45 protein-coding genes and 2 pseudogenes (2 of these 47 cut by a window edge) are annotated in these 57,671 nt (G+C 54.9%); 27 read left to right on the top strand and 20 right to left on the bottom strand.

Translation table 11 applies throughout. The annotated features are described in order from the left end of the window. The 4 genes and pseudogenes from JUJ53_RS25500 to JUJ53_RS12655 all read left to right on the top strand — a co-directional run. Positions 1-81, top strand: a pseudogene (locus JUJ53_RS25500) (hypothetical protein) (it extends 152 nt beyond the left edge of the window). Continuing rightward, positions 78-190, top strand: a pseudogene (locus JUJ53_RS25495) (VapC toxin family PIN domain ribonuclease); the annotation flags it as partial. The pseudogenes JUJ53_RS25500 and JUJ53_RS25495, both read left to right, overlap by 4 nt. Before the next feature lie 242 nt (positions 191-432). Further along, complete coding sequence (locus JUJ53_RS12660; RefSeq protein ID WP_204152382.1) at positions 433-1,911, top strand: alpha-amylase; 1,479 nt, start codon at positions 433-435, stop codon at positions 1,909-1,911. A gap of 201 nt (positions 1,912-2,112) precedes the next feature. Beyond that, positions 2,113-2,478: a VOC family protein gene (locus tag JUJ53_RS12655; protein WP_204152381.1), complete on the top strand. Its 366-nt coding sequence runs from the start codon at positions 2,113-2,115 to the stop codon at positions 2,476-2,478. Positions 2,479-2,482: 4 nt separating this feature from the next. Here the strand turns inward: JUJ53_RS12655 and JUJ53_RS12650 are convergent, their stop codons facing one another. Then, entirely contained in the window at positions 2,483-4,864 is a 2,382-nt protein-coding gene (locus tag JUJ53_RS12650; RefSeq protein ID WP_204152380.1) for a protein phosphatase 2C domain-containing protein, read from the bottom strand. Between the two features lie 1,437 nt (positions 4,865-6,301). Between JUJ53_RS12650 and JUJ53_RS12645 the strand changes: the two genes are divergently transcribed. From JUJ53_RS12645 to JUJ53_RS12635, 3 genes are all read left to right on the top strand, one after another. Then, entirely contained in the window at positions 6,302-8,413 is a 2,112-nt protein-coding gene (locus JUJ53_RS12645; protein ID WP_204152379.1) for a choice-of-anchor I family protein, read from the top strand. Between the two features lie 432 nt (positions 8,414-8,845). Next, positions 8,846-9,625, top strand: coding sequence for an ABC transporter ATP-binding protein (locus JUJ53_RS12640; protein ID WP_204152378.1), 780 nt, complete (start codon positions 8,846-8,848; stop codon positions 9,623-9,625). A 426-nt stretch (positions 9,626-10,051) separates the two neighbouring features. Further along, positions 10,052-11,290 carry an MlaD family protein gene (locus JUJ53_RS12635; protein ID WP_204152377.1) on the top strand — a complete coding sequence of 413 codons (1,239 nt, stop codon included), beginning with the start codon at positions 10,052-10,054 and terminating at the stop codon, positions 11,288-11,290. Between the two features lie 77 nt (positions 11,291-11,367). On the opposite strand, the gene JUJ53_RS12630 is transcribed toward JUJ53_RS12635, so the two are convergent. Then, on the bottom strand, positions 11,368-11,988 hold the full coding sequence (locus tag JUJ53_RS12630) for a DNA-3-methyladenine glycosylase (RefSeq protein WP_204152376.1): 621 nt from the start codon (positions 11,986-11,988) through the stop codon (positions 11,368-11,370). Between the two features lie 209 nt (positions 11,989-12,197). On the opposite strand from JUJ53_RS12630, the gene JUJ53_RS25110 reads away from it, so the two are divergent. After that, positions 12,198-12,320: a hypothetical protein gene (locus JUJ53_RS25110; protein ID WP_275415763.1), complete on the top strand. Its 123-nt coding sequence runs from the start codon at positions 12,198-12,200 to the stop codon at positions 12,318-12,320. A 297-nt stretch (positions 12,321-12,617) separates the two neighbouring features. Continuing rightward, entirely contained in the window at positions 12,618-14,261 is a 1,644-nt protein-coding gene (locus tag JUJ53_RS12625; RefSeq protein WP_204152375.1) for an MBL fold metallo-hydrolase, read from the top strand. Between the two features lie 65 nt (positions 14,262-14,326). Here JUJ53_RS12625 and JUJ53_RS12620 read toward each other — a convergent pair whose 3' ends face one another. The 5 genes from JUJ53_RS12620 to speB form a co-directional block, all read right to left on the bottom strand. Further along, positions 14,327-14,638: a DUF6679 family protein gene (locus tag JUJ53_RS12620; RefSeq protein WP_204152374.1), complete on the bottom strand. Its 312-nt coding sequence runs from the start codon at positions 14,636-14,638 to the stop codon at positions 14,327-14,329. 661 nt (positions 14,639-15,299) lie between these two features. Then, complete coding sequence (gene frr, locus JUJ53_RS12615) at positions 15,300-15,848, bottom strand: ribosome recycling factor (RefSeq protein ID WP_204152373.1); 549 nt, start codon at positions 15,846-15,848, stop codon at positions 15,300-15,302. After that, the gene (pyrH, locus tag JUJ53_RS12610) at positions 15,835-16,557 is read right to left on the bottom strand and encodes a UMP kinase (RefSeq protein WP_204152372.1); all 723 of its coding nucleotides are present in this window, start codon (positions 16,555-16,557) and stop codon (positions 15,835-15,837) included. Before pyrH ends, frr begins: the two co-directional genes overlap by 14 nt. Positions 16,558-16,739: 182 nt before the next feature. Then, entirely contained in the window at positions 16,740-17,294 is a 555-nt protein-coding gene (locus JUJ53_RS12605) for a thioredoxin family protein (protein ID WP_204152371.1), read from the bottom strand. Between the two features lie 137 nt (positions 17,295-17,431). Next, positions 17,432-18,349 carry an agmatinase gene (speB, locus tag JUJ53_RS12600; protein WP_204152370.1) on the bottom strand — a complete coding sequence of 306 codons (918 nt, stop codon included), beginning with the start codon at positions 18,347-18,349 and terminating at the stop codon, positions 17,432-17,434. 270 nt (positions 18,350-18,619) lie between these two features. On the opposite strand from speB, the gene JUJ53_RS12595 reads away from it, so the two are divergent. Both JUJ53_RS12595 and JUJ53_RS12590 read left to right on the top strand, forming a co-directional pair. Then, entirely contained in the window at positions 18,620-20,539 is a 1,920-nt protein-coding gene (locus JUJ53_RS12595) for an ABC-F family ATP-binding cassette domain-containing protein (RefSeq protein WP_204152369.1), read from the top strand. 434 nt (positions 20,540-20,973) lie between these two features. Further along, complete coding sequence (locus JUJ53_RS12590) at positions 20,974-22,128, top strand: response regulator (RefSeq protein ID WP_204152368.1); 1,155 nt, start codon at positions 20,974-20,976, stop codon at positions 22,126-22,128. On the opposite strand, the gene dnaB is transcribed toward JUJ53_RS12590, so the two are convergent. The 3 genes from dnaB to gloB all read right to left on the bottom strand — a co-directional run bounded on the left by dnaB (position 22,088) and on the right by gloB (position 26,508). Beyond that, entirely contained in the window at positions 22,088-24,709 is a 2,622-nt protein-coding gene (gene dnaB / locus JUJ53_RS12585) for a replicative DNA helicase (protein WP_204152367.1), read from the bottom strand. The two genes, JUJ53_RS12590 and dnaB, sit on opposite strands and share 41 nt — an antisense overlap. 268 nt (positions 24,710-24,977) lie before the next feature. After that, a complete protein-coding gene (gene rplI, locus JUJ53_RS12580; RefSeq protein ID WP_204152366.1) occupies positions 24,978-25,445 on the bottom strand; it encodes a 50S ribosomal protein L9 in 468 nt (155 codons plus the stop codon). 289 nt (positions 25,446-25,734) lie between these two features. Further along, positions 25,735-26,508, bottom strand: a complete 774-nt coding sequence (gloB, locus tag JUJ53_RS12575) for a hydroxyacylglutathione hydrolase (RefSeq protein WP_204152365.1) — start codon at positions 26,506-26,508, stop codon at positions 25,735-25,737. A gap of 244 nt (positions 26,509-26,752) precedes the next feature. On the opposite strand from gloB, the gene JUJ53_RS12570 reads away from it, so the two are divergent. Further along, entirely contained in the window at positions 26,753-26,947 is a 195-nt protein-coding gene (locus tag JUJ53_RS12570) for a hypothetical protein (protein WP_239125010.1), read from the top strand. Positions 26,948-27,153: 206 nt separating this feature from the next. Here the strand turns inward: JUJ53_RS12570 and JUJ53_RS12565 are convergent, their stop codons facing one another. Continuing rightward, positions 27,154-28,083, bottom strand: coding sequence for an alpha/beta hydrolase (locus JUJ53_RS12565; protein WP_204152363.1), 930 nt, complete (start codon positions 28,081-28,083; stop codon positions 27,154-27,156). Between the two features lie 106 nt (positions 28,084-28,189). After that, entirely contained in the window at positions 28,190-29,815 is a 1,626-nt protein-coding gene (locus JUJ53_RS12560) for a diguanylate cyclase (protein ID WP_204152362.1), read from the bottom strand. A 567-nt stretch (positions 29,816-30,382) separates the two neighbouring features. Here JUJ53_RS12560 and JUJ53_RS12555 point away from each other — a divergent pair. Both JUJ53_RS12555 and JUJ53_RS12550 read left to right on the top strand, forming a co-directional pair. Continuing rightward, positions 30,383-31,792 carry a serine/threonine-protein kinase gene (locus JUJ53_RS12555; RefSeq protein WP_204152361.1) on the top strand — a complete coding sequence of 470 codons (1,410 nt, stop codon included), beginning with the start codon at positions 30,383-30,385 and terminating at the stop codon, positions 31,790-31,792. Positions 31,793-31,823: 31 nt separating this feature from the next. Continuing rightward, positions 31,824-33,134 carry a serine/threonine-protein kinase gene (locus JUJ53_RS12550; protein ID WP_204152360.1) on the top strand — a complete coding sequence of 437 codons (1,311 nt, stop codon included), beginning with the start codon at positions 31,824-31,826 and terminating at the stop codon, positions 33,132-33,134. Here the strand turns inward: JUJ53_RS12550 and JUJ53_RS12545 are convergent. From JUJ53_RS12545 to JUJ53_RS12530, 4 genes are all read right to left on the bottom strand, one after another. After that, positions 33,106-34,692 (bottom strand): bifunctional pantoate--beta-alanine ligase/(d)CMP kinase, encoded by a 1,587-nt coding sequence (locus JUJ53_RS12545; RefSeq protein ID WP_343327951.1) that lies wholly within the window; start codon positions 34,690-34,692, stop codon positions 33,106-33,108. The genes JUJ53_RS12550 and JUJ53_RS12545 overlap by 29 nt on opposite strands. 56 nt (positions 34,693-34,748) lie before the next feature. Beyond that, positions 34,749-36,140, bottom strand: a complete 1,392-nt coding sequence (mgtE, locus tag JUJ53_RS12540) for a magnesium transporter (RefSeq protein WP_204152359.1) — start codon at positions 36,138-36,140, stop codon at positions 34,749-34,751. Positions 36,141-36,278: 138 nt separating this feature from the next. Further along, positions 36,279-37,361: a 3-isopropylmalate dehydrogenase gene (leuB, locus tag JUJ53_RS12535; RefSeq protein ID WP_204152358.1), complete on the bottom strand. Its 1,083-nt coding sequence runs from the start codon at positions 37,359-37,361 to the stop codon at positions 36,279-36,281. Positions 37,362-37,699: 338 nt separating this feature from the next. Continuing rightward, entirely contained in the window at positions 37,700-38,605 is a 906-nt protein-coding gene (locus JUJ53_RS12530) for a sigma-70 family RNA polymerase sigma factor (protein ID WP_204152357.1), read from the bottom strand. A 301-nt stretch (positions 38,606-38,906) separates the two neighbouring features. Between JUJ53_RS12530 and JUJ53_RS12525 the strand changes: the two genes are divergently transcribed. Beyond that, the gene (locus tag JUJ53_RS12525; protein WP_204152356.1) at positions 38,907-39,593 is read left to right on the top strand and encodes a DUF2301 domain-containing membrane protein; all 687 of its coding nucleotides are present in this window, start codon (positions 38,907-38,909) and stop codon (positions 39,591-39,593) included. A 263-nt stretch (positions 39,594-39,856) separates the two neighbouring features. On the opposite strand, the gene JUJ53_RS12520 is transcribed toward JUJ53_RS12525, so the two are convergent. Next, a complete protein-coding gene (locus JUJ53_RS12520) occupies positions 39,857-40,027 on the bottom strand; it encodes a hypothetical protein (protein WP_204152355.1) in 171 nt (56 codons plus the stop codon). 104 nt (positions 40,028-40,131) lie between these two features. Between JUJ53_RS12520 and JUJ53_RS12515 the strand changes: the two genes are divergently transcribed. The 3 genes from JUJ53_RS12515 to JUJ53_RS12505 all read left to right on the top strand — a co-directional run bounded on the left by JUJ53_RS12515 (position 40,132) and on the right by JUJ53_RS12505 (position 43,165). Next, on the top strand, positions 40,132-41,295 hold the full coding sequence (locus tag JUJ53_RS12515) for a Re/Si-specific NAD(P)(+) transhydrogenase subunit alpha (protein WP_204152354.1): 1,164 nt from the start codon (positions 40,132-40,134) through the stop codon (positions 41,293-41,295). Positions 41,296-41,457: 162 nt separating this feature from the next. Then, entirely contained in the window at positions 41,458-41,745 is a 288-nt protein-coding gene (locus JUJ53_RS12510) for an NAD(P) transhydrogenase subunit alpha (RefSeq protein ID WP_204152353.1), read from the top strand. Positions 41,746-41,752: 7 nt separating this feature from the next. After that, on the top strand, positions 41,753-43,165 hold the full coding sequence (locus JUJ53_RS12505; protein ID WP_204152352.1) for an NAD(P)(+) transhydrogenase (Re/Si-specific) subunit beta: 1,413 nt from the start codon (positions 41,753-41,755) through the stop codon (positions 43,163-43,165). 220 nt (positions 43,166-43,385) lie between these two features. Here the strand turns inward: JUJ53_RS12505 and mnmE are convergent, their stop codons facing one another. After that, a complete protein-coding gene (mnmE, locus tag JUJ53_RS12500; protein ID WP_204152351.1) occupies positions 43,386-44,768 on the bottom strand; it encodes a tRNA uridine-5-carboxymethylaminomethyl(34) synthesis GTPase MnmE in 1,383 nt (460 codons plus the stop codon). A 200-nt stretch (positions 44,769-44,968) separates the two neighbouring features. On the opposite strand from mnmE, the gene JUJ53_RS12495 reads away from it, so the two are divergent. Beyond that, on the top strand, positions 44,969-45,520 hold the full coding sequence (locus tag JUJ53_RS12495) for a DUF2062 domain-containing protein (RefSeq protein WP_204152350.1): 552 nt from the start codon (positions 44,969-44,971) through the stop codon (positions 45,518-45,520). Positions 45,521-45,592: 72 nt separating this feature from the next. On the opposite strand, the gene cimA is transcribed toward JUJ53_RS12495, so the two are convergent. Then, positions 45,593-47,245, bottom strand: a complete 1,653-nt coding sequence (gene cimA / locus JUJ53_RS12490) for a citramalate synthase (RefSeq protein WP_204152349.1) — start codon at positions 47,243-47,245, stop codon at positions 45,593-45,595. A 391-nt stretch (positions 47,246-47,636) separates the two neighbouring features. On the opposite strand from cimA, the gene JUJ53_RS12485 reads away from it, so the two are divergent. The 3 genes from JUJ53_RS12485 (at position 47,637) to thiO (ending at position 50,422) form a co-directional block, all read left to right on the top strand. Then, on the top strand, positions 47,637-47,975 hold the full coding sequence (locus JUJ53_RS12485; RefSeq protein WP_204152348.1) for a 2Fe-2S iron-sulfur cluster-binding protein: 339 nt from the start codon (positions 47,637-47,639) through the stop codon (positions 47,973-47,975). A gap of 75 nt (positions 47,976-48,050) precedes the next feature. Then, positions 48,051-48,413 carry a hypothetical protein gene (locus JUJ53_RS12480; RefSeq protein WP_204152347.1) on the top strand — a complete coding sequence of 121 codons (363 nt, stop codon included), beginning with the start codon at positions 48,051-48,053 and terminating at the stop codon, positions 48,411-48,413. A 47-nt stretch (positions 48,414-48,460) separates the two neighbouring features. After that, entirely contained in the window at positions 48,461-50,422 is a 1,962-nt protein-coding gene (gene thiO / locus JUJ53_RS25105; RefSeq protein WP_204152346.1) for a glycine oxidase ThiO, read from the top strand. 123 nt (positions 50,423-50,545) lie between these two features. Here the strand turns inward: thiO and JUJ53_RS12470 are convergent, their stop codons facing one another. After that, complete coding sequence (locus JUJ53_RS12470; protein ID WP_204152345.1) at positions 50,546-51,340, bottom strand: glutathione S-transferase family protein; 795 nt, start codon at positions 51,338-51,340, stop codon at positions 50,546-50,548. A gap of 161 nt (positions 51,341-51,501) precedes the next feature. Here JUJ53_RS12470 and JUJ53_RS12465 point away from each other — a divergent pair, with 161 nt between their 5' ends. The 5 genes from JUJ53_RS12465 to JUJ53_RS12445 form a co-directional block, all read left to right on the top strand. Continuing rightward, positions 51,502-52,395 (top strand): mechanosensitive ion channel family protein, encoded by an 894-nt coding sequence (locus tag JUJ53_RS12465; RefSeq protein ID WP_204152344.1) that lies wholly within the window; start codon positions 51,502-51,504, stop codon positions 52,393-52,395. A gap of 133 nt (positions 52,396-52,528) precedes the next feature. Then, positions 52,529-54,316: an RDD family protein gene (locus tag JUJ53_RS24680; protein WP_239125009.1), complete on the top strand. Its 1,788-nt coding sequence runs from the start codon at positions 52,529-52,531 to the stop codon at positions 54,314-54,316. 127 nt (positions 54,317-54,443) lie between these two features. After that, complete coding sequence (locus tag JUJ53_RS12455) at positions 54,444-55,985, top strand: sulfatase (RefSeq protein WP_204152343.1); 1,542 nt, start codon at positions 54,444-54,446, stop codon at positions 55,983-55,985. Between the two features lie 20 nt (positions 55,986-56,005). Further along, positions 56,006-56,833: a prolipoprotein diacylglyceryl transferase gene (lgt, locus tag JUJ53_RS12450; RefSeq protein ID WP_204152342.1), complete on the top strand. Its 828-nt coding sequence runs from the start codon at positions 56,006-56,008 to the stop codon at positions 56,831-56,833. 165 nt (positions 56,834-56,998) lie between these two features. Next, on the top strand, positions 56,999-57,671 hold the beginning of the coding sequence (locus tag JUJ53_RS12445; protein WP_204152341.1) for an alkaline phosphatase family protein. It continues 725 nt past the right edge of the window; only the first 673 of its 1,398 coding nucleotides appear in the window; it begins with the start codon at positions 56,999-57,001; its stop codon lies off the right edge, out of view.

The raw sequence follows: 57,671 nt of genomic DNA, 5'->3' as shown, positions 1-57,671 counted from the left end.
TCAGATTCGGATAAAGAAGTTCTACGAAATGAAATAGATCCTATTTATGGCTGGAACAGCAAACTAATCGATCAGTCATGACGGCAATACTTGACACTGGTTTTTGTTTGCCTTAACTGATCAGAGCGATCGTAATCATCAACGGGTTCTGGCTATCGCTCAAAGCATGAATGAGCCATTGGTAATGCCGAAGCCTTGAATGAATAGCGCGTCAACCAGATTTTATATCAGGTAGGCGAATGATCAACGAGCTTGACTACTTTCTGAGAAGCATACTAGACCGGGCGAGTAAATCCTGGCTTAAACTTTTGTGCTATTCACATCGATCGCCGATAGCCACAACGGAGAGGAATCAAGCTATGCTTTAGAGGCTGATCATGCTGTTCCTCAATCTCGGGTTCACTATTCCTCAAGGTACTTCAAAGGGCTTTTATGGCAAATGTAAATGGTGTCATGATGCAGTACTTCCATTGGTATACTCCTCCCGGAGGAAACCTTTGGAATGAGCTGGCGGAAAACGCTCAGACATTGGCAGACGCAGGGATTACCGCAGTGTGGCTTCCCCCAGCTTATAAGGGAACAGGTGGTGGATATGATGTGGGTTATGGAGTCTATGATTTATTTGATTTAGGGGAATTTGATCAAAAAGGATCCATTCCGACTAAGTACGGTACTAAGCATGAGTACATTAGCGCCATCAAGACGGCTCAAGAAGCGGGTATCGAAGTCTATGCTGATATCGTCCTTAACCATAGGCTAGGTGCTGATCACGAAGAAGAGTTTCAGGCACGTCCCTACAATCCTGGCGATCGCCACCAGCCCATGGGCGAAACTCAAACCATCAAAGCCTGGACGCACTTCACCTTTCCTGGACGTCAAGGTAAGTACTCCACCATGGAGTGGCATTGGTGGCATTTTGATGCTGTTGATTACAATGCTCTCAACGATTCGGAAGATGCTATTTATCTCTTTGAGGGAAAATCCTTTGATGAAGGGGTGGATCTAGAAAAGGGTAGCTTTGATTATCTGATGGGCTGCGACCTAGATATGGGGCATCCTGAGGTGCGGGGCGAGCTAGATTACTGGGGAGAATGGTATGTGAAGACGACTCAGGTAGACGGATTTCGGTTTGATGCGGTGAAGCATGTAAAGGCCAGCTTCTTTCCTGAATGGCTGAGCTATGTGCGCCAACATACAGAGCGCCCATTGTTTGCCGTAGGGGAATATTGGTCGGGTGGTGTGGAAGCACTGCACCACTTTATTGAGGTGACGGGTGGGGATGTAATGCTGTTCGATGCACCCTTGCACTACAACTTTAGTACAGCAAGTAAGCAAGGTGACAGCTATGATATGCGTCAAATCTTTGATGACACGCTAGTTAAGGATCAGCCTGCCTTAGCTGTGACCTTGGTTGATAATCACGATTCCCAGCCACTCCAGTCTCTTGAGTCTGTTGTGGAAGGGTGGTTTAAACCCATTGCCTATGCGCTGATTCTGCTCAGAACTGATGGCTACCCCTGTATTTTTGTAGCCGATTATTATGGCGCACATTACAAAGATGTAGGGCGGGATGGTCAGGAGTATGAAATCTGGCTCGATAGCCATCAGTGGCTGATCGATAAGTTTTTACAGGTTCGTCGAGACTATGCCTATGGCGATCAGTATGACTACTTCGATCATGCCAATACCCTAGGCTGGACACGTTTGGGAGATGAAGAACATCCCGGAGGCGTGGCAGTGGTGCTCAGCAATGGGGGAGACGGCAGCAAGTGGATGGAAGTTGGCCGGGCTAATCAGGTTTATGTGGATATTACTGAACATATTGATGAGCCGGTGACCACCAATGAGGAGGGCTGGGCTGACTTTCGCTGTCCGGCGGGTTCTGTGTCCGTATGGGTAGCGCAGGATTGATGCGGTTGAGATAATCGTATCGCGATAGAGGTCGGCCATCTCGGGGGCGATCGCCCCCCTCTATGACCACCTCCCCTCGTCGGCCATACAATAGAACTAGAGCCCTCTACGCCTTGCCAAGGGTGTCTGAAGACAGGCAGCGATCGCCCTTAAGGGATGTCGTGAGGGATGGTTGTGTGATTGAAACGTCAAGGGGATGCTATGAATTTGAAGCGAATTGGCCACGTGGCAATCTGTGTAGACGATATTGAACGCGCGGCGGAGTTCTATCAAAGCCTCGGCATGGAGCTAGCCTGGAAAGATGCGGATTGGGCCTACCTGAAAGCCGGTGATGATGGCTTGGCCCTCCTCAGTCCCCAGTATGACCAAGCTGGGCCCCACTTTGGCTTTGTGTTTAGCGATCGCGCTGAGGTTGATGCGGCCTATCAACGATTGCAGGCAGAGGGCGTGCATGTCACCCCAGTCCATGAGCATCGAGACGGCACGGCATCGTTCTACGGTCGTGACCCCGATGGCAACTGGTTTGAGTATTTGTATGAACCCGCCCCGGTAGCTGCGGCCGTCTAGCGATCTAAGAATTGGGCGGCGTGCAGGTCCCCAAGAGTTCTGGTGTTGGATCCGCCAAGCGGTCAACCAGCGGCAGGAGATCGCTCTCCAGAGCCCAGCCTTGATCACCGGGTTGTAGGAGATCGCTAGACAACTCGTCCCGAGAGGTGGGGAGCGACTCTCCGCCTACCTCGGGACTAGACGGGTCGGGCTCAGCCTCTGGATCGAGGGGAGCGGGACTCACGCGCCCAAGGCTAGCATCGGTGGGGGTCGAACAAATCTGTAGCTGCACCCAAGGAATACCAGGTGTTGTAGCCGAGCGACTCTGAACTAAAAAGACACTGCCGACGGCAGGCTGACCGATGGGCTCTAGGTTAGCAGCGGGCTCATCGGCTGCAGTGGTCGGAGATGGGGGATTGGCATAGAGCAGCAACTCGCCATCGGTGGGAGCACGCCGCAGTTGAATCACGTTTTGGGTCGATAATTCTGTCAAGGGTTCTAAGGAAGACGTAGCCGTGGGTTCTTCTGGCTCCGATGACGCGGATTCTGCAGCAGGCTCGGGGGATTGAACCAGCCACTGCTCAATGGCGGAGGGAAACAGGAGATAACCAATGACGGCACCAATCCCCACCAGCAACAAACTGCTGAGGATGAGGGCAGCCACGTTGGGTGATTCAGACTTAGCAGGGGTTTCAACGGCGATCGTGGGGGTGGGTGTAGCAGGTTCAGGGCGGTGGGTCGTTGGGGCTGGATCAGGAGCGATCGCTAAGCTGGCGGGAATCGTGGGCATCTGAGCCGCTTCGACCGCACAATACAGCAGCCCAATAGTGACGTTATCGTGCCCGTTGCGCGTATTGGCAATGGTGACCAGCTCCCGAGTTACCTGTTCCACCGATAGCTTATGCTGCAACACACCCAGCAGCGTCGAATCCCAATATTCATCCACGCGATCAAAATCGCTCAGACCATCTGAGCAGAGTAAAACGATACAGTCTTCGTCTAAGATAAAGCGCTGCACCGTAGGACGCAGAATGCTTGAGGGCCCCATGCCTAAGGCCTGCACGAGGGAGCCGCCAATGGGCTGCTGCAGGGCCTGCCGGAAAGAACTGTAGCCCATACGCACCTCACGGGAGGCGATGTCGTCATCGAGGGTGACCTGGTGGTAGCCTTGATGGGAAATGCGATAGGCGCGGCTATCGCCCACATGGGTGATATACAGTTCGTGCTGGTGGATCAAGCCCATCACCAAGGTGGTTCCCATGCGTTCGCGATCGTGGCGCTGCTCTTGGTCATTGCGCTGGCTAATCACATCATTGGCCGCACAGGCAGCTTGCTCTAGCGCTAGGGTGAGGTTGAGGGGGGTGAGGTTATGGGGCTGGAGGGCCTGGATCTGCTCTTGAATAGTGGCGATCGCCAACCCTGAGGCCACGTCACCGCCTTGATGTCCGCCAATGCCATCACAGACGATCGCTATGGGTAAGGGACTAGGGTCGGTTGCGGAGTTGAGGGTATAGCGTTCTAGACTACCGCTGGCTGGGAAGCAGGCATCTTCGTTGCGCTTGCGGTGGGGCCCTTGATCCGTTTGGGTAGATAGGGTGACATGACGGGTGAGCGATCGCCCTGCCAAGGCCAGGGCCGCATCCAGTCGGCCGATGAGCTGCTCTACGGTTTGGATATGCCCCTGGGTGAGCTGGCGGCAAAGGTGTTCAAAAAAAGGCGCGATCGCTGGTTGCGTTTGGGGCAGCCAATCCAACCAATGGTGACCGAGTTCACTTAGTTCTGGCGTATTCGGGTCATCGGCCTGGAGTTCTAGTAGGCGGAGAATTCCTCCCTCCACGCGCAAACTGTCCGGCGTCAGCAATGTGCGGGTCATGCCCTGAAGCTGCAGCGGTTGCCAAAGCTGAGCGATCTGCCAAAGCCAGTTGAGTTGCCGGAGGGCGATCGCCTTGGGCCAGGCTTGGGTGAGCGTGGGCAGTAATTGCACCATCACCTCGGCGGGGGGCGATGGATTGCGCAGATCGGGGGATGTATCGGCAATGCTGAGCGACGACATGATGTCTATGGGACTATCATCAACCAGCACAATCGCGCTCCCTTCCGTACCGGTTGCCACTACATCGTAGAGTTGGGGTACATGCAGCCGGTAGGGCGCTAGCTTCAGGTAGGCATTGACGTTCACCGGCAGTTCTTGAAACGGATCTGGGTTGATGCCAGGTTGGGTATCCAGGAAAATGCGGGGAGCCTTGCAGTAATAGCGATTTGCAAGAATATCACCGGGATGGTACTGATCCACATCATGACCGATCGCCCACAGATAGTGTTTCGGTAGAAACGCGCCACAGGCTTGGCAAAACCGATTTGTTTCTGGGTTACGAGTCTGACAGGTATGGTTGGGGCAATGAAGCATTACGGTCGTGATGTGTGCAGGGTCAACGTACGATAGCGCTTTGAACGGGAGAAACACCCTAGTAGTTTGCCATGGAACGAGATGGGTATGAATACCTTCATCGTTCCATGACCCGTTTCCTAACCTTAAGCATCAAACTTAAGAAACGGATAGCCCTAGGAGACACACTCAACGTGTTTCTTGACATTGCCCACGCCCACAGCGCGACTACTCTTCGATCATACAAATCAATCTGACCCAAATCTGGGACGATTTTTAGGATGAGTAGACTGTGGGAACGAGAGCGATCGCCCAATTATAGCGGTAGATATACGGTAGACATCCGGTGCAATCCAGAGTGGATTACCATTCTCCCTAGGCTACTACACCAATGACCGTTTCTGCCCTTAAGAGCATGACCTCTTCATTAGATTTGATCTCTAGATCTATGGCTTCGTGGAATCTCAAGAGGCGATCGCCGCCCATGGTTCTGTTCAATCTTCAGAAATCAACGCTCTAAGATGCCCATTAGCATGACGGATGAACCAGCGACGCTCCCAGCCAGCACCTCTCCATGCCGGAGATCAATGTTTGGTTCCTGATGTCTGAATCTGCCAGCGCTTAAGGTGCTAGCGCTCCCGCCTTGACACCTGTCTCGGCCGCCTGATTGACGGATAAAACTCCTGCGATCCTGATTCTCTCGTAGGTTGAGCTAGCGTCAGCGTAACCCAACGGAATCTAAGCTGGTACTGGGTTTTACGTTGCTCAACCTAGCCTAGGCAACAAAATTGGTCAGTCAACCAGCTCAGTCGCTCCTGCGACTCTTCTCTTGCGACTAAGCTGGGTGCAGGAGCGCCGCTTAGAGTATGGCCCCGCGCAGGAACGATAGTGTCTGGCCCCAGCTGGTTGAACAGAGTAGAACGAGTATTCTGAGGCGGACGTAACCCGCCTAGTTGCTAAGGTAGGAACCCTTGTGTGTCCTGAAAGTCCTTTTCGTTTTTCTATCTTCGTTTTTCTATCTTCGTTCTTCTGCCTTGCGGTACTAAATGGGTTGGACAATCTCATGCCTGCGTTCAGGATTGGGCGGATTGGCATTAGGCTTTATTCACACATGTCATGGTGGTTATACATTATCTTATTTAGAATTGGCACTGCCGTCATGGCAAGGCCATCAACGAAGCTTTAGAGAGCACGTATCAATCTCTGTAAGCAGCTACGTTGATATAGCCATGGTCATCAGAGAGTTGGTGTTGTCCCTTATGCCTCAATGTAGCCATACCCCCTTAGTCTGCTCAATCAGGCGATTTCAACCTCTTCTTAACGTAAAATTTACCGCACCTTCATCTCTGTGTGGGAGAGTGGCAACGGCCCAATCTTTTCTGTCAAGCTTCCGTGAAAATACGAGGGCTTGATACATGTTCGTCCAGTTCCCAGTGGGTAATGTAAGTAGAGATTATTATGGTTGATATTCAACTCAGCGTGATTGGCAATTACGAAACCGGTGTATTTGGTCAATCTGCCGCAGAAATTCCAGCCTACGATCCCACAACTCAACGGCTGTTTGTTGTTAATGCTCAAAGTGCTACCATCGAAGTGCTTGATCTGAGTGATCCTAGTCAGCCAGTTAAGTTATTCGACATTGATGTGTCTGCATTTGGCAACGGTGGTGCTGCCAACAGTGTAGCGGTACAAAATGGCATCGTGGCGATCGCTGTCGAAAACTCCGACAAGCAAGCCAATGGTCAGGTTGTCTTCTATGCCGCTGATGGCGACGGCACCACGGCCCTCAGCAGTGTAGATGTGGGCGCACTGCCCGATATGCTCATCTTTACGCCGGATGGCACTAAGCTCTTGGTGGCCAACGAAGGTGAACCCAGTGATGACTACACTGTCGATCCGGAAGGCTCTGTTAGCATCATTGATCTCTCCGGCGGTGTTGCCAACGTCACCCAAACCAATGTCACTACGGCAACGTTTAATGCCTTTGATGCTCAGAGAGAAGACTTAATTGCGGCTGGTGTACGGATCTTTGGCCCCAATGCCAGTACCTCTCAAGATTTTGAGCCAGAATATATCGCCGTCTCCGCCGATTCCACCACAGCCTGGATTGCTCTGCAGGAAAACAATGCCTTTGCAGTTCTCGATCTAACCACAGGACAGATTACCGATATTCTGCCCTTGGGCTTTAAAGACCATAGCTTACCCGGTAATGGTATCGATGCCAGCGATCGCGATGACAGCATCAATATTCAACCCTGGCCAGTCTTTGGTATGTATCAGCCTGATGCGATCGCTGCCTATTCCGTGGGTGGCCAAACCTTCATCGTTAGTGCCAACGAAGGTGATGCTCGTGACTATGCTGGCTTTGCCGAAGAATCTCGAATCGCAGATCTTACCTTAGATGCGACGGCTTTCCCCAATGCTGTGGATCTGCAAAGCGATGAGCAATTGGGCCGCCTAACCGTCACCACGACTCTGGGGCAAAATGAAAATGGAGAGTATGAGGCTCTCTACGCCTACGGTTCCCGTTCCTTCTCCATTTGGGATGCTCAAGGCAATCTTGTGTTCGATAGCGGTGATGACTTCGAACAGATTACGGCGGCACAACTCCCCAATGACTTTAATGCCAACAATGACGAAAATGGTAGCTTCGAGAGCCGTAGCGACAACAAAGGGCCGGAGCCCGAAGGCGTAACCCTAGGGCAAATTAACGGACGCACCTACGCCTTTATCGGCCTAGAGCGCATTGGCGGTGTCATGGTGTATGACATCACTGACCCATCTGCAGCAGAATTTGTGGAGTATATTAACCCCCGTGACTTTGCAGGAGATGCCGCTGCAGGCATGGCTGGGCCGCTTGGGCCAGAAGGGTTGGTGTTTATCTCTGCTCAGGATAGCCCCACCGGTTTTCCCTTACTCGTGGTATCCAACGAAGTCAGCGGTAGCACCACCATTTTCAGCATCAACTACAATGCCACAGACTTTGCTACCCGAGGCAATGATGTACTCACCGGCACTCCTGATGCAGATACGATCAACGGACTGGCCGGTAATGACGTCATCTTGGGCCTAGCAGGGGATGATACTTTGCTGGGTGCGGCAGGGAGCGATCGCCTTTTTGGAGATATCGGTAACGACCTTCTCAATGGCGGTGCTGGTAATGACATCCTGCGGGGTGGTGACGGCAACGATCGCCTCATTGGTGCCATTGGCAACGATCGCCTCCTAGGCGATGCCGGCAATGACACACTAGAGGGAGGAGCAGGGAATGATGTCCTCATTGGCGGTGCTGGTCGCGATACCTTGATCGGTGGTCTTGGCAACGATCGCCTCATCGGTGGAGCCAGTGTCGATATCTTTGTGATTGGTCGCCGGGCTGGACGCGATATTGCGTTTGACTTTGAGCAAGGCACCGATCGCATTGGTCTATCCAATGGTCTGAGCTTTGGTGATCTTTCCTTGGTTCAGCGGGGTCGCAATACGCTGATTCGTGCAGGACAAGAAAACCTACTCTTTGTTCTTGGCACCAGTGCTGATGATCTCGGTCGTCGTGATTTTGTGGCGGCTTAGTACCAGCGCCGATATCACTAGAATCTGTTAAAACAGGTTTTCTAGCCTATTGGGGCATGGTGATGTTAATAGCCAATCTTGCTATGCCCCAATCTGTAGAGCGATCGCTCCTTGAATATTTTCTAATGTTCTCTAAGGAGCGATCGCTCTCATCTATCTCATCTAATGCTCGTTCCCTCCCTTGAGATCTGAGCGAATAGAAACGTGAAGACGAGACATGGACGAGATACGCTACTGAGGCGGCTCGACAGGTGGACGGCGATCGCTCCCCTAAATACTCAAACTAGATACTCAACCCTACCAGTCTCTTTTTTGCCACCGTGATCAGCGATCGCGAAAAAAGTCACACCCTAAGGGCGATCGCCCTGATGTCGCTATGCCTTGCATCGTCTATCATACGGTGTAGTTGGTTGGAGAATACCAGTGCAGTCAGTGGGTGAACCTGTTATTGAGCTAAAAGGCGTCAGCAAGTCCTTTGGCAAGGATCACGTCGTTTTAGACCATGTAGACCTAACGATTTACCGGGGGCAGGCCCTGGGAATTATTGGCCCCTCCGGAACCGGAAAATCGACCATCCTGCGGATTATTGCGGGTCTGCTAGCGCCCGACTCTGGCGAGATCTATATCCAAGGGCAGCGGCGGGAAGGCCTGGTGGGTGATTACCACGATCCCATCGGTATCGGTATGGTCTTTCAGCAAGCCGCCCTGTTTGACTCCCTCACCGTGGATGAAAACGTTGGCTTCTTGCTCTACCAACATTCCAAATTGCCCCGCGATCGCATTCGCCATCTGGTTGATGAATGCTTAGAGATGGTAGGGTTGCCCGGCACCGGCGATCGCTTACCGGCAGAACTGTCCGGCGGGATGCGCAAACGGGTGAGCTTTGCCCGCGCCATTATTACCAACCCAGAACGCCCGGCAGAATCCCCAGAAATCTTGCTGTATGATGAACCCACCGCTGGTCTGGATCCAATCGCCTCCACGGTGATTGAAGATCTGATTCGTCAACTCCAAGGGCGATCGGGCAGCAGCACCTACGTCATGGTCACCCACCAAGACAGCACCATTCGCCGCACCACCGATCGCATTGTGTTTCTCTATCAAGGCAAGGTGCAATGGCAGGGGCTCGTGCAAGATATTGACACCACGGATCAGCCTCTCGTGCGCCAGTTCTTCAGCGGTAGTGTTGAGGGGCCCATCCAAGTGGGGTAGAATCACCTATCGAATCCATCAAGTATTATCCAGATTACGCCTGTACCCGTTAAAATCGCTGGAGTGAACCTCCTGACCGTCTCGATGGCCTATCGATGGCTCATGGACGGGCTTTGGGGAAACAACTCAGCGGTCGGAGAGTCCTAGAGGCTTGGAATGGATCGATCTTAGTAAGAAAAGCTAGAGGCTGTCGGTCGGTTCTATGGGGAGTATCCTAGTTTCGCAAGTTAGCCCTCATCTCCCAACCCTTGTTCCCCAAAAAGGGAGTAGGGGAGCCGGATTCAAAGTCCCTCTCCCGCTCTGGGAGAGGGATTTAGGGTGAGGGCTACAAAAGTGGGATGCACCCGTTCTATGTTTGTCAATGAATGGATGCCCAGCAGGACAAACGATGCAACGGCATCCGAAAACCATCTGTGAGGACGTATCATGCGATCGAGAACGCTGCGAGAAGGCTCGGTGGGGTTGCTCATCTTAGTGGGACTGGCACTCTTTGGCGGTCTAGCATTTTGGATTCAAGGGCTAAACCTTGGTCGCCGCAGCTATCAAGCCAATATCACTTTTGATAATGTGGCGGGAATGCGTCCGGGGGCTCCCGTGCGCTATCGCGGCGTGGTGGTGGGCAAAATCCAAGATGTCCAAACAGCCTCCAATGCAGCGGAAGCGATCATTCAAATCGACTCTAACCGCTTAATTATTCCCAAGGATGTGATTGTTGAAGCCAATCAGGTGGGGCTCATTGGAGAAACCTCGATTGATATTTTTCCTCAGGTGCTGCTGCCCGAGGCCGTGACGGAAGAAGCCGATCCGCTAGCGGCAGATTGTGACACCCAGCTCATCTTGTGCAATGGCGATCGCCTTAATGGTGCAGTGGGTGTCAGCTACGATACCTTGATTCGCTCAACCACGGAAATTGCTGATTTGTTGACCGAGACTGGCTTCTTTGACGAACTGCGGGAATTGACCCGCAATTCTGCCGATGCTGCGGAAGGCGTCTCGGAACTCACCCGTGAATTTGCCAGCCTCAGCCGCACTCTGGAGGGTGAGTTAGGTGCTCTCACGGCCTCCGCCATCAGCACCACGGACGCTGTGGGACAGGCTGCGACAGAACTCAGCATCACCTCTCGTCAGGTGAATGAGCTGATTGACACCAACCGCAGCACCCTAGTGCTCACGTTAGAGAACATCAATGAGACCAGCCTCCAGCTTCGCCGGGTGGTTGACAATCTCAGTCCTGCGATTGAGAACGGAGAACTGGTGGAAAATCTGCAGATTCTGTCCGAAAATGCGGTGATCGCCTCCAATAACCTGCGCAACTTTTCCGATACGGTGGGTAGCCCAGAAAACTTACTGATGATCCAGCAGACCCTGGATTCTGCCCGGGCTACGTTCCAAAATGCTCAGAAAATTACCTCTGACCTCGATGAACTGATGGGCGATCCAGAATTTCGCAATAATTTGCGAGACTTGGTGGAGGGGTTGAGCGGGCTGGTGTCCTCAACTCAGGAGTTGCGCGATCAGGCCCAATTTGCGCAAACGCTGCAATCCACGAAGGAGTCTCTAGAGGCTGCCACTCCACAGCCAGTAGCTCCTTCTACGCCGACAGTTCCTGCCACGGCAGCCCAATCGCTTCCTGCCGTTGAGTCGCGTCCAGAGGAGGATAACTAGAACATGGTGGCAATCTTGGCCCCAGCCAGCTTTTCCTAAACGAGAAACAGAGCGAGGGTTCAAGATACGGCTCGGCCCTAGCGCTTCGACACGGCTACCGAGTCGCGAATATACCACCGCCAGGGAATATCGGCTCCTTGGGTTAGGCCAATGCGCGTGGTTTGATGCAGGGCGATCGCTCCTTCAGAAATCTGCTGGTCTAAGCTAGGCGATCGCTGCTCTAGCCAAAGCGGTTGCCCTGGCGCGAAGGGTTGACCTGAGTGGGAACGATCAATCTGCAGGGCGCGACAGAGTTTTCCTGGGCCCGCGCCAAGGCGGGCGAGGGGTTGGGGGGAGCGATCGCCGGGGGGTTCTTGCTGCAACTGCACGGCCCGAATGAGCACCGCGCTGGGCACATCTTCCGCATCGGTGACCACATTCAGGCAATGGTACATGCCATAGATCAGGTACACGTAGCTGTAGCCCGCCGGGCCAAACATAACGGCATTGCGCGGCGTACGGCGGCGGTAGGCGTGGCAGGCTGGATCATCGGGGGCATAGGCTTCGGTTTCCACAATCAGGCTGCGCAGGGTGGAGCCGTTCTCAAACTGGCGCACGAGGGCGCAGCCGAGCAGGTCTACGGCGATCGCTGGAGAGGGTCGCGCTAACCAGTCAGCAGCAATAGGCGGTAAGGGCGATGGGCTAAAGGGTAGGAGCACAGGCGTCGAGGTCTCATCAACTCGTTCATGTCTTTCATTGTTGACGAAGTTGACGACTAGGTTGACGCATCGGTTGACAAACCGTGAAGATTTTCTGCGGATTTATCAGGTTTTTCCAGCTTTTATCCCAAAATGGAGCAAGATTTCGATGCACCATCCCCTTTGGGGCTCGCTGACGATTTCGTTCAAACCACTGTTAAGATCTCGGTATGGATATTAAACTCGCCCTTTTGTTTCTAACTCCCGTGTTTATCGTGGCCTGCCTGTTCTTCGGCACCCGAAACGGCTTCTACGACTCCGATGATTACCATGGCAATGGTTCTGCCCACTAGGGAGCGATCGCTCTTCTAGACTCATAGATTTCTGCTAAGGACAGCTTCCCGCTAGGTAGGCTGCTCAAGGTTTTCTATGGCTTGATAGAGATAAACCTGTTCCAGACGATGACAAGTAGCATCTCTTGGGTTTGGCTTGCATCACGCTAGATTTAGTCGTTAGACTCAACTCAAGCGTCCCGTTAACTGTGAGTGATCTGTCGCTCAACTGTACGAAACTGATGATAGCCCCAAACCCTTGCATTCCTGTTCTAGTGTTGTGTTCACCTGCATTCGCCACCCAAGGAGCCAAGTATCGTGCTTGAGCTAGAGTGCCTGCCCTATGCTGTGGGACACGCCACAGAAGGGGTTTGTCTGCTCGTCCGTATTGGCACCTATCGCATCTTGCTAGACTGTGGTCTGCAGGACGTTTCCCTGCTCAAAAGCCACGATGGTTCCCTGCCTCCAGCCGACGTGGTGCTCTGTAGCCATGCCCATCAAGACCATGCTCGGGGACTCTTGGCGCTGCACCAGGCCTATCCCCAGCTTCCCATCTATGCCAGCGGCGTCACCGCCAAGCTGCTGCCTCTCAATTGGCCCGAGGAGCCGGAGGTTCCTGATTTTTGCCAACCCCTAGCGTGGCGATCGCCCTTTAATCTCTACCCCGATCTCACGGTTGAACTCTGGCCCGCCGGCCATCTCCCCGGTGCTGCTGCTGCTCTGATTACCCACAAAACCCCCGAGCGCGATTACACCCTCATCTACACCGGGGATTATCTACTCTCCAGTTCCCGTCTCGTAGATGGGTTGCCCTTGGATGAACTGCGGGGACTGCGCCCCGATATTTTGATTACCGAAGGTAGCTATGGCACCTCTCGCCATCCCCACCGCCGCCAGCAGGAAAATCAACTGGCCGAACGCATCCATCGAGCGATCGCCAACGGTCAATCGGTTCTCCTGCCCACCGAACCCCTAGGGCTAGGGCAAGAACTCCTCATGCTGCTGCGCAGCCATCACCATTTCACCGGGCGGGATATCGATATTTGGGTAGACGGCATGGTCGCCGCCGGGTGTGATGCCTATCTAACGCTGATGCCCTACCTGCCCAGTACGGTGCAAAACTTCGCCCGCCACCAGCCCCTCTTTTGGGATACCCGCGTGCGTCCTAGGGTGCGGCGCTGGAGCCAGCGGGATGAGCATACGGGCGATGATGCCTGGTATCAAACGCCCTGCATTGTGATTACAGATGACGTTGAGCGGGTGCTGAGCAGCCCCCAAGCGGCCACCCAGCGCTGGCTATTGCTATTGACGGAACAACCAGGGCGATCGCCCCAGGATCTCTATCCATCGCTAATTGAGCATATGCCTTCCCAGTTCCAGTCCTTCATCCAATCGGGACAGTGGCTGGTCGACACCTATCTGCTCAGCGAACATTGCGACGGGCCGGGTACCGCCCAGCTCATCCACAACCTCCGCCCCCAGCATGTCATCTTCGTCCACGGAGCCCCCCAGTACCTCACAGACTTGACCGGGCTCGACGAACTGCAAAGCCGCTATCATCTCCACTGCCCCACGGCTAATTCTCTAGTGGAGCTGCCCATTGGCGAGATGTTCCATCAGCCAGCTCCCCCAGACATACGCTACGAAGGGGAACTGACCGAGCTGGAAACCATCATCATGGTGACGTTGCCAGAAAATATGACCCACGATCCTCGCTGGCAGCACCTAGCCGATACGGGCTTGGTCGAGGCGCGCTGGCAGGGAGATGAGTTGGTGTTGCGGGGCGTATCGCAGCGAGAACTGCTGAGCCAGGGCACGGAAGCTGCCGCCCTCAGCGGCTTAGAATGCTGCGAAAACTGTCGCTTCTTTCGTAAGCAGCGATGTTCTGGGCAGAATTCTCCCCTATTTGGCTTCAAGGTCACGCCGGAGGGCTACTGCCCTGCCTTCGAGCCGCGTAGCTAGCCTGAGGGTGCGTCGACTGAAGGGACGAGCGACCGGACGTCTCCAGTCCCCTCAGAACGATTATTCTAGTCGGGGTTTGATTCGGGATAGGGGCGGCGCAGTTGTTCGGCTTCTGGACAATCATCCGACACCAGCGGTTCCACATCGCCTCGGGGTACAGCCGCTAGTTTTTGCATCACCGAACCAATGCTCTCTAACCGCACCATTTCTTCCCAAGAGCAGGTTTCGTCTTCCTCTTCGGTTTCATAGCGCAGGGTGACTAAATCTCCTTCAATATCTAAGATACGCGCGCGCTCAATCCAGCGCTGCTGATCGCGTAAAAAGACCCATACGTCACGACCATCACAACATAGTTGATAAATTTTGCGATGTAGCATAATGTCGCTTCTCCTGAGAGGTCAATCCTCAATGCGGGTTAGGACGGAGCCAAGCTGCCTAACAGTACTGAAACAGGGATCTAGCGGGAAACGTCTAGGATCCGATCGAAAAAAACCAGATCATCCGGCTAGATATCCACACAGCCCTTAGGCGTATAGTTCCCGGCGATCGCTCCTTTGGGTTAGGGCAGGGTTGGCACTGGAGGCTGCAACCCAGATGGTTGGTGGAGCGGATTGGATGCCGCAACCCCTTGGAGCAACGCGATCACAGTCAGGATGATACGCAATTAAAATCATCGTTGATAGTATGTTGAAAGAGTGCATTTGCCTAAACCCAGAGCGCGATCGCTGCGGGTACAGAACCACCTCATGCCCCCTTGTTCTGAGCAGAACAAATTTGGAGGCGTTCAGAAACGGGAAGTCCACATCTCTTACCCCCCATTCTAACGATAGTTGGGCTGAAATCAAAAACTGTCGCAGGTAACTCTGCTGTCATGCCAGGCTCCTCGGAGGATGTCGCGGGGCGATCGCCCTGGCTGTTTGCAACAGGCATAGCGTGAAACCTAGGTGCTGTCTGCGGTGTACCGCTCGTCGATTGAGCCTCAGGGCTCTCCAGCATGGCCTGTACTGGAGAGCGCCGATTTTGCCAGGGAGTCATCACTTAGACGGTGGTGATGTCCTTTTCTTTAGTGCTGAGCAACTCATCGATCTTTTTGACAAACTTGTCTGTGATTTGCTGGATCGTGTCTTGCTGATCGCGAGATTCATCTTCGGAGATGTCGCTATTTTTTTCTTGTTTTCGCACCTCATCCACCGCCTCTCGACGAATATTGCGCAGAGCAACTTTTCCCTCTTCCGCAATCTTAGACGCCACCTTCACCAATTCCTTCCGGCGATCGCTCGTCAGTTGGGGAATATTTAGGCGAATGGTGCTGCCGTCGTTATTGGGCGTGAGGCCCAAATCTGACATCATGATGGCCTTTTCAATGGTTGTCATGCTGCCCGGATCAAAGGGCTGAATGGTGATGCTGCTGGAATCGGGCACGCTAATGTTGGCCAACGATTTCAGGGGTGTGGGGCTACCGTAGTAGTCCACCATGACCCGATCCAAAATGGACGCATTAGCTCGCCCAGTTCGAATGGTGTTAAACGACCGTTGAGTTGCCTCAATGGTCTGCTGCATATGCTCTTCAAGTTCAGCTAATTTCACAAGAACCTCCCACAACTGTTCCAATCGGTTCTTCCATGACGGCGCGGCGGATATTGCCTCGCACCGATAGGTCAAACACTACGATCGGGATATTGTTATCTTTACACAATGCGATCGCGGTACTGTCCATGACTTTGAGGTCTTGGGTCAAGACATGGGCATAGGTGAGGGTATTAAACCGCTGAGCATTGGGGTTTTTGTTGGGGTCGGAGTCGTAGACGCCATCCACCTTGGTTGCCTTAAACACTACATCAGCATTGATTTCAGCCGCCCGCAGCGCTGCTGTTGTATCGGTGGTAAAAAATGGATTGCCCGACCCAGCCCCAAAAATCACCACGCGCTGTTTCTCAAGATGGCGAATGGCCCGGCGGCGGATGTAGGGTTCAGCTACTTCCTTCATTTCAATCGCGGTCTGCACCCTGGTGGGCACGCCAGCGCGCTCTAGGGAATCTTGCAGGGTCATGGCATTCATCACGGTAGCAATCATACCGATGTAGTCTGCCGTGGCCCGATCCATGCCGGCTGATGCCCCCTTGACGCCCCGAAAAATGTTGCCCCCGCCTACCACAATGGCAACCTGGACACCCATACTCACAACTTCTAATACTTCTTCTGCAATCCCTTGCACGATCATGGGATCAATGCCGTAGGCTAGCTCCCCCATCAGGGCTTCACCGCTCAATTTCAGCAGAATGCGCTGGTAAGTCATCCCGGTGTAACGCTTTTTTAAGTGATCTCCCACTTAAGATAGCAGCACAACTGCCGTTGTAGGGCCCTGTATTGCAAAGTTGCAAAAGGTTACATTAGACACCTTGCTGCCTAAGCAACGTCCCTGTGGCGCTAGGTCAGGCTAGGGAACGCAGGATGGAGAAACCAGGATCCGTCGGGCGGCTAGCTGCGCCATTTGATGGTGCTGCCCGTGGCGGGATTGGAAACTACGGCAATCGGCTGATCGGCTAGCAGTTGGGCGATCGCATCTTGAAAGTAGTGGTGGACGGCTTGGTTGAGCTGATGGTTGGCGTCATCAATGGCCCCGCGATAGCATAGCTTTCCCTGGGCGTCGATTAGGAAGGCTTCCGGCGTGTAGTCGGCCCCAAAACTACGCAACACATCTTGGGTGGCATCTCGCAGGTAGGGGAAGTTGAGCTGGTGGTCGTTGGCAAAGCTAATCATGTTGCCAAAGTCATCTTCGGGATAGCGGCGATCGTCATTGCCGTTGATGCCAATTAGCGTAAAGCCTGCGGATTGAAACTGGGTCTGAAGCTGTTTGAGGCAGTTGAGGTAGGTGCGCACATAGAGGCAGTGATTGGATAGCGTCACCACACCCACGGCCCGAAACTGCTGTAGATAGTTGGCTAGATGATGCACTTGGCGATCCACCCCGCGTAGTTCAAAATCAGGGGCGTAGTCACCAATGCGGGTACCGGTCTGTTCTATAAAAGTCATGGATGCCACAAGATTCAGCGAGGTGGGTCAAACGAGCGATCGCTGATCATAGATCGGCGACCTATCGGACAAGGTCAACTCGGACGATTTCAACAGCCAGCAAGACAACAGTTCGGTGTAGCCTAGGTGAGCGAGGCCTAGTTGGGAACTTCCCACTGTTGGGCGATCGCTTGATAGCCGATGAGTTTATACACCAGCTTAGCCGCCGTGAATTCCGAAACAACGGAGTCAACCACGGGGGCCAGTTCCATCACATCACAACCCAGCACGTCGTATTCTTCAAACAACCGCCGCAGAAATTCTGTGAGCCCATACCAATCTAACCCACCGGGCTCTGGGGTGCCGACGCCGGGCATTTGGGTCGGGTCGATGCCATCCAGGTCAATGGTCAGGAAGACGGATTGGGTGGGAATGCTAGCGATCGCCCGATCGATCCAATCGGGCTGGCGAGCAATCTCCCGCGCCCGAAAGACGCATAGATTTTTGTCGCGAATTAGGTCAGCTTCTTCTCGGCAAATGCTGCGGATGCCAATTTGTACCGTGGGCAGCCCCATGTCTAACACCCGCCGCATCACGCAGGCATGATTGTGGATGGAACCCTCGTATTCCTGGCGTAGGTCGGCATGGGCATCAATTTGCACGACCGTGAACGGGGTGGATGACGACTCTTGGTAGGCCCGCACTAGCCCTTCGGTAATGCTATGCTCTCCCCCTAGGCCAATCACAAACTTGCCATCATCCCAAAGCGATCGCACCGTCTTACAGGTGTCTTGCAGCATCACCGCTGCCGTGAGCATGGGCTGGCTGCGGGTGTCGGCAATGGGCGTATGGGTGTAGATGCCGACGGGCCAATATTCTTGCTCCAGTTCTTCGTCGTAGTATTCAACTTGCTGCGACGCATCTAAGATTGAAGCGGGGCCATCTTGACACCCCTTGCGGTAGGTTGTTGTGGCTTCGTAGGGAATGGGCAGAATCACCACCCGCGCCGTTTCGTAGTCTGCCGCGACCTCGTCTCCCAAAAAGGGACTATGGGCAGTGGGTTTTTGCGTCAACATGGGGCAACTCAGTCCTGTGATGTAGTGGGATGGTGTAGTGGGATGTTGGATGGAATAGCTGGGGAAGTCAGGCAGGGAGCGATCGCTGCAGATCCGTCACTGTAGATTCGTTAGGAGCGATGGGGCAAGCCTGCTTGGTTCTCAAGAACACGAACTCCCTACTATCATGCCTAAACTAGAAGAATTATGCCCCATGGCCTGCCCTATCACCATGGTCAATTTCCCGTTTGTTCAGTCTTTTACCTTTGACCTCCGTTTCAGTGATTCACCATGAGTATCTTGACCCTTCAATCCGTTAATAAAGACTTTGGTATTAAAGAAATTCTGCGGGAGGCAAGCTTCAGCCTAGGAGCAAACGACAAGGTTGGACTGATTGGCACCAACGGCTCCGGCAAGTCTACGCTGCTGAAAATCTTGGCTGGCCTAGAGCCCATTGACAGTGGTGAATGCTGGGTGAATCCCAATATCCGCGCGGTGTATTTACCCCAACAGCCGCAGTTGGAGAGCGATCGCACCGTGTTAGAACAGGTCTTTGCCGACAGCGGCGAACAGATGGCCCTCGTGCGCCAGTATGAAGCCCTATCCCACCAACTGGGGCGGGTCAGCGGTCAAGACATGGATCGGATCATGGGGCAACTTTCCACCATTTCTGAGCAAATGGCAACGGCTGGAGCTTGGGAGCTAGAAACCAAGGCCAAGATTATTCTCAGCAAGCTGGGCATTGAAGACTTTGAAGCCAAGGTCGGCACGCTGTCCGGCGGCTACCAGCGGCGGATTGCCCTGGCTACGGCCCTGCTGTCTGAGCCAGATGTGCTGCTGATGGATGAGCCCACCAACCATCTGGATACCGACTCGGTGGACTGGCTGCAGGGCTACCTGAATCAATATCCTGGAGCCATTTTACTGATCACCCACGATCGCTACTTCCTAGACCAGGTCACCACCCGCATTCTAGAGCTGGATCGGGGTGACCTAACGGCCTATGCCGGTAACTATGCTTACTACCTGGAAAAGAAGGCGCTTGCTGAAGATGTAGACGTGAGCCGTCAGCGGAAACATCGAGGCCTGCTGCGGCGAGAGCTGGAATGGCTGAAGCGCGGCCCCAAGGCTCGCAGCACCAAGCAGAAGGCTCGTATCGATCGCATCTCTGATATGCAAGATCAGGAGTTCAAGGGCGGGCAAGAGCGGGTGGAAATCTCCACGCCAGGGCGGCGCATTGGCAAGAAGGTGGTAGAACTCCAGGATGTGAGTAAAAGCTATGGCGATCGCACCCTGATCCAGTCTTTCACCTACGCCTTCAGTCCTGAGGATCGGATTGGCGTCATTGGCGGCAACGGCGTGGGTAAATCCACCCTGCTGAATATCATTATCGGCAAGCTCCCTCCCGACAGCGGCACCGTTGATATGGGGCAAACTATCCACATCGGCTATTTTGATCAACAGTCGGAAACCTTGATGGCCGCAGCTAACCAAGAGCAGCGGGTGATTGAATACCTCAAAGACGAAGCGAGTCTCGTGCAAACCAAAGACGGCGATCAGATTACCGCGTCGCAAATGCTAGAGCGCTTTCTGTTTCCCTCCAACCAGCAATATCTGCCTCTTCATAAACTGTCCGGGGGCGAAAAGCGGCGGCTGTTTTTGCTGCGGGTGCTGATGAAGGCTCCTAACCTGCTCATCCTGGATGAGCCGACCAATGACCTTGATGTACAAACCCTAGGGGTGCTGGAAGACTATCTAGACCAGTTCAACGGCTGTGTGATCATTGTGTCCCACGATCGCTACTTCCTAGACCGCACGGTGGATCAGATTTTTGCCTTCCATCCCGGAGGCGAAGTGCGCCGCTATCCTGGTAACTATTCCATCTATCTGGACTATCGCAAGCAGGAGGACGCCGAGACCTCACCCAGCTCATCGGCACCTAAGGCTGTTAGCGCCACGGAGGAGCCAACCGCCCGCAAAGCACCCCGTCCTCGCAAAATGTCCTACAACGAGAAGCGAGAATTTGAGCATCTTGAGCAGCATATTCCTAGCCTCGAAGCCGAAAAAACAGCGATCGAACAGCAGCTCTACCACAATCCTCCCAGCGGCTATGATCAGGTGCAATCCCTTTCCGATCGCCTAGCTGCCATCCTGCACGAGATTGAACAGTCTATCGAACGCTGGATGGAGCTTTCCGATCTAGCATCCTAGCCATGGCTCCGTACCTCCCAAGGACATCAAACTACAAAATCAAACATCGTCTTTTCCGACAAATTACTGAGATAGGAGAACTCTAAGGTCTTTTTTATCGTCATGATTAGGGTGGGTTTGCTGGCGATATAAAGGCGAATCTAAGGGATGATGCATAGTCCCTGTGTAGTCAGAAGGAGGCACCGTCAGGTATGGTCAAGCCATCCGTGAGGGGCTCCCCCATGGGTGGGAGGCTGCTCAGCCGGTGTTGCTGAACGCGATATGATTTGCGCTAACCAGCCGTGAGCAAGACGCTCGTACTTCATTCACCATCAAGGTTGTGTAAGTATCTTGCTCCCATTCTGATTTCATAGTTTTATTCAGCATCGCTGCTCAGCCTTAATCCACATCTACCGCTTTTCAATTAACGCATCACGGGCATCCAGGACTTAACTATGAAAAAAATCTTAGTCATCGAAGATGATCCGTCCGTTCGGGACAATATTGCCGATATCCTCGAATTGACCGACGATTATGCCTTTAGCGTCGAAACGGCGGAGAATGGACAAGAAGGTCTACAGCGGGCTACTGAAAGCTGTCCTGACCTGATTATTTGCGATGTGATGATGCCTGGCCTCAATGGCTATGAGGTTCTGCAAGCGCTGCGGCAGCAGGAATCCACGAGCAATATTCCCCTAGTGTTCCTCACGGCTAGGGTGGAGCGCGATGACCAGCGCTTGGGCATGGAGTTGGGGGCCGATGACTACCTCACCAAGCCGTTTACGGCCAAGGAACTGCTGAAGGCGATTATTGCCCGGCTCAATAAACGCGACGCCATGGAAAAGCAGGTTCAGCACCATCTCGATCATCTGCGCAGTAATATTACCCTATCTTTACCTCACGAGGTTTATACACCTCTCAACGGTATTCTAGCATTCTGTGAGTTCTTCCTTACCCATTATGATTCCATTGATCGTGATGAGGGGCGCGAAATTCTAGAATCTATCCAAACCTCTGGTAAACGGCTGCAGCGACTGGTGCAAAATTTCTTACTTTATGCTCAGCTTGAAGTTACGGCCCATGATCCAGAGCGCCTACGGGGACTTCAGCATGATCGAACTCATGCGCCCATTAGCTCTTTGATTCGTGACTTAACGATACCGCTAGCCGAAAAGCTTAACCGTACTCAAGATCTTACCTTAACTCTGGAAGAGTCTTTTGGTTGGGTATCGGTGTCGATGCTGCAAAAGATACTAGATGAACTCTTCGACAATGCCTTCAAGTTTTCTGAGCGCGGCACGGCAATTGAGATCGACAGTACGACCCATGATGATCAACTAGCGATCGCCATTACCAACTACGGTCGAGGCATGACCGCCGACCAGCTTGCCCATATTGGTGCCTATACCCAGTTTGAACGCTGCTTTCATGAACAACAGGGATCGGGTTTGGGGTTGGCGATCGCCAAACGCATGGCTGAACTGCAGGGCGGCAGCCTCACCATCGACAGCGTGCCCCAAGGCTACACCCGGGTTTGCCTAAAGCTTCCCATTGCCGAGCCGCCGGACGTTAGCGCCGCTCGGGAGATGCTAGATTCCGAAAACGCGTGAACTGGGGCTCAAACAGTAGGCGAATGGTGCCGACGGGGCCATTCCGATGCTTGGTGATAATAATCTCCGCAATGCCGCGATCGGGGGTGTCGGGATTGTAGTAGTCATCGCGGTATAACATCATCACCAAGTCCGCATCCTGCTCGATCGAGCCACTTTCCCGCAAATCACTCATCATCGGTCGCTTATTGGTACGCGACTCTACGCCCCGGCTGAGCTGCGATAGGGCCATCACCGGCACATTCAGCTCCCGTGCCAACCCCTTCAGGGCCCGCGTAATTTTTGAAAGTTCCTGCACCCGGTTGTCGCCACTGCCCTCCATCAACTGCAGGTAGTCCACCAAAATTAGCCCTAAGGAGCCGCCCTTTTCTGCCTGCAGACGGCGGGCTTTGGAACGCATCTCGTTCACCGAGACGTTGGGGGTATCGTCAATAAAAATCGGCAGTTGCGACAGCACGCTGATGGCATGGCCCAGGGGTTCCCATTCATGTTGACTGATGCGCCCAGCCCGCAGCCGCCCGCTTTCGATCTGCACTTCGCTGGAAAGCAAACGATACACCAGTTGCTCCTTCGACATTTCTAGGCTGAAGACCGCCACCGGCAGCTTATGGAAGGCGGCAATGTTGCGGGCGGCATTTAAGACAAAGCTGGTGTTGTGCAAACAGATGTCATTGGCGACGAAATTATGGGTCTGGGGAATGGTCAGGTCATACACCTGCTGCTGCCCCAAGGGTTCGATCGCCGTGATCTCATCCCAATAGATCTCGCTGGTGGCCAACTGCTGCAGCTGTCGGTTATCCAGGGCGATCGCTAGGGCCAGGAGGCGATCGCGGGATAGCCCTCGCTTCCCTACATGTAGATTGGAATAGCCGCGAATGCCGGCCCGCTTTGCCAAGGATGCCCAGGATTCTTGCCCTTTAGCCTGGGCGATCGCTTGCCAGATACCTACGGGAATCAGATCGCGGTTGGTTTGATAGCTGCGTTGGTCAAGCTTGGTTTGCACCTTAGCCAGAATGCCCTCTTTGCCAAACATGCCAATGTCGCTGAGGAAGGTGCGCATGGATAGGGCATCGGTGATATCGATCTGCCAGGTCGTGCGTCGTCCTAGGGATCGTCGTTTGAGCGCGGCAATGATGCCAAAGCGCAGCAGCAGATGCTGGATCTGCCGGGCTAGGCGTTCACTGGGGGTAGCATAGCCCATTTGGCATTGACCGCTGGTCAACACCGTTGCCCAGCCATCGGCGGCGAAGAGGCGATTCAAAAACAGCGCTACCTGGGATCGTCCTAAACGGAATACCGGCGCGGGAATGACCCGATCGCTGCCGTCGGTGCCCCAGATGCCGAGCTGATCCAGCCAGTCGCGCAGGGGATTGCGGGAGGCGATCGCAGCTCCAGCGGAGGCAGTCATGGGCTGGGCAGAGGAAACCACCCGCAGGCGAGATGGACTGCGGTCAGCTTCTAAACCACCGTGGGGCGCATCAAACTGGGCAATCGCCGCCGCAAAATCTTCATGCAAATGGGGATTGCTGTTGACAAAGGTGGGCGAATCCGCCGTTAGGTCGCCGTCGGTTACCAAGTAGGCCAGCACAATCACCGCTGCCGACTGCCATACCTCCCGGCCAAAGACCGCTAGTCGGCGCGGCACCGCAATCCGATCGCCCGGCTTCAGCTCCGCCAGCGATCGCCACCCCTGCACCGTCAGATAGGGATGGCTGAGGGTTGTGGTTACCGATCGTCCCAATCGCGTTGTCACCCGAAACACCGGCTTTTGGCCGTCGTCTACAAAGGCCGAGGGCTGGGCCCAGGAAAACTGCCAGCGATCGCCCAGGGTAAGCACGGTGGCCTCTTGGCGCTGCACAATCTCAGCGATGGTAGCTACCGTACCGTCTTGCAGAACTAACTCTGTATCCGCCGCGCAACACTTACCCATAGCCGGTCGTGCTGCCGTAATAATCAAATCTGAACGCTGGAAGCCTTGGGTCATGGCATCCAGGTCATAAAACCCGCAAGACACCCCTGGCAGCACCATACCCAGGGAACGACTTTCGATATCGGAAAAAGTATCGGTCAAAATATCGGCCGTGGCCACCAAGCTTTGGTTGGGGCGAATTTGGGTGATGCCAAACACCTTTTGTTCAGCTAGATCAAGGATTTTGGGCAACGGCTCCGTGGTGGTGTAGCCCAGTTGCGAAATCTCCGTGCCCACCCGAATCAGGTTGCGCCGCAGGGATTTATCCACGACTAACTGCGCATATTGGTCGATGTTGACGGCGCTAACCGTGCGATCGACCAATTCCGCCAAGCGGCTTTGCCCACCCACCTTGTCGAGCTTGCCCTGATCGCGCAGCCAACTGGTGAGACTCATCAGATCTGTCGGTCGCCCCTGTCCCTGCAGCAGCAGCATGGCCCGATAGATGTCTTGGTGGGCGCTGATATAGAACGCATCTGGGCTGAGAAATTCTGCGACCCGTCCGATCGCATCTGGATCCAGCAGAATTCCGCCTAAGATCGCTTCCTCCGCATCGATATTTTGAGGCGGAACCCGATCGCTATATTCCTGAAAATTGAGCTCGTGAACCATAGGAAACAGGGTCAGACTATCTCATCGACCCAGATGCATCAGCGTACTAGAAGCTTATGCTAGCACCGTCGCTAGAGGTTTTCTCATGTTCTGTCACGAAAAGACTCTGTATGTAGCGTCATGGTTCTAACACACGCTGCCTATGAGTACATGTATACTATAGCACTCCCAAGCAGCGTTACCCACAAAAATCGCCCCCCAACCTTAGGCTAGGGGGCGATCGCCAAGATGTTACCAACCCTGTTGATGCTAGGCAACCGCAGGTTAACTAGGCAACCTTGGCGGCGACAATTTGGACTTCGATGTTGGCGGTCACGTCTGCGTGAAGCTTCACCGACGCCTTGTAGGTGCCGAGGCTATGCACATCAGGGATCTCAATGCCGCGCCGGTCGATTTCTTGTCCGGTTTTTTCGAGGATCACATCTGCCAAGTCTTGGCTGGTCAGCGTTCCAAAAATGGCATTGCCTTCACCCACTGGCTTGGTTACCGCAAAGCGACCAATGGTTTCTAGGGCAGTCTTTTGAGCTTCTGCCTGTGCTTTCACCGCCAGCAGCCGTTCACGTTCTTTTTCTCGGCGCTGGGCAGCCTGCCGCAGAATGCCGGGGGTGGTGAAGGAGGCCAACCCTTGGGGTACTAAATAATTCTTCGCGTATCCGGGAGCAACTTCAACCAAGTCGCCATTTCTACCAAGCTTGCTCACATCTTTGGTGAGCACCAACTGAATCCGTTTTGCCATGATGCCGATCGCTTTTCCTGCTATCGCTTGTAGAACGAGGATGGCAGCAACCTACCAAGCCTCACGGGTGAGAAAGGATGGGCGCATGCCCTGTTGCCCTTAGATCTAAAACAGGGTCAACCGCCTAGCCAAGAGTAAACTTTTCCATCGCAATGCTGGGAAAATCTTTGGCCAGAACTTCAATCTTACCGATAAACGAGGGGCGATCGCAACCCTTTGATTAAAAAAAACTGGATGGATGGATCCAAGAACCGGCGCTAGCCCACCACATCTTAAACACCATCTGTCTCTAAAACAAATCTTTCATGCCGCGCAGGCGGGCAAAGGTACGCACCGGTTCCGTGGAGCCAGCGATCGCCTGCAGAGCTGGGACGTCCCATCGCAGGAAGGGATTGGTTTGTTTTTCAAGTCCCAGAAGGCTGGGTATGGTGGCCTGCTGCTGTTGTCGGGCAACCCGCACTTGCTCTAGCCGGCTCTGGAGTTGAGGATTATCTTGATCAACCGTCAGAGCAAAGGTCAAATTCTGCAGGGTATATTCATGGGCACACCAGATCCGGGTCTGATCGGGCAACGTCCGCAGGCGACTCAGCGACTGCAGCATTTGGGCCGGTGTCCCTTCAAGCAACCGGCCGCAGCCGCCGGCAAAGAGCGTATCGCCACAGAATAGATCCCCCGGTTGGGCGGGCTGGAGCGGCGGAAAATAGTAGGCGATGTGGGCAAGGGTGTGACCTGGCACAAACCAGACCTCACCGACGCGATCGCCAAAGGAGACGCGATCGCCATCCTCTAGGAAGACCTGTTGTCCCGGAATGCGATCGCGATCGGCTGCTCCTGCATAGACAACCGCCTTGGGATAGCGCTGCAGGAGTTGATGGTTACCCCCCACATGGTCGTGGTGGTGGTGGGTGTTGAAAATTGCCGTCAGGGTGGCACCATGGCGATCGAGCCAGGCTAGAACAGGCTCGGCCCTAGCGGGATCAACCACGGCAGCCTCGCCGGTTTCGGGATGATGACAAAGAAAGATGTAATTGTTGGATAAAACGGGAATTCGGTGAATTTCCATAAGAGTCGTGACCTATTGTTACAATTCTAGATCATTTGCCCTGTCTAGGTTTACCGAGTCTTTAAGCAGGGCTTATGGGGACTTGATCCAATTCATCCGGTTTAAGATGAGAATGGAAGGTAGACAAAAAAACGTCCATGACATCTGTGAACATTTGCCTAGCAACATGACCCATCTTCCATCAGCGATTTAGCCGTTGTTTCAAGATGATCATCTGCGAGGTGACCCGAGTATGGTTTGGGCCATGCCAACAAAATTAGACCGATCAATCAGCAACATTGTGGAGCGGGTGATGGCGGCGCGGGAAATTAGCCGTCAAGAGCATTTGCAGCTCACCTCTGCCCTCCTCGCCAACTATCAACTCACCGATGAGGAACGTCGCCTCATCAATCGTGTGTTTGACCATGTACGCATGGGAAAACTCACCATGGTTGACTAGTGCCGCCAGATAGAAGAACGAAGACAGAAAAACGGAAAGGAGTCCAGGACACACAAGGGTTCCCGCCTTAGCAACTAGGCGGGTTGCTTCCGCTGCGGAGTACTAGTATCGGGCGGCAGACATCTCTTGACGACCCTCGCGCAGGCGTCTCGTCTGCAGCAAGCCAGAGGCTGGCGCGACAGGGGACAAATTTACGCCATGAAGGACTAGGTACCGGCTGGTTTTCCGGAAGGAACGGAGGCGATCGCCCCAAAGTGGTGAATGGCGTTGGCCGTTGCGGCGGGCTGTTCTAAATGGGGCACATGTCCACAGCGCTCCACCCACACCAGTTGATGGGCAACAGTTCGTCCTTGCAGGGCTTGGTCAAAGCGGTGGGCATCCGCCGTTCCCAAAATGCGATCCTCCTTGCCCCACAGAATTAACGTCGGCGGCACGAGCTGGGCAATGCTGTTGGCCAGGCCGGTATATCCGCCACTTTGGGTGAAGGACACCATGGCCTGCCGCCAGTTGGGACAATCGAGATGGAGGGCTGCACAGGCTGCTGCATCGGCGGACGCAAACGTCGGGTCAAAGTAGGCTGTTTTGCTAATGCGATCGCGCACCCAAGGATTTTTCAGCACCTCCGTTCCCAGATAGGCCAGGGGAGCCAGCAGCGGGCCGCTCGGCCCCTTGGCAAAACCGGCACTGTCGATCAACACCAGTTGCTGCACGCAGTCGGGATAGGTCAGGGCAAAGTCAATGGCCGCCGCACCTCCCATGGATGCACCCACGACGATCATGGGGCGCTGGATCAGAGCCTGCCAGGCGGTATAGAGATGGAGCTTGATATGCTCTGGGGTGATTGCCAGCCCTGGGGGACGTTCGGTAAAGCCAAAGCCAAGCAGATCGATCGCCCAGGTTTCATGGTGCTCCGCCAACAGCGGCAGCAGACGGCGAAATTCCATCACCGAACTATCAAACCCGTGGAGCAACAGGATGGGAATGTCTTGGCGATCGCCCTGGTGGACATAGCCGGTGATGATGGGAGTGTCTAAAAGCGGGGTGGCGATCGCCTGCTGTTGAATGTTCTGGGCTAGGGCAATGGAGGTTGCTTCCGTGAGCTGCTGAACGCGGGATGAGAGAAATCGGGGAAACATAGGGAATGAAACACCATGGCATAGGAGATACAGCCTACGGGCTGCCCTTTCTATGGTGCCATTTTTGCGTAACTGCCGGCCATGGTTGAGCCTGATCGCCCTGAAGCTACGGCTCCTTGGGGGGAGGACAATCTGAGGCATCGGCTAAAACTACGCGATCGCGCCCAGACGATTTGGCCCGGTATAGGGCCATGTCGGCCGCCCAGATCAACGCATTACCGGTTTTGGCATGGTCAGGAAAGGTGGCCACTCCAGCCGACACGGTAATATTCCCTAGGGATTTACCTTGATACTTCATGGTGAGATAGCGAGTATCGTGGCGTAAGCGCTCTGCTCGTCGGTAGGCCGTTGCTTGATTAGCGTTCGATAACAACAGCAAAAACTCTTCCCCGCCATAGCGACAGGCAATGTCTGTACTGCGGATAAATCCCTTGAGAAACACGCTAAAGTCTCGTAGAACTTGGTCGCCTGCCAGGTGCCCGTAGGTATCGTTAAAGCGTTTGAAATAATCAATATCCACCATAATGATGGCGACAGAAACGTTGCCATGGCTGGCTCGGTGCAGCATATCAGCCAACATTTTGGTCATATAGCGGCGGTTGTAGAGCCCTGTCAGCGGATCCAGCAGGTTTTCCTGTTCTAGGGCCTCCAATCGTTGCAGGGTTGACAGCGACAGCGCTAGGTGGCTGGCCACCATCTCGGCCCGCTGGCGTACATCCGGCTGCAGGGCCCCTATGTGGGGAAAGCGTAAGGATAAAACGCCGATGGTCTGATCTGCCACCCGCAGCGGCAAGCAACAATGAACCCATCGCTGGGAGGCATCACGGCAGGTTGTACAGGCTTGGGTGCTTTCTTCTAGATTTTTGGGGGGAGATTGAACAGCCCAGCAGTGCTTGGCTAGTAGACAATCGCTGCGGTAAGCCGTATTTCCCCAAAGGGCTAGGGACTTAAACACTTGGCAATCGCCATCACACAACAACACCCAGCCGCTACTGTCGGGAAACAGTTGGGGCAACACTTGCGCAATCAAAGGGCCAGCTTTGCGGATGGATGCGCCTAGCTGCAGCTCATAGTTTAGGTGCTGTAGAAGCCGTAGGTATAGATTTTGTTGCTTGACGTCGGTTAACACCGGCGAGGGCACTAAGGCTTGCATCGGCCGCGACTGCTGAGCGGCCGGGGGAATTCGCCAGGTGGGTTCTGCGGGGCGATCGCCCACCAGTCCCACAATTTCATGGCTGAGGATGCGCAACAGTTCCATCACCCGAGGTGAGGCGGGCTGGGGCTGGGTATCGAGCACCGACAGGACGCCCATGAGCCCTAAGCGATCGCCTATGAGTGGAATGCCGGTGTAGGCACGTAGGTAGGGCCTGCTAGCAATGTGGGGCAGCCGATAAAATTGAGGTTCGTTTGAAGCATCTTCAATGTGCAACGGCTCGGCCTTCCTCTGCACATGACCATCAAAGACCAGAGAGTGGGGTGTCTGGTTATAAGACGTGATAGGCCAACCCTGTTGCGCAACCAGGCAAAGGCGATCGCCTTGGCAAAAGGTGATCAGGGCAATGGGGCGTTGACAGAGGTCTGCTGCCAAGCCCACCAGCCGATCTAGCTCGGTCTGCACAACAGAACAGCTATCCAACTCTTTGTCCTGCAGACTGTCTTGCGCGACTAAGTCTGCACTTACCTTGGGATGTTGCGTCATGGAGAGGAAAAGAGCCTTGCTCAATGTAGCCAAGACGAGCGTTCCTAAGCGTGGTCTTTAGGGACATTGCTCAGAGTTGTCCTCATCTGTTTAGGTACAGGTCAGATACAGCTAACATAACCATTACACATTCGATCGAGATTCCCTTAAGACTAGACCACTTCTCATCTACACAAGGATCATGATTGGCGACCTGTGCTTGGTCAATCTGTGCTCGGTCAATCTGCTTCTAGGCGCTGTCTTGATGGCTTCCGTAAACGCTTAGGCGTGCAGCATCTCTGGCGCATACTATGAGTGTGAGGAGATGAGTGTGAGGAGAATGGCGGTGTACGTATCCAAAAACTTGGTGCGATGGTTTCTAAACGATCTGAACCCTGATAGTGACCTAGAAAGATGTAGTCAGAAGCATCTGCCTTCGATAGGGCGCTATCTGTATCAACCTTTGTTGATCAAGCAGATCAGCCATCGATGACAGGCGTGAACGACACTCATGCTTTAACCATAGAATCTCCTATCCCCTGACCGCCATAATATAGACAATTTGTGACATCATCGTGGAGATCTTCAACGTCCATTGTCCTTGCATCACGGATGTACCCCATGAAAGCGCTTCATCAACCGGGTGATGTGGTCAGCGATCGCTACCAAATTGTTAAAGAACTGGGGCATGGTAGTAGCGGCACGACCTACGAAGCGCAGGATCTCACGACCCATCAACCAGTGGCGCTGAAGGTCGTATCCCTGCTGGCAGCGACAGACTGGAAAGTGCTGGAACTCTTTGAGCGAGAAGCTCAGGTGTTGGCCAATCTCGACCATCCGCAGATTCCTAACTATATTGACTACTTTAATGTCGATTCGGCGAGCGATCGCCTGTTTTATCTTGCCCAAGAACTAGCGGTGGGGCTATCTCTACAGGCCAGGGTGGAGCAGGGATGGATGGCTACGGAGGAGGAAGCCAAGCAGATCGCCGCTCAGGTTTTAGAGGTGCTGTGCTATTTACATCAGCGGGTGCCGTCGGTCATCCACCGCGATATTAAACCCGCCAACCTCATTAGCCGCAGGGATGGCAGCATCATGGTGGTTGACTTCGGAGCCGTCCGCCATATCTATCGCAATACCCTAACCATGGGCATGACTTTTGTGGGCACAGCCGGCTATATGCCCCCGGAGCAATTTCAGGGACGGGTGCGCCCTGCTTCTGATCTCTACAGTTTAGGAGCCACACTGGTGTTTATCCTCTCGGGGCGATCGCCCGATCGCATCCCCCAAGCCCGCATGAGGCTAAACGTTCAGCCCTATGTGACGGTCTCGCCGCCTTTCCTGCGCTGGCTAGAACACTTGCTGGAACCTGCCCTAGAGGATCGCATCCCCACTGCCGCCGAAGCGTTGGAACAGCTCCAGCAGGTTGATGCTCCAACGCCTCGGGTGCCGGTCATCCCCGACGATCGTCCATCCCTGGATGCCCTAGAGCAGCGCCCGCCCTCTGCCAACAGCGTTCAGTATGAGCGATCGCCCCATCGACTATATTTACGCATCCTCCCCTCGCGCCATCGATCCGGTGCTTGGTTTAGCATTCTGTTTTGGTCAGTCTTGGGCGGTCTGCCGTTTTTAGGAGCCCTGACCTCGATCGTCGGTGCTTTTCTTGCCATGATCTTCAGTGGCCCCGCTGGCATTTTACCGTTCTTTTTCAGCTGGCTCTTCCTCCTCAATCCGTTTACCCTGGTCAGTGCCGCTATGCTGCTGATCCTATGCACCCATGAAACCCAACTGGAGATCGATCAGCAGACCTTCCATCTCCAGTTTTCCTGTGCTGGGTACACCTACCGCCACTTGATGGGAGAAACCCGTCGTCTCCGGGGCGTTGTTCGTCGCAATGCTTACTGCACCCTGCTCTATGGGGTGATTCCTTACTCGTTTGGCGGGTGGCTCAATCCTAGGGAGCAAGACTGGATCATCTACCAGCTCGCTGATTTTGTGCAGCAGGCCAACCACCCCGACGCGATGTCTTGATAACCCCTGCCCTTACCCTTGCTGATACCCTATGCGTGACTCTCTTCATAGCCTGGGCGATCGCATCGCCGATCGCTACCAACTCACCCGTCTTCTAGGCCAGGGCGGCATGGGCAGCACCTATGCGGCGGATGATTTAGCAACCCAGCAGGCCGTGGCCATTAAAGTTGTATCGCTGCAGCAATCTGCCGACTGGAAAACCCTGGAACTGTTTGAACGGGAAGCCAAGGTGCTGCAAAGTATTGACCATCCCCAAATTCCCGACTATCTCGACTATTTTCATCTCGACACCGAGAGCGATCGCCGCTTTTACCTCGTTCAAGAGCTAGCGCCGGGAGTTTCCCTAGCGGATTGGGTGGCCCGGGGCTGGCGTACCGATGAAGCTGGGGTGAAAGACATGGCTAAGCAGCTTCTCGATATTTTGAACTATCTGCACTGGCTAACGCCGCCGGTGGTGCATCGGGATCTCAAACCCCGCAATGTGCTGCGCTGTGACGATGGTCGCCTGTATCTGGTGGATTTTGGCGCAGTGCAAGCCGTCTATGGCAACAAGCTCACCCACGGCGGCACCTTTGTGGGCACCTTTGGCTATATGCCCCCAGAGCAATTTCGCGGCAAGGCCTACTTCGCCTCCGATCTCTACGCCCTAGGAGCAACCCTGATGTTTGTGCTCACGGGGCGATCGCCCGCCGATTTGCCCCAGCGCCGCATGAAAATTGATGTGCGCGACTGCATCCAGGTCTCCCCTGATTTCACCCATTGGCTGGAGAAAATTCTAGAGCCAGCCGTGGAAGACCGGTTTCACTCAGCTCAGGAAGCCCTAACGGCCCTGCACCTGCCTGCGCCCAAGGCCATCGAAGCGGTGTCCCGAACGCCGCGCCCGGTGGGCAGCCGCATGACGATCGCCCGTCAGCCCGATCGCCTCGATATTCAGATTCCGCCACCCCGATTGAAACCAGCGATCGCTCCTGTCTTGGTGATCACGGGGTTATTGATAGCGATCGCCTTCAGTCTGGGCTTCTACCTCGGCGCTATCTTACTGCTGCTGCTGCCCTTATGGATTCTTGCCGCAGGGCCCAACAGTCGCCGCACGCTGATCCTCACCCGCGAGACCTTTACCTGTGAGTGGCAAGGCTTTGGGTTCAATGGACACTATATTGGCAGTTGCGATCGCTTAATCGATGATTCTGCCAGCTCCCATCTCTCACCGCTTACCTCACCGCTGCCAGCCGCCCTGCTGGGTACCCCCTTCCAGCAGCGGCTATGGCTATGGGGGCTCACCGCCGCCGAGCGGCAGTGGCTAGCGGCGGAAGTTAAAGAGTTTGTTCGGGAGTTGGGCTAATGCGTTCGTGGTAGAGGCGCACAATCTGGGCCGTCACGTCCTCAATCGTCAGGTGATCGGTTTGCAGCTCAATGGCATCATCGGCTTTGCGCAGGGGGGCAATCACCCGAGTGCTATCTTTGCGATCGCGTTCATAGATAGACTGCTCCAGATCATCCAGCGCTGGCGTACCTTGACCTTGGTTTTTCAGATCCTGCTGGCGGCGGCGGGCCCGCTCCTGCACCGAGGCGGTGAGAAACAGCTTCAGCTCGGCATGGGGAAAGACGTGGGTACCAATATCTCGTCCTTCCATAATCACGCCACCCTGGCGACCATAGCGCTGCTGCTGCTGCACCAAGGCCTTGCGAACATAGGGCTGAGCTGCGATCGCCGACACCTGATCGGTCACCTCTGCTGTGCGAATGGCTTGGGTAACATCGTGACCGTTGATCTGCACCTGGCAGGCCTGGGCCACATCGGGGGACGGCAGCAGTTGAATCTGGCATTGACTGACTAATTCAGCGATCGCTGCCTCGTCTTGAGGATCCAAACCCTCATGGAGCGCCAGCCAGGTCACCGCTCGATACATGGCCCCTGTGTCTAAATACAGCAGACCCAATTCCTGGGCCACCCGACGCACCACCGTGGACTTGCCAGCTCCGGCCGGCCCATCAATGGCCACAATGGGAGCGCGGTTCCGCAGCAGTAGATTATCAATCAAGCGCGTCGAGCCAAGCCGGGCAGCGATCGCCACCAGACCGACGTCATCAATCTGATCCAGGGGAGCCATCGTCCCAGGATGCACCAAGTCTACATATTCTGGCTGCACCCCGGCTTCGGTCTCCAGTTCCTGCTGTATCGCTGCCAACAGATCGTCCCGTTGCCGCACCCCTTGACGGAACTGTGCCTCAGCCCGTTGCAAACTGCGGTAGAGCACAGCGGCCTGCGATCGCTCTTCCTCGGATAGGTACTGATTGCGGGAGCTATGGGCCAAGCCCGACGCCTCGCGCACGATACCACAGCCGCAGATGTCCACCGGTAGATTTAGATCGGCGACCAGTTGGCGAATGATGGCAAGCTGCTGGGCATCTTTCTGGCCAAAATAGGCGCGGTGGGGCTGCACAATATTCAGCAACTTGGTGACCACCGTGGCCACGCCCTCAAAGTGACCGGGGCGGGCCAAGCCGCACAGTCGATCCACCAGCGATCGCGGCGGGATTACCTGGGTGAGGCGATCGCCTGCCGGTTCTTCACCATAGAGATCGGCCACCGTTGGGGCAAAGATCAAATCTACCCCCGCCTCTTCACATTGCTGGCGATCGCGATCTAAGGTTTTGGGATACTGCTGCAGATCTTCCTGGGGGCCAAACTGGAGGGGATTGACGAAAATGCTGACCACCACCACGTCATTGTCGCGGCGCGCCCGGTGGATCAAGCTCATGTGCCCCTCGTGCAGCGCGCCCATGGTGGGCACCAGGCCAATGCTCAGGGGTAAGGGCTGAGCCTCTAAGTCTGGTGCCGCTTGGCGATAGGCATCCAAGGCACAGCGTAAACCCACCACGGTAGAAAACAGGCGCACCATAACCCCCCGATTGTTACTCAATGTGTATCCTTTCAAGATGCCGCACGGTTGATCTAAAACCCTAGGGTGACCCGTGCCAAGTTTAGGTAAATCAGCACTCCCAGCACATCTACCACCGTTGTAATAAACGGAGCCGACATCAGAGCCGGGTCGAGCTTGAGGGCTTGGAACAAAAATGGTAAAGCTGACCCCGACACAGAAGCGAGGATGGCAATGACCACCAAGCTACCACCCACGGCGATCGCTACCGGGAGATTGCCTTGCAGCCAGAAGGCCCAAACGGTCACCATACTGCCCAGCATCAGCCCTAAAAATGCACCGGCGATCGCCTCTCGCCAAATGACCCGCCAGGCACCCGATCCGATAATTTCATCGGTATTTAAACCACGAATGACCACCGTAGACGACTGTGCGCCGACATTACCGCCCGTGCCCACCAGCAGCGGGATGAAAACGGCCAGCACCACCACCTGCTCTAGAATATCTTGCTGGGATTGGATCACCGCACTGGTGGCCGTATTCGTGACCAGCAGAATCAACAGCCAAGCCACCCGTCGCCGCGCCACCGTCCATAGATTCGTTTGAAAGTAATCATTGGCTCCCGTCTGCACGCCACCTAGGGTATAGATGTCTTCGGTGATCTCCGCTTCCAATACATCAATGACATCGTCCACTGTGACAATACCGACCAGGCGCTGCTCCGCATCCACCACCGGCACTGCCAGGAAGTCATAGCGCTGAATCACCCGAGCCACTTCTTCTTGATCCGTATCGGTTTTCACCGAGACAAACTCCCGCACCATCAGATCCCCCACCTGCTGCTCAGGCTGAGCCGTGACCAGGTCTCGCAGGGAAAGAATGCCTGTCAGATGGCGGGCGGCATCGGTGATATAGAGGTAGTACACCGTTTCGCTGAGATGGGCGAGGTTGCGAATATGCTCCAGCGCCTTGGTCACCGTCCAGACTTCCTTCAAGGCCACATACTCCGGGGTCATAATTCGCCCAGCCGTATCCGCCTCGTAGCCCAGCAACAGCGCCGTTGCCTGCCGTTCTTGGGGGCTCAGTTCTGCTAACAGGCGACTGACCACCTTCGCGGGCAACTCATCGAACAGCCGCGCCCGATCATCCGGCGACATTTTGTCTACAATGTCGAGCACATCTTGGCGCTTGAAGTCTTCGATCAGCGTCTGCTGCACCGATGAATCGAGGTGCTCATAGACATCAATAGCCTCACTTTTCGACAGCAGCCGAAAGGCGATCGCCTGCATGGCATCGGGCAACTCTTCAATGGCATCGGCAATATCCGCAGAGGGCACCGGCACCAGCAACGCCTTAGCGCCCTGGAGATTACCTTGATCTAGCAATGAATGGAGCTGCGAACGAATCAGCTCGCGCAGTTCTTGGCGCGAAATGGTGGGAGAGAAGGTTGAACTATCGCGCTCCATGGCTATCTGTGATCCAACGTAGTGGGTCTCGCCTGTTGAATTCTAATCCAAAAGAATCGCGAGGTGGGACTCTTCGGTCAATTCATCGCCGACTGGCCCTGAGACCAGCCGGGATTTTGGAAGAGGAGAAGCGATCGCTTACCCCAAGGCCTTCAGCAAGGCCTCGCCCATGGCTTCGCAGCCTACTAGGGTCATACCGTCCGACATAATGTCGCCGGTGCGATAGCCTTGGTCGAGCACGGTCATTACCGCCTGCTCTAAGCGATCGGCGGCCAAGGGTTGATTGAGGCCATAGCGTAGCATCATCGCAGCGCTCAACACCTGGGCAATGGGGTTGGCCTTGTCCTGCCCGGCAATATCTGGGGCCGATCCATGCACGGGCTCAAACACACCGGGGCCAGCACTGCCTAGACTAGCCGACGGCAACATGCCAATACTACCCGTGAGCATCGCTGCTGCATCGGAGAGAATATCCCCAAAGAGGTTCCCCGTCACAATGGTATCGAACTGTTTGGGCCAGCGGAGTAACTGCATGGCCGCGTTGTCTACATAGAGATGGGACAGTTCCACATCGGGATAGTCCTTGGCCAGCAGGGTCATGCGATCGCGCCATAGCTGCGACACTTCCAGCACATTGGATTTATCCACCGAGCACAGCTTGCCGCCGCGTTTTTGGGCCGTTTCAAATGCCACCCGCCCGATGCGGTCTACCTCTGCGTCTTCATAGACCATGGTGTTGACGCCGCGCTTTTGCCCCGACTCTGTCTCAAAAATCCCTCGGGGTTGGCCAAAGTAGATACCGCCGGTGAGTTCCCGCACCACCATAATATCGACACCTTCCACCACCTCGCGCTTGAGGCTAGAGGCATCGATTAACTGGGGCAAAATGGTGGCCGGACGCAGGTTGGCAAACAGGCCCAGACCCGCCCGCAATCCTAAAAGACCGCGCTCCGGACGCTGATGATTGGGCAGAGAATCCCATTTAGCACCACCGATGGCGGCTAGCAATACGGCATCACTCTGACGGCAAATGCTTAGGGTTTCATCCGGCAACGGACTGCCCGTGGCATCAATGGCCACGCCGCCCATCAAAGCATCTTGGAAATCAAACGTCAGATCACACTGTTGCCCGACGCGCTCCAGCATTTTGACCGCAACAGCCATAATTTCAGGGCCGATGCCGTCGCCGGAGAGAAGTGTGATGCGGTACTGCTGTGTCATGGGTGGGACATCCCGAACGAAGGTGATTGGGCTGCGATCGCCCCCTCATGTAGGATGGCAACCTCGCAGCAACTTAGCATTCTATCCCACTTTGTACAGATCTCCAGCCGCTAGCTAGAGAGAATCCTTCCCTCAGCCGTTTCCCGCTCCCCAAACCACACTCTGCCCGGGCCGCCTAGTTGTCTAACTCTGGTTGCGCTATTCAAGGGTAGGGAAGTCCTCTTGAATCAAGGATTCCTCTCGAACCAAGGAAATCAGCCCCTGATTCTCTTGTCAGACGTTTTTCATCAGAAGCCGCTGCCATGACAGGCATTGATCAAGATGCCCCACAATGAGGACTATGGAGCCGTGGACAAACTCCGCGAACTCGGCGATCCACTCTTTTGTTGCCGCACTTTACGTTTCAACTGATTCATAGCCTTGCGTTCGAGCTGGCGTACCCGCTCCCGCGACAGGTTGAGATCTCGACCCACGCTCACCAGGCTGGCCCGTTTCCCGTCCACCAAGCCATAGCGGGCGCTGAGTACATATTGCTCCCGAGGCGGCAGTCCATCCAACAGGGTTTGAATAAACTCCCCGGTTTCCAAGAGTTCAGCCATTTCTAGGGGATTGGCATTGTCGGTATCGGCCAACAGCTCGCCCAGGGCAGTCTCCTCATCGCGCCCCACTTTATGATCTAAGGAGATCACAGCACGGCTTTGGATGAGCAGCTTTTTCAAATCTGACGACGGCATACCCAATTCCTCCGCAATCTCATCGAGAGACGGCGATCGCCCTAGGGCAACGGTGAGGGTACGGGTGGCGGATTTGAACTTGTTGAGCTTCTCTGTAATATGTACCGGCAGGCGAATGGTGCGCGAGGATTCCGAAATGGCTCGGGTGATACCTTGACGAATCCACCAATACGCATACGTGCTAAACTTATACCCTTGGGCTGGATCAAACTTCTCAACCGCCCGGTTTAGTCCGATTGATCCTTCCTGAATTAGATCCTGGAACTCCACACCCCGCCCCTGATAGCGCTTTGCGATGGATACCACCAATCGCAAATTAGCTTGAATCATGCGGTGCTTGGCACGGCGTCCTCGCTGGAAAATGTCCTGTTGCTCAGGTGTAACATCTGCCATCTCCTGTACGGAAAGCATGGCTTGCACTTGACGCGACAGCTCGATTTCTTCCGCTGCACTGAGCAACGGTGTTCTTGCTACTTCGTGAAGATAGTCACGGATTGTGTCCACAGTCATAACGAGACACTACATCTAGAGTTTCCCCATAACATAGCACCTCATCACGCGATCGCAATACTAAAAGTCCCAAAGTGGGACTGTTTTGGGGTTAATTTTTATAACGTGGCGGTTCTAAACCCCCACAGCCTTGCTAGAGCCTGTTTCCCTTGGGGTATGAGCATGGACTGTTTTGTCACTGTTCAGGGGGAGGTTGCTCAAGGCAAACCCGATTTCAATTCTGGCTTAAGCTGGAAGGAGACAATGTCGTTTACCTAGCGGTAGGGGTAGACGATCTGCACACCAGCTTTGGGAGGTCACGATGATCCGTCCACCATCCTCAGGTTTCCTAGATATAGAGTCCAACGCGGTCTATCAAGGGCAGTTCGGCTCCTTTGTGATTGATGAACGCGATCGCCGCGAGGTGATGATCTATCGCCTAGGGTTGGGCATGGCGGCTCTTTGCTTTGCTGTGGGTGTTGCCTTGACCCTGAGCGGCCTGGTGACCGTCGATCAAGCGGAGATCTTGACCTGGCTCTATGCCGGCATGATGGTGGGTCTGGGGATCAGCCTATGGATGATCCATATCTATATGGCCGTTTTGCATCGCGCCCTACAGGTTTTTTGGGCCATGGGAGCGATCGCCTCAGGAGCGATCGCCTTCTCTAGCCCCGATCCCCTCTGGGTGACGGTTTATCAGCAGCCCCTGAGCATCTTCGGCATTGGCTTGGGTGCCGTTGCTTTGACGGGAATTTTCTTCAAAGAAGCCTTTTGTTTCAACCGTTTGGAGACCAAAGCGCTCACTGTAATCGTGCCCTTACTGCTGTTGGGACACCTGGCAGGATGGCTGCCCCTATCTGCCGAACGAGGCTTGCTGGCAACCTGGGCCGTCCTGTTTGCCATCTTTGCCCTGCGCAAGGCCATGCAAGCGATCCCGCCGGATATTGGCGACAAAAGCGTCTTCGCCTACCTCGAACAACAAAAACTTGGTAACGTTTCGTCTCCCTGAATTCTTAGGAAAGCCTGAAAACTAGAGGGTTTCTCCCCACTTGTCAGGTAGGTTTAGGTAGAGTCGGTTCAAGAATGGACAGGATCAACGCAGCGTGAGGGCGATCGCCCCGGTGTCTGTGGAGCCCTTAGCAAGGCAGACCGGTGGTTCACGGCCTGAGCCCACCAGGAATGCCCATGAACTGGCCCTCTCAGGATGAGAGATTCAGGGCAGCTCTACACATAGCCCGATGCATGATGACCATGCATAGATCTGCGCTAGCCCTACACCATTCCCACCGGTTTTTTGCCAATCCGTTGCCGCACTCCCAGCTCAATGAGCACCGCGATCGCCTGAGGCGGCGGGCCCGTCAGCGGATGACATACCCCCGACCCTTCCCCTAGACGTCCTGAGCTAGGGGTGTCCTCTATGGGTAGACATCCACGGATAGACATCCACCCTGTCACCGATGATCCCCACCGATGGTTTAGCCATTTGGGTTACCCAGTGGGGCGGGGGATCACGATGATTCGCAGCGACAGAACATGAAGGAGAGTTAATGAAAATAGCGGTTGCACGAGAAACAGTCATGGGAGAGCGCCGGGTTGCGCTGATTCCGGATACAGTCAGTCGCCTAGTCAAACAGGGGCTGGAGGTGCTCCTAGAAGCAGGCGCTGGAGAGGCGGCCTACTTCTCCGATGCCGATTACGAGGCGGCGGGAGCCACGATCATCAGTGACACCGCCCAACTCTGGGCTGAGGCAGATGTGCTGCTTAAAGTTAGCCCGCCTCAGGATCATGACGGCTACGCAGAAACCAGCCAGCTTCGAGAAGGGGCTACCCTGATTGGCTTTTTGAACCCCCTGGGACATCCCGAGGGCATTCAGTCTCTAGCTCGACGGCGCATTACCGCCTTCAGTATGGAACTGATCCCGCGCACCAGTCGGGCGCAAAGCATGGATGCTCTGTCCTCCCAGGCCAGCGTGGCGGGCTATAAAGCGGCTCTGATTGCGGCCACGGCTCTGCCCAAATATTTCCCCATGCTCACCACCGCTGCTGGCACGATCCGCCCGGCGAAGGTGTTTGTCATGGGAGCTGGGGTGGCTGGTTTGCAAGCGATCGCCACGGCTCGTCGTTTGGGGGCTGTGGTGGAAGCCTTTGACATTCGCCCTGCGGTGAAAGAAGAGGTGCAAAGTTTGGGGGCGAAGTTTGTGGAAGTGCCCTTGGATGAAGAAACCGTTGCCGAGGGTGGCTATGCCCGAGAGGTATCGGAAGCTGCTAAGGAGCGATCGCGTCAAGTCGTAGCTGCCCACATTGCCCAGGCCGATGCTGTGATTACGACCGCCCAAGTGCCGGGCAAAAAAGCGCCGCTGTTGGTGACCGAAGAGATGATTGCCGGCATGAAACCCGGTTCTGTGATTGTGGATCTCGCTGCCGACCAAGGCGGTAACTGTGCCTACACCCAGGCGGGTCGTGATGTTGTGCGTCATGGGGTGACGATTATTGGGCCCACCAACCTACCGGCCTCTGTACCTGTTCACTCTAGCCAGCTCTACGCCAAGAATATCCTCACCCTGCTGAACCATCTCATCAAAGACGGGGACCTGCAGTTGAACTTTGAGGATGACATCATCGCGGCGGCCTGTGTCACCTATGAAGGCGACATTCGCAATACCCGCATCAAAGATGCCCTGATGGTGGAATCTGCGGTGAGCGCGGGATAGCAGTCAGTCATTTCATCCAATAAACCGTATCGGTCATGAGTTGTTCAACATCCAAATGGACGTAGTAACCATGAGAGCGATCGGTTTTGGGCTAAAAACTGATGGCTTTTCCTAATTCCGATGAAGTCTAATGCACCGTTATATTACTCAGGAGTTATTTCTATGGCAGCAGGACTGCTGACGGGCTTAGTTGTCTTCGTCCTCGCCTCCTTTGTGGGGTTTGAGGTGATCAACAAAGTGCCTCCCACCCTACATACCCCCCTCATGTCTGGAGCCAATGCCATTTCCGGTATTGCTGTCGTTGGGGCTTTGCTGATTGGTGGTGCCCAAGACTTGAACCTCACGGTCATCCTGGGACTGATTGCGGTGGTTTTAGCCACCATCAACGTAGTCGGCGGCTTCCTGGTCACCGATCGGATGCTGCAAATGTTCAAGAAGAAGGGAGCTTAGATTGAGCATGTTGACAACCGGCTTTCTTTCCTCAGGCATTGAGATCACCTACCTGGTGGCCGCTTCCCTGTTTATTGTGGGTTTGAAGAAACTAAGCTCTCCGGCAACTGCGCGGCAGGGTAACCAGATTGCAGCGGTAGGGATGCTCGTAGCCATTGTGGCTACGCTACTCAATCAGTCTGTTCTGAACTACACCATGATCTTGGTCGGGATTGTGATTGGTTCCTTGGTGGGAGCGATCGCTGCCCAGAAAGTTGCCATGACCGCCATGCCCCAAATGGTCGGTATCTTCAACGGACTAGGTGGCGCGGCCTCAGCCCTGATTGCCGTGGGCGAATTTTGGCGAGTTCTCACCACCACCGGCACCGCGCCAGTAGACGCTACCTTGGTGACGATCCTAGGCGTGCTCATCGGTGGGGTCACTTTCACCGGTAGCTTGATGGCCTTTGCCAAACTCCAAGGCATCATGCCCGGTGCGCCAATTACCTTTCCCCTGCAGCAACCCTTCAACATTTTCATTCTGGTCAGCTTCCTGGCTGGCAGCGGCTACCTGCTGGTTCATCCTGAACAAACCTTCGTCTTTTTGGGCCTGCTTGCCATCTCGCTGCTCCTCGGCGTTCTGTTCGTCCTGCCCATTGGTGGCGCTGATACCCCCGTGGTGATTTCCCTGCTCAACTCCTACTCCGGATTAGCAGCCAGCGCGGCGGGCTTCATCTTGATGAACAATATGTTGATCATTGCCGGGGCTTTGGTGGGTGCATCGGGGTTGATCTTGACCCAGATTATGTGTAAAGCCATGAACCGTTCTTTGGCCAATGTGCTGTTCAGCGCTTTTGGCTCCGATGGCGGAACAGCGATCGCTGCCGGTGGAGACCAGGGCGATCGGGTGGTGCGATCGGTAGAACCGGAAGAAGGCGCGATGATGCTGGGCTATGCGCGATCGGTCGTCATTGTTCCCGGCTATGGCATGGCTGTGGCCCAAGCCCAGCACTCCGTGCGAGAACTTGCTGACCAGCTTGACCGCCTCGGCGTGACTGTGAAATATGCCATTCACCCGGTAGCAGGCCGGATGCCCGGTCACATGAACGTGTTGCTGGCTGAAGCCAACGTTCCCTACGATCAACTCTGCGACATGGACGACATCAATCCAGAATTTGAACGCACGGACGTGGCGTTGGTGATTGGCGCAAATGACGTGGTCAATCCCGCTGCCCGCGAAAATGCTAGCAGTCCCATTTACGGAATGCCGATTTTGGATGTGGATCGTGCCCACAACACCATCGTCATCAAGCGCGGCATGAGCGCAGGCTTTGCCGGCATTGAAAATGATTTGTTCTTCAAAGAGCACACCATGATGATGTTTGGCAGCGCTAAAGATGTGGTTGCTAAGCTTGTTGCAGAAGTTAAGCAACTTAGTTAGGTATCGCTCATTCGGCATCCTAACCTCTAGGGCGGGCAATAGTCCGCCCTAGCACCATCTTCTATGCATTTAAGATGGAAAAATAATATTGTTGATCTTTATTGATTCTCAGCTTTCAGGCGCTGAACCCTCGGGAATGGGGTGAGCCCTAAAGATCGTAATTAACGTATTTTCATTGTTTCACCGCTTCTTTGGCTAGAGTCAATAAAGAGCGATCATTTTACTTCCCAATACAAAAACGGCTAAAGATTTCATCCAGCACCGATTCCACCATCTCCTCGCCGGTAATTTCGCCTAGGGACTGGATGGCTTGCCGCAGGTCAATGGTCCAGAAGTCCAACGGAAGCTGCTCCTGGGTTGTTTGCTGCACCTGAAGCAGGGCAGACTTAGCGCGGGTCAGGGCGATCGCTTGCCGTTGGTTGATGGCGAAGTCTTGATTGGCGGCGGTGAGGGTTTTGGCGTGGATGCAGTCTAGAATGGCGTCTTCTAGGGCTTCGATGCCTTGGTGATAGGCGGCGGCTGTGCGCACAATATGGGATACCGATGGCAGGCTGGTGGGGTCAACCGCATCGGCTAGGTCTACTTTATTCATGATCAAGATTAAGGGGCGATCGCTTACCTGGTCGTAAATGATTTGATCGTCGCTAGTCCAGCCTGACTGAGCGTCGATCGTAAATAAGATCAAGTCAGCCGCTTCGGCAGCCCGGCGCGATCGCTCAATTCCCAGTTGTTCGACTTGGTCACTGGCTTCACGAATACCGGCCGTATCCAGCACCTGCACTGGAATACCTCGGACGGTCAGTTGGGATTCCACCACATCTCGCGTTGTGCCTGGCAGATCGGTGACGATGGCGCGATCGCTCTGGCTCCAGGCATTCAGTAAGCTAGACTTACCCACATTGGGCCGTCCGACGATCGCCACTTTCAGCCCCGTGCGCATTAAGATACCCCGCTCTGCTGTATCTAAGACCTTCTGGACTTGCTGCACCAGATCGTCCAGTTGTCGTTGAATCTCAGCGTCATCCAGGGGAGGGAGGTCATCTGCAAAGTCAATGCGGGCTTCCACCTCAGCTAAGATACTCAGGCACTGTTGCCGCAAGCGACGAATTGGCTGAGCTAGCTTACCTCGCAGTCCCGCTAGGGCCGTTTGGGCTGCTTGGGGCGATCGCGCTCCCACTAGATCAGTGATGCTTTCCGCCTGGGTCAGGTCAATGCGACCGTTCAAAAAAGCCCGCAGGGTAAATTCTCCTGGTTCTGCTAGCCGAGCCCCCGCTTCGATGCACAATTGCAGCACCCGCTGTACCACCATAATGCCGCCGTGGCAGTGCAGCTCCACCACGTCTTCCCGCGTGTAGGAGCGGGGAGCCAACATGAGTAAGACCAAGGCTTCATCTACAATCGCCTGAGTGTGCGGATCGCGAATGTAGCCATAGAGAATGCGGTGGCTTTCCCAAGCTTGATGGCCAGGCGTTTGGACAAGGCGATGGGCGATCGCTTGGGATTGATCCCCCGATAGCCGCACGATGCCGACGCTACCTTGCTCCGGTGCAATGGCAGTGGCGATCGCCGCAATGGTTTCGTGGTGACTTAAGGATGCAGCCATGGCCCATTCACTCTCACTAAGTGGACTCTTGATGTGGAATCTTTTTATACCGCTGGGGCGTCAGGTTATCTACGGAGTGTTGAGATACCCGGATTCAAACTCTAGGGGCAACCGTCTACAATCGTAAAGTATCCCTGGTAACTGAAGTGCCCGCCACCATCCTCACTGCCCAGATGCCCTGCCGTGACTGACTTAGTATTATGCGATCGCCCCGTCTTTCCTCTAACCCCGTTGATGAACCCCCAACCTTGCCGAGGCGATCGCGCCGTCCGTACCGAGGATGGCGTCGTCAACTGCGCTATCTGTTCTATCGTTTCATCCGTCTGCGGGGTAGCTCCGAGGCGATCGCCCGTGGTCTAGCGGCAGGGGTTTTCGCGGGTTGCTTTCCCCTGTTTGGGCTCCAGACCCTGATGGGCATTGCCCTAGCGGCCATTTTTCGCGGCAATAAACTGGTTGCTGCTGCCGGCACCTGGATTAGCAATCCTCTGACCTATGTTCCCCTCTATGCGTTCAACTTTCACATCGGACGCCAGATTCTGGGCTTAGAGCTAGAAATTACCGAGGGACTGTCGCTGAATTCCTGGGATGCTTTCATGGATACCAGTGGTGACTTCATCGCTAGTCTTTTTGTGGGCTCCCTAGTGGTAGGAGCGATCGCCTCCCTCTGTAGCTACGGCATCGGTCTATGGCTGGTGCGCCATCTACGTCGCTTGCGGCAGGTGCGCCATCGCCGTCGTCACCATCATCATTAGCGTGCAGCCGTTCTGCCGAGTAACCAAGATCGGCCTGCTGTCGCCACCATCATCGTTCGTCCAGAAACCGGATTAGGACGTCAGCGCTGCCTTGGCCTGGCTCTGGAGCATCAGCCCATATTCCAAGCCTTCCACGGTTGCTTGGTAAGATGCCTCGATAATATTGCCCGACACCCCCACCGTTGTCCAGCGCTGGTAGCCATTGCTGGAGGCCACCAGCACCCGCGTTTTGGCCGAGGTTCCGGCGGTTCCGTCTAGAATCCGTACCTTGTAGTCCGTCAGGTGGAAATCTGCAATCACCGGATAGACATTGGTCAACGCCTTACGCAAGGCCAAATCGAGGGCAGAGACAGGGCCATTGCCCTCCGCTGCTTCTAGGATATGTTGCCCATTCACCAACAGCTTCACCGTCGCTAGGGAATTGGTCTCCCAGGCTTGGGAATCTGGCACCATGCCGCAGTGGACTTGAAATCCTTCCACGCCAAAGAAAGTCTGGCGCTGTCCTAGGGCTTCCCGCATCAACAGTTCAAAGCTAGCCTCAGCCGCTTCAAACTGGTAGCCTTCATGCTCCAGCACCTTCAACCGCTCTAGGATGTGGCGGCAGGTGGGATCCTGTTTGTTGAGGTTAATGCCAAAGCTGCGGGCCTTCGCTAAGACATTACTCAAGCCAGCTTGATCGGAGATGACAATGCGGCGATGGTTGCCGATCAGCTCCGGCTGGATATGTTCGTAGGTGAGGGGATTGCGTTCCACCGCACTCACATGGATGCCACCCTTGTGGGCAAAGGCGGAGAGGCCGACAAAGGGAGCATGGTCATCGGGAGCGAGGTTGACGATTTCGCTAATCAAGCGGCTGGAGTCGGAGAGTTGGGCGAGCTGGTCGTCGGACACGCAGTCATAGCCTAACTTGAGCTGCAGATTGGGCATTAGCGTACAGAGATTGGCATTACCGCAGCGCTCGCCATAGCCGTTGATGGTGCCTTGCACCATGCGTGCCCCTTCCATGACGGCCGCGATCGCATTGGCCACGGCGGTGCCTGAATCGTTGTGGGTGTGAATGCCCACCTGCGGCACGGTTTCCAAGCCAAGCTGCTGAGCGTAGGCAGTGACCTGTTCGACCACCACTTGGCTGATGCTGCTGACCTCATGGGGTAGAGTGCCGCCGTTGGTGTCGCAGAGAACTACCCATTCTGCTCCAGCCGCGATCGCTGCCTTAATGGTTTCCAAGGCATAGGCTGGATTTTGCTTGTAGCCGTCAAACCAGTGTTCTGCATCGTAGATCAGGCGGCGATCGTGGCTGCGGAAGAACGCGATGGAGTCTTGGATCATCGCGAGGTTTTCATCGAGGCTCGTCTTCAAGCCTTCGGTGACATGGAGATCCCACGATTTGCCAAACAGCGTCACCCAGCGGGTTCCTGCCGTGAGGATTGGTTGCAGCATGGTGTCATCTGCGGCGCTGCGGCCGGGGCGACGGGTGGCACAAAACGCCACAATTTCTGCCTGGGCGAGGGGTTCTTCCTGAAGCTGCCAGAAGAACTGCACATCCTTGGGATTGGCACCGGGCCATCCTCCTTCAATAAACGGCACCCCGAGGCGATCCAACTGGCGAGCAATGCGAATTTTGTCTTCAATGGACAGCGAGAGCCCTTCGCGTTGGGCTCCATCTCGCAGGGTGGTGTCGTAGATCCAGAGTTTTGTTGGGGATGCCAAACGGTCTAAAGTCATGGAAGGATGCGCTCGACGGATGGGTTAAGGGTGGTACGACGGATGGCCCAGACAACCCAGGCTATGGATCTATCCTACCCAAGTGGGCTGCAGAGCGGACGGTTGATTGTCCAAGGTGGCTGATCGTCTACAGGGAATGGCTCGGATGTCCCGTCCCTAGATTCATGTCTTGTGCTCAAAGGAGAGGGAGACCGGCTGTCCATCATAGGCAAAAGGGCGATCGCTCACGGGTGTCCTAGGATTGTTCATCCTAAAGGCGGTTGGAATGGGCAGGCTCACCCTTCTACCATCATGACAGAGCATATTAAGGATTTTGCACCAAAAATCAACCTAGAATCAAAGAGGTTGGCTATCCATCATCGACCGGTTTCACGATACGAGGACTACCATCATGCCAAAGATTTTTGTCCAGGGACATGAGCTTGAATGCGATCGCGGCGCAAATCTGCGGCAGGTGCTCATGCAGCACGGGGTTGTACTCTACAACGGCAATGCCCAGTGGATCAACTGCCATGGCATTGGCACCTGCGGCACCTGTGCTGTGCAGGTGGAAGGGGAGGTATCTGAGGCGAATTGGCGCGATCGCACCCGTCGTTCCTTGCCGCCCCATACCCCCGATCGCCACCGCCGTCTTGCTTGTCAAACCCAGGTCTTGGGAGACGTGTCTGTCACAAAGTTTGATGGTTTTTGGGGCCAGGGCGACACCATTCTATGGAAGCCTGAGTCCTAATCCCTAGGGCTGCTATTGGGGCGATCGCTCCTGTGACATTGTGTGACATTGATCCATCTCTTGAGGACAAGCGTGATGTTAAAACGCCTAGGACTTCTGCTCTTAATTGGTTTTTTCATAAGTGTAACCGTGCGGGCTCTCCAGCAGGACACTGCTCAGGAGGAGGGTGAGCGATCGGGGCCCATCGCTCAGCTCCAACGTCTGTTTTCTGGCGATGAAGAGGAAAGCGATCGCAGCGATGTGGATGACAGCGGAATTGCTCGCGAGGACGTGGGTGTTGCCCCGGCTGGAGGAGCCACCGATCCCGCAAATGCTGATGATTCAGGGAACGCTGAAGAAAGCGACACGGCTGGAACTGGAGCAACCCCTGAAGACGAACGTCCCCCGAGACAGCGTCCTAACCGCGCCGCAAATGATGATGCCAACTTGATGTGGTAGCCCCCAGTAGGAACGAGCCTGAGAGATTTGAGGATTGACGAGCAAGCATGACTTCAACCAGCGACATTGTGATCATTGGCGGCGGGCTGATTGGCCTAGCGATCGCCATTGAGCTAAAACGACAGGGGGCATCGGTGACGGTGTTAGAGCGCGATCGCCAACAGGCGGCGGGCTATGCTGCAGCGGGGATGCTGGCCCCCCAAGCAGAAGCCTTACCCCCTGGCCCCCTTCTGGATCTCTGTCTTTGGAGTCGAGATCAGTATGCGGAGTGGGTGAGCAAGCTGGAAAATTTGAGCGGTCAATCCGTCGGCTATTGGCCCTGCGGCATTCTGCGTCCTGTCTATACTGCGCCTGCGCTGACGCCATCCTCCGACCTCTGGCTCGATCGCACCGCTATTCATCAAGCCCAGCCTGGCTTAGGAGAGGCGGTGGCTGGTGGCTGGTGGTTTCCTGAAGATGGCCAGGTGGATAATCGGGCTTTGATGTGCGGTTTAGTCGCGGCAGCAGAAGCTCTGGGCGTGGTCATGCATACTGGCGTGGCGATCGCTAGCCTGCCCCAGCGTCAGGGACAGATCACCACCCTACAGACGTCTCAGGGAGCCTGGAGTGCTGGGCAATATGTGCTAGCCACCGGGGCTTGGGCGGCAGATTTACTGCCTATTCCCGTTCAGCCCAGCAAAGGACAAATGCTTTCCCTCAAGCCACCCCAGGGCGATCGCCTGCCCCTACGGCGGGTATTATTTGGAGATGACATCTACATTGTGCCGCGCCAGGATGGACGAATGGTCATCGGAGCGACCAGCGAACAGGTAGGTTTCACCCCTGGTAATACGGCCAGCGGTCTCCAGTCGCTGCTGGAACGCACCATTCGCCTGTTTCCGACCCTGGCTAGCTGGTGTGTGGAGGAAAGCTGGTGGGGATTTCGCCCCAGCACTCCTGATGAACAGCCCCTCCTGGGCGAAAGTCCTTGGGACAACCTCAGCCTGGCCGTGGGGCACCATCGCAATGGCGTTTTGCTAGCCCCCGCCACCGCCACACTGCTGGCCGACTGGGTGTTGCACCGCCGCGCCCATGATTTGTTACCCCACTTTAGCTGGCAGCGATTTGTGACTCCAGATCGCGATCGCCCCCCCTTACCCTCAACCACTCCACCCTCTATTACTGTGAAGTCTTCTGTGCAGACCCTTCCCTCCCAATCTCCTACCCTCAATGCCACTATCGACAGTCCCCTAGTGATTGCCGGTCGCAGCTTTCAATCACGCTTAATGACCGGCACCGGCAAATATCGCAGCCTTCAGGATATGCAAGGGGCGATCGCTGCTAGCGGTTGCGATATCGTGACCGTGGCGGTGCGGCGGGTGCAAACCAATGCTCCAGGCCATGAAGGTCTGGCCGAAGCCATTGACTGGAACCGCATTTGGATGTTGCCCAACACCGCCGGCTGCAAAACCGCCGAAGATGCCATTCGCGTAGCCCGTCTGGGGCGGGAAATGGCCAAGCTGCTGGGACAAGAGGATAATAATTTCGTCAAGCTAGAAGTGATTCCCGACGCCAAATATTTGCTACCCGACCCCATTGGCACCCTAGAAGCAGCAGAACAACTGGTGAAAGAAGGATTTGCTGTCTTGCCCTACATCAATGCCGACCCACTGCTCGCCAAGCGCCTCGAAGAAGCCGGCTGCGCTACGGTCATGCCTCTGGGCTCTCCCATTGGCTCTGGGCAAGGCATCCGTAATGCGGCCAATATTCAGATCATTATCGAAAACTCTTCCATTCCCGTGGTTGTGGATGCGGGGATTGGCACCCCCAGCGAAGCGGCCCAAGCCATGGAAATGGGAGCGGATGCGCTGCTGATTAATACAGCGATCGCCCAAGCCAACCAGCCGGCGCTCATGGGGCAAGCCATGGGCATGGCCGCCCAGGCAGGACGCATGGCCTACCTAGCGGGACGGATTCCGGTGCAAACCTACGCGATCGCCAGCTCTCCCGTTACCGGCACGATTAGCTAGTCTGCGACTATAGAACCTGACAGTCAAAGCCCCTCGTCTTGCGGATGAGGGGCTTTGTAGCGAGTATTCATGCACCATCAAGGGCGATCGGTGACAACCAACAGCGATCGCCCTCTGGTTCACCTAGTCGATGCTAATCCGCGTGGGCCCTGCGCCTCCATCCGACGGTTGAGGAGCCCCTGCCTTACGGAAACTGGCATAGAGGCGATCGCGCCAGTCCCAAAAGATCTGATACTCGGCACTATCGGCCAACCCTGGCACTCCCCGCCCCTTGAGAGAATCGGGCAGATTCACGTAGTCGCCTGCGGGAAACTTCACATACATCGACAGACCGGCCACGGCAAAGTCTGCCAAGCTAGGCGTATCTCCCAGCAGGTAGGGACTATCGGTCAACAACAGGCACAGCGCCTCTAGGTTCTGCCGCATGGCATCCCGAGCAGCTTTCACCGTCTCGGGCCCCAAGCCCACCCCAAAGCTGAGAACATCCAGCACCTCATGGGGCACAGCCCCGACAATGGTTTTCAAGAAATCTGGTGTTGTCTTGGGCAACGCTGCCGTTCGCAGGTCGGCATTTTGGCTGAAGGCACTGAGCATCACCTTGCGGGCGTTGATGCCAATCGACTCATCTGCCCATTCTTCCATCATCAGGCAAAGCCCCCGCTGCCTGGCGTCAATTGGCACAATTGGGCGATCGGGATACTGACGATCGAGATAGAGGGCGATCGCGGTTGAATCTGCAACCAACGTTTCGCCATCCTTTAACACCGGTACCTGCCGTTGGCCAGATAGACGAAATAGATCCAACTGCCCCACGCCGGGCGTCACCTCAACCTTGCGATACTCTAGCCCTTTGTAGTCGAGGATCAAGCGGATCTTTTCGCAGTAGTGCGATAGCTCAAATTGGTACAGTTCAATCATGGGTACTCCTGGCGTCGCGTTCCAACGTCAGTGTAACGAATTCCTGCTAGCGCGTGCGCAAAAGACCGTGCCATGGAGCACAGACGCCTTAGCATAGGGATGGCTGCTTGCTGTTCATGTCCAGTCCAGTAATAATCCCGTGTAGAAATAGAGATAGTCCTGTGTCTGATCTGATTCAAACCATCCAATCAAGCTTGCTAGCCCTCGTGGGACGCGGTGTGCAGATTATTCCTGCCCTGATTGCAGCGATCGCCGTTTTATTGGCAACGCGCTATGGTGCAATCCCCATCAAGCGCGTCACCAAAGCTACCTTAGAAAAACTGGTGAGCAGTCCATCCTTGCGGGCCCTGTTCATTCAGCTTGTGTCCGTGGCGCTTTGGGGAACGGGCATCCTGGTTGCCTGTATCTTGCTCTTTCCTGACCTAGGCTTAGGTGATCTGATTGCCCTGTTAGGTTTAGGATCCGTGGCCATCGGGTTTGCCTTCCAGGATATTTTTAAGAACTTTCTGGCTGGGGTGCTGCTGCTGCTCAATGAGCCGTTTCGTTTGAATGATCAAATTATTGTGGCGGATTTTGAAGGCACGGTGGAAGCTATCAATGTGCGATCTACCGAAATTCGTACCTACCAAGGAGAGCGGGTGGTGATTCCCAATGCGATCGTGTTTACCAGCGCTGTTCAGGTGCTCACCGATCGCCCCGCACGCCGCACGGATTTAGCCATTGGGCTCGATTACAACACCCCACTGCCCCGAGCCCGGCAACTTCTCCAGACGGCCTTAGCTGAGGTGGAGGGTGTGCTGAATCATCCGCCAGTAGAGGTTGACTTAGTGGGCTTTGGCGATAGTTCTATTGACCTGGTGGTGCGCTATTGGTCGTTGCCCCAAGCGGTACATATGCGTCAAACGCGATCGCAGGTTATCATGGCGCTCAAGGCCGCCTGTGATGCAGCCGATCTGAGTATTCCTTATCCTATTCGAAGCGTTTATTTCTTTGATCAGCAAACGTTTAACGATCACAAAATCTCGTCATCTAGCTTACCTAATTCTACCCACTAGCCATCCTCAATAATCATAGGTAAGGCATCGCTAGGATGTTAAGACCTACGACTTGTCCGTAGCTGCTGTCTATGGCCCTGTAGCCTAGGCTAGTCGTGAACTGCGATCGCATTCCTTCACCCTTCTATTTTCCATGGCACCCAATCTTCCATCCTCAGGAACCTCAACCCTGCTAACCATGGGCAACGTAGTCACCATCGGGCTGCAGCTCTATCTCCGCCACGCTAGGGAATATCTAAAATTGGGTCTGATGGCGATCCTATGGTTGCTCCTACCCCTCGTCGGCACAATTGGCGTTTTGATTGTGGCGTCTCAAGGGCAAAGCCCTGGTCTGATTGTCCTATCGATCGTGCTTGGTGCAGCCGGATTCACCTATGGAGCAGCTAAATATTTAGCCATCTCTGCCGCCATCTCGCGGCGCAGTTTTTGCTACCTCAACCAACAAGCTGAATCGATCGATGACACTAGGCGCTATGTTGACAGGCGGATGTGGGGATTTTGGCGCATCGCGTTTTTTCAATCGCTGCTATTTCTAGCTGTTGTCATCGGGGTCTATATTTTTACCGCACTATTGCTGGTGTTCGTTCTTTTTGGCGTAGGCGGTGCCAGCATTTTTCAAGGTGATCCTGAGGCTTTCAGTGATCCTCAAACCGCCATGCTCATTGGCTTGATCTCGATTGTCTTCTTTGTCGTGCTGTTGGCTGGCATGGGATATTTGTTGGCCTGGCTAACGGCTCGATTTATGATCTCTGAGATGGGCTATGCCGTTGAAGAAGACACCCCAGCCTTGTCGTCTCTGGGGCGGAGCTGGCGACTAACCCGCCGTAATGCTCGGCGCATTATGCTGGGCATCATGATGGTCTTTTTGGCTAGCTTACCCATCCAGGTTGTCTTGCAACTGTTGATTGGTGCAGCCTCGGCTGGACTCACCCTAGCCTTACCAGATGATGCGATCGCCTACACGCCATTGCTGATGCTCGTTTCCTACAGCCTGAGTATTGGTGTGAGTGTGGTGCTGTTGCCCCTGTGGCAGGCCATCAAGGCAGTGTTGTACTACGACTTAACAGAACGGCGAGAGGGACGTTCTCTAGACTTAAGCGTGAGCGATCGCCCTGGTACACCATCTGTGCAGCCATGGCTCAACCACATCACCCTGTTGACCCCTGAAAGTGTTGAGCTAGACTTCACCCTAGCAGGTGTGGGCAATCGCAGTTGGGCCCTGGTATTGGACTACATTTTCCTCGTCGGTGGTCTGATGATGTTTTGGCTCCTGTGGGGCTGGATGTCCACGGCCCTGCTGGACTGGATAGAGGATTTAGGTTTTGCCTATGACAGCGCTTGGATTTGGGTCTTGGCGATCGCGTTCCTGATCACCTTCATCATCTTCACCGGCTACTTTGTGCTGTTTGAAACCCTGTGGCAGGGGCAAACCCCCGGCAAACGCATTATGCACATCCGGGTGATCCAAGATAATGGGCAGCCGGTCACCCTTGGGCAAACCACCCTGCGCGCCCTTCTGCGTCCGGTTGATGACCTGTTGCTGATAGGAGCCTTATTCATTGCCCTAGGAAAACGGGAAAAACGGCTTGGAGATTGGGTTGCTGGTACCCAGGTGATTCAAGAAGACTATGCCGATCCACGTCTGAAACTGGAGATCTCCCCATCGGCCGGCACCCTTGCCCGCAAATTGTCTCCGTCGATGCACCTGGATCGCCTCTCTCCGGATCAGTTTGTCACCCTACGAGAGTATCTGCAGCGACGCTTGATGATCGATACCCAGATCCAGAAAGAGCTACGCCTGGAGCTTGCTCGTCAGGCGAAGGAACTGGTTCAGCTAGAGCAAGTGCCGGAGGGCGTCAGCGCCGATCAGTTTCTAGAAGCGCTCTATGTGGCCTATCAACGTCAAAGCGATGCTCGTTAAAGCTAGTCTGCATTATGGATGAGAGAAGGGCTACCGGGGCTGGATTTTGTGGAGACCCATGCCCCAGTTTGGCCACCACACGGCACAATGGGGAGGAGCATAATCCAGGTTGTCACCAAAACTGCGTATGACCCGCCGCCCTGACATTGTTTTTCTTGTTCTGGATACCCAACGTGCCGATCGCCTCTCATGCTATGGGTATCCGGTGAACACGTCGCCGAATCTAGATGACTTTGCCGCCAACGCTACTCGCTTTGAACGGGCGATCGCTGCTGCTCAGTGGACGGTGCCGTCCCATGCGTCGATGTTTACCGGGCTCTATCCATCGGAGCACCAAACCCTCCAGTCCTACTCGGTGCTGCCTAAAACCATTCCCACCCTGGCAGAACGTCTGCGGGACGGTGGCTACTACACAGCAGGCTTTTGCAACAATCCCCTGGTCGGAGTGATCAACAATGGTCTGCGGCGTGGGTTCCATAGCTTTTTGAACTACAGCGGTCTGCTCACCTCCCGCCCCAACCAAGCCGGGGCCTCGCCGGGGTTGATTAGTCGCTACCGGCAAGTCTTTAAGCGCGTCCTGGCGGGTCTTCTAAGCCAGGTGCAGGATGCCTTTGCCCGTTCGGATGCTCTGCTCTCCCTCTCGTTTTCGCCGTTGATGGTGCCCCTGTGGCAAACAGCTCTGAGCTTTAAGGGCAATACAGCCAAGTCTTTGGAGGATACGGCCAGCTTGCTGATCCAGCGGCGCAACGTGGACGATGAGCAGCCGGTGTTCGCCTTCGTGAACCTGATGGGCACCCACATGCCCTACCATCCTCCCCGCCGCTACATTGAGAAATTTGCGCCCCACGTGTTGAGCGATCGCTCTGCCCAGCACTATCTGCGTCAGTTTAATAGCGATGTGTATGGCTGGCTGGCCCCGTTGGCCGGAGCATTGGATGATCAGCAAAAGGCCACCCTAGACGGCATGTATGACGCGGAGGTGGCCTGCCAGGATGAACTCCTAGGGCAGTTCTTCCAGCAATTGCAGACGTCGGGACGGCTTGAAGACACCTTGGTGATCATCTGCTCCGACCATGGTGAACATTTGGGTGAAAAGCAGTTCATTGGCCATTCCCTATCGGTGTACAACGAATTGGTGCAGGTGCCGCTGATTATTCACGACCCCAGCGGTCAGTTGCCTAAAGGACAAACGAGCGATCGCACCGTCTCGACTCGGCGACTGTTTCACACCGTGCTGACGGCCGCTGGTCTGGCGAGTGAGGCGGAAGCCGCCCTGAGCCTGTTTCAGGAACTGAATGCTACACCAGCCGCTGTTCCGGTCTTCTCCGAAGCCATTCCTCCCCAAAATGTGTTGAATCTGCTGCAAAAACGTCAGCCCGAACTGGTGCGCGATCGCGCCTGTGATCAACCGCGCCGCGCCGTTTGGGTAGGAAACCATAAGCTGATTGAGACCGGCGATACCCAGCTTGAGCTATACGATTGCCTCGACGATCCTGGGGAAAGCCTGAACCTCAGCAGCATTCTGCCGGAAAATGTAGAAGTGCTGCAAGACTGCCTCCAGTCCTTTGCTGGAACGATGACCGCCACGGTTACCAACGAACGCGCGTCCGATTTTGACGATCCTGAGGTGCAGCGCCGTCTGCGCGACCTCGGCTACCTCGAAGATTAATAGTTCCTATTCTAGGCATCATGTATCCACCCGTTGATCCAATTTTGTTTGAGTTTGGCCCCATTGCCGTGCGCTGGTATGGACTGCTGATGGTCAGCGCCATTTTCATCGGTGCCCAGGTTGCTAGCCAACAGGTGAAACGCCAAGGACAGGATCCTGATGACTTCTGGGATATGCTGATCTGGATTGTCATTCCTGGCTTTATTGGGGCGCGACTGTACTATGTGTTCATCCAGTCCCCCCGTGGCCCCCAGGGTTTGGGCTATTACCTCGATCATCCCGGTGAAATTCTTAAAGTATGGAGCGGCGGCATCCACATTTTTGGGGGATTTATCTTTGGCACCATCGCCCTGTGGCTGTTCACCAAACTTCGTCACTTACCGGCGTTGGTTTTTCTGGATGCGATCGCCCTGGCCCTGCCCCTGGCCCAAGCCATCGGCCGCTGGGGAAATTTTATCAACCAAGAACTCTACGGCCCGCCGACGGATCTAGCCTGGGGATTGCGCATCGACCCCATCCATCGCATCGCTCCCTACAACGACCTCAGCGCCTATCCCGATAGCACCCGCTTCCATCCCCTGTTTCTCTACGAATCTCTATGGAATGTTCTAGGGTTTGCCATTATTTTCTGGCTATCCCGTCGTTTTGAAAAACAGTGGCGGCCGGGTGATATCACTCTGCTGTATCTGATTTGGTATCCCCTCGGGCGCTTTTTTATCGAATTTTTGCGCACCGATTCCTGGTTCTTTGCCGGTACCCCGTTTAATGTCGTGCATCTCCTATCAGCGATCGCTGTTGTCGGATCTGCCGCTGCCCTGTACCTGCGTCGCCGCCCCCAAGCCTCCTAACTGGGTGCATCCCAGTTTTGCAAGTTGACCCTCATCCCCCAACCCCTTCTCCCAAAAAAAGGGAGCCGGATTCAAAGTCCCTCGCCCAACTTGGGAGAGGGATTTAGGGTGAGGGCTATAAAAGTGGGATGCACCCTCCTAACTGTCCTTCTCATCCTCGTGCCTATGTCTCTTAGATCTGCCCCGCGTCTGTTGATCATTGGGCTTGACTGCATGGAGCCCTCCCTCGTGTTCGATCAGTGGCGCGATGATCTACCGACCCTCTCGCGGCTGATGGCGGCCGGTAGCTATGGCCGCCTGGAAAGCAGCATTCCCGCCATCACCGTGCCCGCCTGGAGCTGTATGATGAGCGGTCGCGATCCGGGAGAATTAGGTATCTATGGCTTCCGCAATCGCCAAAACCGTAGCTACCAAAGTATGGCGATCAGCGATGGTCGTGCCGTCAAGGAGCCACGGCTATGGGACATCTTGGGGGATGCCGGATGGCAGGTGGCGGTCTTAGGCGTACCGGGCACCTCGCCCCCCTACCCGGTGCAGGGCTCCATGGTCTCCTGCTTTCTCACGCCGAGTACCGACGTACCCTACACCTATCCACCCGAGTTGAGCGATCGCATCCAGAGCTGGATCAGCGATTTTTTGCTAGATGTGCCCCACTTTCGGTCTGAGGATAAGGCCGAGATCCTTGGCAATATCCATAAGCTCTGTGACCAGCGGTTTACCCTAGCCGAGAAGCTGATTGCTGAAGACCATCCCGACTTTCTGATGCTGGTAGACATGGGGGTCGATCGCATCCACCATTCCTTCTGGAAGCCCATGGATCCCGCCCATCCTCAATATG

Source organism: Leptolyngbya sp. CCY15150 (assembly GCF_016888135.1).
In the GTDB taxonomy this organism is placed as follows: domain Bacteria; phylum Cyanobacteriota; class Cyanobacteriia; order RECH01; family RECH01; genus RECH01.
This window is presented reverse-complemented; position numbering and strand designations above follow the sequence as displayed.

Coding starts and splice junctions, on each gene's coding strand:
- JUJ53_RS12660 (WP_204152382.1), top strand. CDS start 433: ATGGCAAATGTAAATGGTGTCATGATGCAGTACTTCCATTGGTATACT.
- JUJ53_RS12655 (WP_204152381.1), top strand. CDS start 2,113: ATGAATTTGAAGCGAATTGGCCACGTGGCAATCTGTGTAGACGATATT.
- JUJ53_RS12650 (WP_204152380.1), bottom strand. CDS start 4,864: ATGCTTCATTGCCCCAACCATACCTGTCAGACTCGTAACCCAGAAACA.
- JUJ53_RS12645 (WP_204152379.1), top strand. CDS start 6,302: ATGGTTGATATTCAACTCAGCGTGATTGGCAATTACGAAACCGGTGTA.
- JUJ53_RS12635 (WP_204152377.1), top strand. CDS start 10,052: ATGCGATCGAGAACGCTGCGAGAAGGCTCGGTGGGGTTGCTCATCTTA.
- JUJ53_RS25110 (WP_275415763.1), top strand. CDS start 12,198: ATGGATATTAAACTCGCCCTTTTGTTTCTAACTCCCGTGTTTATCGTG.
- JUJ53_RS12620 (WP_204152374.1), bottom strand. CDS start 14,638: ATGCTACATCGCAAAATTTATCAACTATGTTGTGATGGTCGTGACGTA.
- pyrH (WP_204152372.1), bottom strand. CDS start 16,557: ATGACTTACCAGCGCATTCTGCTGAAATTGAGCGGTGAAGCCCTGATG.
- JUJ53_RS12605 (WP_204152371.1), bottom strand. CDS start 17,294: ATGACTTTTATAGAACAGACCGGTACCCGCATTGGTGACTACGCCCCT.
- speB (WP_204152370.1), bottom strand. CDS start 18,349: ATGTTGACGCAAAAACCCACTGCCCATAGTCCCTTTTTGGGAGACGAG.
- JUJ53_RS12595 (WP_204152369.1), top strand. CDS start 18,620: ATGAGTATCTTGACCCTTCAATCCGTTAATAAAGACTTTGGTATTAAA.
- JUJ53_RS12590 (WP_204152368.1), top strand. CDS start 20,974: ATGAAAAAAATCTTAGTCATCGAAGATGATCCGTCCGTTCGGGACAAT.
- dnaB (WP_204152367.1), bottom strand. CDS start 24,709: ATGGTTCACGAGCTCAATTTTCAGGAATATAGCGATCGGGTTCCGCCT.
- rplI (WP_204152366.1), bottom strand. CDS start 25,445: ATGGCAAAACGGATTCAGTTGGTGCTCACCAAAGATGTGAGCAAGCTT.
- gloB (WP_204152365.1), bottom strand. CDS start 26,508: ATGGAAATTCACCGAATTCCCGTTTTATCCAACAATTACATCTTTCTT.
- JUJ53_RS12570 (WP_239125010.1), top strand. CDS start 26,753: ATGCCAACAAAATTAGACCGATCAATCAGCAACATTGTGGAGCGGGTG.
- JUJ53_RS12565 (WP_204152363.1), bottom strand. CDS start 28,083: ATGTTTCCCCGATTTCTCTCATCCCGCGTTCAGCAGCTCACGGAAGCA.
- JUJ53_RS12555 (WP_204152361.1), top strand. CDS start 30,383: ATGAAAGCGCTTCATCAACCGGGTGATGTGGTCAGCGATCGCTACCAA.
- JUJ53_RS12550 (WP_204152360.1), top strand. CDS start 31,824: ATGCGTGACTCTCTTCATAGCCTGGGCGATCGCATCGCCGATCGCTAC.
- mgtE (WP_204152359.1), bottom strand. CDS start 36,140: ATGGAGCGCGATAGTTCAACCTTCTCTCCCACCATTTCGCGCCAAGAA.
- leuB (WP_204152358.1), bottom strand. CDS start 37,361: ATGACACAGCAGTACCGCATCACACTTCTCTCCGGCGACGGCATCGGC.
- JUJ53_RS12530 (WP_204152357.1), bottom strand. CDS start 38,605: ATGACTGTGGACACAATCCGTGACTATCTTCACGAAGTAGCAAGAACA.
- JUJ53_RS12525 (WP_204152356.1), top strand. CDS start 38,907: ATGATCCGTCCACCATCCTCAGGTTTCCTAGATATAGAGTCCAACGCG.
- JUJ53_RS12520 (WP_204152355.1), bottom strand. CDS start 40,027: ATGTCTATCCGTGGATGTCTACCCATAGAGGACACCCCTAGCTCAGGA.
- JUJ53_RS12515 (WP_204152354.1), top strand. CDS start 40,132: ATGAAAATAGCGGTTGCACGAGAAACAGTCATGGGAGAGCGCCGGGTT.
- JUJ53_RS12510 (WP_204152353.1), top strand. CDS start 41,458: ATGGCAGCAGGACTGCTGACGGGCTTAGTTGTCTTCGTCCTCGCCTCC.
- JUJ53_RS12505 (WP_204152352.1), top strand. CDS start 41,753: ATGTTGACAACCGGCTTTCTTTCCTCAGGCATTGAGATCACCTACCTG.
- mnmE (WP_204152351.1), bottom strand. CDS start 44,768: ATGGCTGCATCCTTAAGTCACCACGAAACCATTGCGGCGATCGCCACT.
- JUJ53_RS12495 (WP_204152350.1), top strand. CDS start 44,969: ATGCGATCGCCCCGTCTTTCCTCTAACCCCGTTGATGAACCCCCAACC.
- cimA (WP_204152349.1), bottom strand. CDS start 47,245: ATGACTTTAGACCGTTTGGCATCCCCAACAAAACTCTGGATCTACGAC.
- JUJ53_RS12485 (WP_204152348.1), top strand. CDS start 47,637: ATGCCAAAGATTTTTGTCCAGGGACATGAGCTTGAATGCGATCGCGGC.
- JUJ53_RS12480 (WP_204152347.1), top strand. CDS start 48,051: ATGTTAAAACGCCTAGGACTTCTGCTCTTAATTGGTTTTTTCATAAGT.
- thiO (WP_204152346.1), top strand. CDS start 48,461: ATGACTTCAACCAGCGACATTGTGATCATTGGCGGCGGGCTGATTGGC.
- JUJ53_RS12470 (WP_204152345.1), bottom strand. CDS start 51,340: ATGATTGAACTGTACCAATTTGAGCTATCGCACTACTGCGAAAAGATC.
- JUJ53_RS24680 (WP_239125009.1), top strand. CDS start 52,529: ATGGCACCCAATCTTCCATCCTCAGGAACCTCAACCCTGCTAACCATG.
- JUJ53_RS12455 (WP_204152343.1), top strand. CDS start 54,444: ATGACCCGCCGCCCTGACATTGTTTTTCTTGTTCTGGATACCCAACGT.
- lgt (WP_204152342.1), top strand. CDS start 56,006: ATGTATCCACCCGTTGATCCAATTTTGTTTGAGTTTGGCCCCATTGCC.